A 55,526-nucleotide genomic window follows, 5' to 3' on the forward strand; every position below is an offset into this window, starting at 1 on the left:
GAGGTGATCTTCGGGCCTGTGATCCTAGGCCGTGTCGATGCTAGAGACGCAAAGAACGGGTATGTTTCAATCAAAGTGTCACCTATGTGAATGCACTTTTTTGTAACCTATGTGGTTGTCCCGTACAGACATACCAAAACGGTAGGTCGGCCCTCCCCGCTCCATCCTCAATCTGAGATCGGACTGAGCCGAAAACCCGGCTGTGTATCACTTTGCCTACCCCCGACTTACTGCAACAAAAAACCCTTTCTCGATTCGCTGCAAACCAACTATTTCAGTCCCGTTTAATCCGGTTATGTGTATCACCTAGAGTGCACCTAAAAAGCACTGGATAAATGATCAAATCATGCCTAATGTGAGTTTTTGAGCCACTCAAAACCCATTCGAGGCAGCACCTATGAACACAGCTAAGCCCGCCCGAGGACGTCAGCACAAACCAACTCGCTCCGAAGTTGCTGCCGCCTGGGGACGCCTTCGCGAAGCCGCAGCAGACGGAAGCGTTCAAGCATCTGCCCTGCTGATAGCGCTCGCTGAAAACAAACCGGTCATCGCTATGGAAACGCCCGCCGCATGACTGATCGCGATAAAGCCGGCAAATGGAAGCCGGGGCAGTCAGGCAATCCAGGTGGCCGTTCTGGCCAAACGCAGGAGCTGCGCGCCCGACTCGCGGAAGGTGCAGACGCCGTGACAAAGAAGGTACTGACAGCGGCGAAGAAGGGCGATATGCAGGCTTGCCGCCTGATCCTTGAACGCCTGGTGCCGCCAATCAAGCCAACTGCCGAGACAGTGTGCTTCAACCTGGACGACACCGACTTGCCCAGCGCAGCCAAATCAATCCTTCGCGCAGTTGCCGCCGGCGAGCTACCGCCCGACCAGGGCAAGGCATTGATCGAAGGGCTAGGCGCTGTTGCCCGAGTCATCGAGGTTGCCGAGCTACAGAAGGCCGTCGAAGAACTCCGCGAACAGATGGAGGGAATGCGGCAATGAGCATTAAGTGGATGCGCGCCGAGCTCAAGCGAATTGCGGAAAAGATCGGCGCTGAAGACGAAGAGACAGTGCTCGTTATGTTGACGGTAGTGGACTGCAGCGTTGACGCGGTTGAGGAGGAGATGGACTACCCCAAGACAGTGGGCCACTCCTTCAACTATCCCGTCCTGGGCGTGCAAACGGTGATGCACTTCCCACTGCGCACCATGAACAGCAACGACGCGGCCAATCTGGCAGAGGCGTTCATTCTCCACGTCCGCGCAATTGAAAGCCTCCGCCGTCCCGCTCCGGTAGGCGTGATGGATATGCGGCCATTCCCAAGCTCTAGTGCCTGGATCTTCCCGCCGCTGGCTGATGGGCAAAACATCAAAGATCACGTCGCAGAACAGTACCAACTGATCATCGAGGCCCGCCATGAGCATCCGTAGCCAGGTGGCCAAGCTGCGTCAGCAATCCGGGCTCACTCAATTCAATCGTGACGTACGAGAGATCAGCGCTCTTATGGACGAGTTGCACGCAGCAGCAACCGGCGGTGACGCCCGGGAGAACTTATCCCTACTCCAAATTCTGAGCGAAGCCTCAGACCAAAACAGGCCGAACCATGGCCAGACAATCAAAAGGTAACTCAATGAAAATCGGCAAACGATCCGTCCTCAAAGTTGGCTTGGCCAACCTCCACTACTCCGAATACGAGCACTCCCAGGTAGAGGCCCGAACATTCAATATTCAGCGCCCCGACGGCACCAAAGGTACCTGGCAGGCCGGCGGCTTGCTGAAGTCGGTTCGCCATTTGCAGGGCTTGGCGCTGGAAACTTTCAAGGACCTTGGAGAAGAAATTCTCTCGATTCGCGGAAACAAAGACCTCAACGCCGCGGCCATCGAGCGCAAGGGCAAGGAGCAGATCGACGGGATCGTTCCTGCCTTGATGCCGGCTATGGAAAAGGCGGCAAAGGATATGCTGACGCTGGCCCAAACAGTGGTCAACGGCTTTGCTCCGGTCACGCCTCGCGCAAGCTCGGACGTTGTTGGCTTCCTGGCTGATCAGGAGCTACGAGCCATCGTGCGGAGCCTTAAGCCGGAAGAGCGCCAGCGACTGGTCGCTGAGGCGCGTGCAGGTAGTCATCCCGACGTTGTAGAGGCGGTGCTCAGGGCCAACCCAATGCTCTCCGGGCTATCGCCAGAGGCGGCTGACAGCCTTTCGCGTGCAGGCATTGCCGCATCGCGCGCCGAAGACATCGAAGGGCTCAAGCAGATGCTAGCAATCTACGACGACGTGCTGGCCACAGCCTCCAATGCCGGTGTCGCACTGAGCGGCATGGTTGCCAATTCGAATGGGTACACCGGCCGATTTGAGAAGTGGCGATCGGGCTGTGAGGGCTCCGAAGCACTTCGCGAATGGCTGGCGAAAATGCCCACTCGCACCTCTGCAAAAGCGACCCCAGATCAATCCGAAGCGGCCTAACTGACCATCTGCGCGCTACGCAAGTATTGGTAGCGCCGATCAGCCGGCTGATTCTTTGAGTAAGAAAGCATGACGTTTCAAGAGCGATTTACCGAAGCGTGCAGTACGCTGAAGTTCAAACCCTACGAGTTGACACACGGGCCTGACGCCGGCGATTTGGTGTGGGCGGTCCAGCACGTCCGCACTGGCCAACACGTGACCATCGACGGCTCTGATAGCTAAACGAACTATCGCATCAGACCGTATATTTTTCCGCAAGACTGTCGAGTAGCGAACTCATTCTTTCAACGTATCCGTCTGCATCAGAAAGGTGCTTTTCAACCTCCGCCTCGGACCTTTTCCCAACGTTAGCAAGGCTCCAGGCAGTGTAGAGAGGCCGGGGTTTACTAATCTCAATCGCAAGATTATGGATCGAGTTTTCTAAATTGGATGCATGATCCTGCCACTCAGAGCCACGCTTGACCACGACCTTGTCGAGCAAAATACATTGATATTTGAATTGATTGAAAGCATCACCTAGCGCCGTGTCGGCAATTTCTTCCGTAATCTCCTTCTTCGTCCTTCTACCTCGATCGAGTGCGTCTATTCGTTCAAGATAGGCACTGCAGGAAGCTTCAATCTGCCGTAGAGCGACTTGGGCGTCCCAGATTACCCCCAGAGCTTTTCCATAAATTATTTGGTTCCGCCAAGCACTTAGGCCGTGGAACGCAATTCCACCGACAACGATGGCTGCAATGGCCTGCACTAACGAAGAGAAGGAGCTAATAAAGCTGAACGCCTTATCAGCGCCGCCCACACTCAAATTTCCGAAAAAGACGCCAGTAGACAACACGAGAAGGGCAACCAGCGCGCAGTAAAATCCAACAGCATAAGGGTTTTTCATATCCGGAGTTTTTACCACGCAAAAGTTTGAGATCATAATGACATCCGGCGAGTCTCACTAGGGTATGCCTATCCAGATACAGGCTTATTTTGCCTTTTTCGGGCTTTTCGCTTGATAAGTAACACCCATAGTGCAACAGTATTAGTAGAACGCCCTAACTGATACAGGCACTGATCATGTTCATCCGCGCATACCTCCGAGCTTCCACCGACGAACAAGACGCCAGCCGTGCCCGGGCCTCGCTTGAGCAGTTTGCGAGCGACCATAACAAGGTCATTGCAAGCGTGTACCTGGAGAATGCCAGCGGCGCCACCGCCGACCGGCCTGAGCTACTGCGGCTGCTCAAGGATGCCCGCAAGGGTGACGTGTTGCTGGTGGAGTCGATAGACCGCCTATCCCGTCTCCCAGCGGAGGACTGGCAAAAGCTCAAGGCGGCTATCGACTCCAAGGGCCTGCGCATTGTCGCGCTCGACCTGCCGACCAGCTACCAGGGAATACAAGACACCAAGGGCGACGAGTTCACCGGGCGGATGCTGGGGGCCATCAACTCAATGCTGGTGGAAATGATGGCCGCCATCGCCCGCAAGGACTACGAGCAGCGCCGCGAGCGCCAGGCACAGGGTATAGAGAAGGCAAAGGCAGCAGGTAAGTACCAAGGCCGGCCAGTAGATGCCGATTTGCACAAGCGCGTCACAGAGTTGCTAGGGGCTGGTCTGGGCATTCGCGCGACGGCCAGGCACGCGAGTTGCTCAACCACTACAGTGCTGCGAATCCGCGATCAATTACCCAGCTGAATGGACTATTCACAGGAGTTACCTTGAAAAACTATCTGTCGCTTTTAAGCCATGGCAGCAAAATCGCGGGAGCTGCAGTTGGGGGCGCTGTCGGGTCACTCACTGGGCCGGCCGGCACGGTTGCAGGTGCCGCGGTCGGCGCCGCAGTGGGTGAAGCTTGCGTAGTCGTGCTGGATGACATTGCCCAACGAGTTCTTTCGCCAAGGGAGCAGCAGCGAGTCGCCGGTGTCGCAGCGCTAGCAATCGATAGTATTCGTGAACAGTTGCTCTGGCGCCCGCGAAGAGATGATGATTTTTTCGAAGCTGAAGCCGGGGCATTCTCACCCGCCGAGGAAGTTTTTGAGGGGGTCTTGCTTGCCGCGAAGCATGAGCACGAACAGCAAAAGCTCCCCTATCTCGCGAATTTCTACTCCAACCTTGTATTCATGCAGTACATCAAAAAAGCCGAAGCAAATTTTCTACTCAACATCGCCGAAGGCCTGACCTATCGCCAATTCTGCTTACTCAGCCTCATCGATCAAATTGTTTCGTTCAAGACCCGTGACGAGCCATGGTCTAGAGACAAACCAATGCACCCGGAATCCCACGAAACAACTTTAGAGGCGCTTTATTTGTACCAAAAGCAACTGGTGGGCAACTTCAGCATCAATGAGGGGCGAGGGGAAAATGTTTATCAGCCGGGATTGGTCATCCCAGCTTTCGCGATAATGTCAGGCCCAGGCGCAAAACTGGCCGGTTTGCTGGGTTTGCACGCGATACCCAAAGCCGAGCTGGAACGCTTAGCTTCAGTCTGGTGACAATCTTTTGCTGTCACCCTGCTGTCACAGCCTCACAAGGCTTGAGACTAAAACAGCTGTAGACCTTGAATTATATGGTGTCCCAGGGCCGGTTCGAACGGCCAACCTTCCCCTTAGGAGGGGGATGCTCTATCCAATTGAGCTACTGGGACTAATGACAGGCGCAGGGCCAGATGGCGTTGCGACGGACGGCGTGCATGTTAACGGTCAGGGTGGGTTTTGTCATGTCGTCCGTCAGCTTTTTAGGCGTCAGCCTTCATCCCACCCAACCGGCGAAAAGCCGTTGCCCACGAGCCTGCAGAGCCCATCGTGCAAAATGCATTGGCACGAAATGCCATCATTGCATATTGCAATGAGCCATACTTTTGAGATCAACTTAAGTTATTGTTTTAAAAGGATTTAAATCAAAATAATAGCTGGCATGATGACTGCACTCTTTGTACTTATAAAACTGTCCTGCACGTGAACACGGGGAAACACCCATGAACAGCACCCTTCTGCTTCTGAACGCCCTGGCCTTGGCCGTACTGGTGACATTCCACTTCCAGGCCGGCAAAGACAGCGATTCCGCGCAGATCAGCCAAACGGGCAGCTACCACGCTCAACAACGGCCTCAACTGGCCCTGATGACAGGCGATGGACAATCATCGGTGCACCTGGCACAGGGCGCACAGGCCGCGAGCTCTTCTGAACACCTGATTTTCTAAGTGAGCCCATCATGACCAAGTCAGTCTGGCTATTTCTGATCCTGGCCATTGCCACGGGTATTCTGGGACTCAACCTTCCGTCGAATGACTGGCAAGCCCTTTGCCTGGGCGCCTGCGCCCTATTCACAGTCGCGCTGGTGATCGCCATGGTCGTCGGGCGTCGCTTCAAGTTCGACCCGATCCTGCGCTGACCCTGCCTGTGACGAGAGATTGACACCGTCTCAATCCTGCTCGCCTGACCGCCCTACCTTATGTCGCCCCGGCTCGCAAATCGGCCATTTGCCACTAGTCTTAAAATTAAGGGCAAAAGGCCACATTGCTATAGGATATGCGCCCGAAAACCCCATCTTAGCGAGAGCCTGCGGCCCGGTTCTTGCGCAGAAAAGTTTTCCAACCAGTCCGCAAATTTGAAAATGAGTACTGGCACAAAGCCTGTAGGAAGCTCAATATTTGTCACAGAATTGACGCCAAGGAACCGGCAAAACTGAGGCATGATGCGGCCTCTTTGCAATTCGGGTTGAACATTTGTCCGCAAGCCTTGTCCTAACACACATGTTGCGGCCAATTCCAAAAACCGCTCCCCTGAACTAACCGGTTAAATATATGCGCCCATTGAAACAGGCAATTTATTCCAGCCGTACGGCTGACAAGTTCGTCGTACGTCTGCCAGACGGAATGCGGGAACGCATTGCCGAGGTGGCTCGCAATCATCATCGCAGCATGAACTCTGAAATCATCGCGCGCATGGAGCAAAGCCTTATTCAGGAAGGCGCGTTGGGTGATGAGCCGAGCATGCGTATGGACAGCCCGGAGCTGTCACTGCACGAGCGCGAGCTGCTACAGCGGTTTCGCCAACTGTCCCACCGTCAGCAAAATGCGCTTGTGTCGCTGATTGCTCATGACGTTGAGGCAGCCGCAGAAGCCGAATAATCGGCAACTGAAAGCTGAAGCCAGCCTTGCGCTGGCTTTTTTTTGCCCGGGATTTTTACTTTTGTGCAGGAGCCGGCGTGCCGGCTCCCAGTAGGTTCAAAGCAGGAAGATCGTCGCCAGGCCCAGGAAGATGAAGAAGCCGCCACTGTCGGTCATGGCCGTGATCATCACACTGGCCCCCATAGCAGGATCGCGCCCAAGGCGCGCCAGGGTCATGGGGATCAATACCCCCATCAGTGCCGCCAGCAATAGGTTAAGGGTCATGGCCGCGGTCATGACCACGCCCAGGGACCAACTGCCATACAGCAGGTAGGCCACCACGCCGATCACGCCACCCCATACCAGACCATTGATCAGACCCACAGCCAGCTCCTTGCGCATCAGGCGCGAGGTGTTGCCGGTGCTTACCTGATCCAGGGCCATCGCCCGCACGATCATGGTGATGGTCTGGTTACCCGAGTTACCCCCAATACCGGCGACGATCGGCATCAGTGCCGCCAACGCCACCAACTTCTCGATGGAACCCTCGAACAGACCAATCACCCGCGAGGCAATGAACGCAGTGACCAGGTTGACCGCCAGCCACGCCCAACGGTTGCTCAGGGAGCGCCAGACTGACGCAAAAATATCTTCCTCTTCACGCAGACCCGCCATGTTGAGGACTTCGTTTTCGCTTTCCTCACGGATCAGGTCGACCATCTCGTCGATGGTCAAACGGCCAATCAGCTTGCCGTTCTTGTCAACCACCGGGGCCGAGATCAAGTCATAACGCTCGAATGCCTGGGCGGCATCGTAGGCGTCTTCATCAGGATGAAAGCTCACCGGGTCACTGGCCATGACCTCAGCCACTTGTTTGTCCGGGTCATTGACCAGCAGGCGCTTGATCGGCAGCACGCCCTTGAGGATGCCGTCGTAGTCCACCACAAACAGCTTGTCGGTATGCCCTGGCAGCTCCTTGAGACGCCGCAGGTAACGCAAGACCACTTCCAGGCTGACATCCTCTCGGATGGTGACCATTTCGAAGTCCATCAATGCGCCGACCTGTTCCTCGTCATAGGACAACGCGGAGCGCACACGCTCACGCTGTTGACCGTCGAGGGTCTCCATCAGCTCATGGACAACATCACGGGGCAGTTCAGGGGCCAGGTCGGCCAGTTCGTCAGCGTCCATCTCCTTGGCGGCGGCCAGGAGCTCGTGATCGTCCATGTCGGCGATCAGGGTTTCACGAACCGAATCGGATACCTCGAGGAGGATGTCGCCATCGCGATCCGCCTTGACCAACTGCCAAAGCGTCAGACGGTCGTCCAGCGGCAGGGCTTCAAGGATGTAGGCAACGTCGGCAGAGTGCAGGTCATCGAGCTTGCGCTGCAACTCGACGAGATTCTGCCGATGGACCAGGTTCTCGACCCGGTCTTGATGAGGGCCTTCCTGGCGATGGGTCAGATCTTCGACCACACGCTGGCGCTGCAGCAGCTCAACGACTTGAGCCAGGCGATCCTGCAGGCTTTCTTGTGTTTTCTTTACTTCTACTTCGGTCATAGGCGAACTCCACTCCCAGCAGCGGGGCACGCCGGAAGGATCAATCAGTCAATTCATGATTGGTAAAACGGGGTACTGAGTAACTACTGGGTAAGTCCATGGAGGTATTCCACAAGCCCCGGCGGGGCTGACGGGCGCAATGATACACCGCCCGGCCGTTTTAAACGTTAAAAAACTGGAAAGAACAAGCGCTTGCGCAACAAAGCTGAGTGTTGGCCGCACGTATGAAACTGCGACGACGCTGACAGAAAAGAAAACACATGGCCGAGAGAAAAACATGCAGGCCGCAGACGATTCCTACACAAGCACACCCCCACGGGAAAATAAAAACCCCAGACGGCAAAAAGCCCGCACTAGGCGGGCTTTTTGTTTGTATGGTGCACTCGACAGGATTCGAACCTGTGACCGCTCGGTTCGTAGCCGAGTACTCTATCCAGCTGAGCTACGAGTGCAGATTGTGGTTTTATACCAGATCACAACTGGTTGAAGCCAAGTTATCTGCATTGCTGCAACTAACTCTTAAATGGTGCACTCGACAGGATTCGAACCTGTGACCGCTCGGTTCGTAGCCGAGTACTCTATCCAGCTGAGCTACGAGTGCATTTGTTGCCGCGCATTATAGGCCGTTCAATCTCTATGTAAAGCTATTTTTTCGTTTAGTTTCAAGCACTTAGCGAAAAAACCAGATTGCAACGTACTAAGCAAATAATGGCGGAGAACGGGGGATTCGAACCCCCGACACCCTTTTGAGGTGTACTCCCTTAGCAGGGGAGCGCCTTCGGCCACTCGGCCAGCTCTCCGCAACACGGGGCGTATATTAACCAGCTTCATCCCCGTTTGCAAACATAAAAAACGATAAAAATTAATGGCTTGGTTCGTCGTCCTTCTCTTTCTTGATCCGCAGGTAGATTTCCTCACGGTGGACGGCCACCTCTTTGGGGGCATTGACCCCAATCCGCACTTGATTGCCTTTGACGCCGAGCACGGTCACGGTGATTTCGCCATCACCAATAATCAGGCTTTCTGCGCATCGACGAGTCAGAATCAGCATACCTTTCTCCTCACGCATTTCATTTCGGGAACAACAGTCTGCAAAAAAAGGCCCTGGGCCTATGACCAAACGGCCATGGCCCTGCACGCCTTAGTATTGTCGAGCACGGGCAAAAGAACAGGCTTGCGCCCTCACCCGACAAAAAAGAAAGGCGCGGATCAACCGCGCCTTCCTGGCAACGCGTTACTCGCCCTGTCGGGCCGGCGCGTCTAGTTCGAAAGCGGTGTGCAGTGCACGCACAGCCAGTTCCAGATACTTCTCTTCGATCACCACCGATACCTTGATCTCCGACGTGGAGATCATCTGGATATTGATGGTTTCCTTGGCCAGGGATTCGAACATGCGGCTGGCAACACCCGCATGGGAGCGCATGCCCACACCGACGATCGAGACCTTGGCGATCTTGGTGTCGCCGACCACTTCACGAGCACCGATTTCCTTGGCAGTGTTCTGCAGGATACGTTCGGCCGCATCGTACTCGTTGCGGTGCACAGTGAAGGTGAAGTCGGTGGTGTTATCGTGCGCAACGTTCTGCACGATCATGTCGACTTCAATGTTCGCGCCGCTGATAGGCCCGAGAATCTTGAACGCCACGCCCGGGGTGTCTGGCACGCCACGGATGGTCAGCTTGGCTTCATCGCGATTAAAAGCGATGCCGGAAATGATCGGCTGTTCCATGGATTCCTCTTCATCAATAGTAATGAGGGTGCCCGGACCCTCTTTAAAGCTGTGCAATACGCGCAGCGGTACGTTGTACTTGCCGGCGAACTCCACCGCACGGATCTGCAGCACCTTGGACCCGAGGCTGGCCATTTCCAGCATCTCTTCGAAGGTGATCTTGTCCAGGCGCTGGGCCACGGACACGACGCGCGGGTCGGTGGTGTAGACGCCGTCCACATCGGTATAGATCTGGCATTCGTCAGCCTTCAAGGCTGCCGCCAGCGCCACACCGGTGGTGTCGGAACCGCCACGGCCCAGGGTCGTGATATTGCCGTGCTCGTCGACGCCCTGGAAACCGGCGACAACCACCACGCGACCGGCCTTCAGGTCACCACGAATCTTCTGGTCGTCGATCTGCAGGATGCGCGCCTTGGTATGCGCGCTGTCCGTCAGGATCCGTACCTGGGTGCCCGTGTAGGACACCGCCGGCACGCCACGCTTGTTCAGCGCCATGGCCAACAGGGCAATGGTCACCTGCTCACCGGTGGACACGATCACATCCAGCTCACGCGCCAGCGGCGCCTGATCGCCACTGATTTGCTTGGCCAGGTCGATCAGGCGATTGGTCTCGCCGCTCATGGCCGACAGCACCACCACCAGGTCGTCGCCGGCATCGCGGAATTTCTTAACCTTGTCAGCGACCTGCTCGATTCTTTCGACAGAGCCGACCGAGGTGCCTCCAAATTTCTGTACGATCAAAGCCATTTCTAAGCCGCCTCAGCCCGTAAAGGAGCGCCCAATAAACAAATCTTCCAGCAGCTAAGCGAGCCCATGACTAGACCATGGGCTCATTAACAGCGCCTTAAATACCGGCCTCGACAAACGGCACGGTCAGGGCCAGGGCCGCGTCCAGGGCTCCGGCGTCTACACCACCGCCTTGTGCCATGTCCGGACGACCACCGCCCTTCCCGCCCACTGCCGCGGCGGCTTGCTTCATCAAATCACCGGCTTTGAGTTGGCCAGTCAGGTCTTTGGTTACACCGGCAACCAGTACGACCTTTTCCTCATGGACACTGCCGAGCAGGATCACTGCGCGACCGAGCTTGTTCTTCAACTGATCGACCAAGGCCAACAGCGCCTTGCCATCTTGACCGTCCAGGCGTGCAGTCAGAACCTTCACGCCCTTGATGTCCAGGGCCGAGGCCGACAAATCGTCGCCCGCGGCGCTGGCCGCCTTGGCTTGCAACTGCTCCAGCTGTTTTTCCAGCTGGCGGTTGCGCTCCAGTACGGCAGAGAGCTTGTCGATCAGGTTGTCACGGCTGCCCTTGACCAGGGTCGCCGCTTCCTTGAGTTGTTCTTCGGCCGCATTCAGGTAGGCCAGGGCCGCAGCACCGGTCACTGCCTCGATACGCCGCACACCGGAAGCCACACCGCCTTCGCTGGTGATTTTCAGCAGGCCGATGTCGCCGGTGCGCGCGGCGTGGATACCGCCACACAGCTCCACGGAGAAGCTGCCGCCCATGCTCAGCACGCGCACTTCGTCGCCGTACTTCTCGCCAAACAGCGCCATGGCGCCTTTTTTCTTGGCGGTTTCAATATCGGTTTCTTCAGTTTCTACCGGGGTGTTCTTGCGAATCTCGGCGTTGACGATATCTTCCAGTGCCTTCAATTGCTCAGGCTTGATCGCTTCAAAATGGCTGAAGTCGAAGCGCAGGCGCTGGCTGTCGACCAACGAACCCTTCTGCTGGACGTGCTCGCCCAATACCTGGCGCAGCGCGGCGTGCAGCAAGTGGGTGGCCGAATGGTTCAAGGCGGTTGCATGCCGCACCTCAGCATCAACCTGAGTCTCTACCGGAGCGCCGACCGTCAGGTTACCCAGCACCAACACACCGTGATGCAGGAAAGCACCGCCAGTCTTGGTGGTGTCGCGCACGTCGAAACGACCGGATGTCGAACGCAAGAAACCACAGTCACCGACCTGGCCGCCGGATTCGGCGTAGAACGGCGTCTGATCGAGCACCACGACCGCTTCTTCGCCTTCGCTCAAGACATCGACCGACTTGCCATCTTTATAGATAGCCACGATCTTGGCCGAGCCGACGGTGGCGTGATAGCCGGTGAACTCGGTCGCTACGTCAACCTTGACCAGGGTGTTGTAGTCCAGGCCAAAAGAGCTCGCGGAACGAGCGCGTACACGCTGGGCTTCCATCTCGCGCTCGAAACCAACCTCATCAACCGTCAATTCACGCTCGCGGGCGATGTCGGCCGTCAGGTCCATCGGGAAGCCATAGGTGTCATACAGCTTGAACACCACATCACCCGGCACCACGGTACCTTTGAGCTCAGCCAGGTCCTGTTCCAGGATCTTCAGGCCGTGCTCCAGGGTCTTGGAGAACTGCTCTTCTTCAGCCTTGAGCACGCGTTCGATGTTGGCTTGCTGCTGCTTGAGTTCCGGGAAGGCTTCGCCCATCTCGGCCACCAGCGCGGCAACGATTTTGTAGAAGAAGCTACCCGTGGCGCCCAACTTGTTACCGTGGCGGCAGGCACGACGGATGATGCGGCGCAGCACATAGCCACGGCCTTCGTTGGAAGGCAGCACGCCGTCGGCAATCAGGAAACCGCAAGAACGGATATGGTCCGACACCACTTTGAGCGAAGACTGGTTGTCGTTGGCGCAACCAATGGCCGCGGCCGACGCGCTCAGCAGGTTCTTGAACAGGTCGATTTCGTAGTTGGAGTGAACGTGCTGCATCACCGCGCTGATCCGCTCCAGGCCCATACCGGTATCGACCGACGGCGCAGGCAGCGGATGCAACACGCCATCGGCGGTGCGGTTGAACTGCATGAACACGTTGTTCCAGATCTCGATGTAACGGTCACCGTCTTCTTCCGGCGAGCCCGGCGGGCCACCCCAGATGTCGGCGCCATGATCGTAGAAAATCTCGGTGCACGGGCCGCACGGGCCGGTATCGCCCATGGTCCAGAAGTTGTCGGAGGCGTAAGGCGCGCCCTTGTTGTCGCCGATGCGAATCATGCGTTCGACCGGCACACCGATCTGCTGGGTCCAGATGTCGTAGGCTTCGTCATCGGTGGCGTAGACGGTGACCCAGAGTTTTTCCTTCGGCAGCTTCAGCACGCCAGTGAGGAAGGTCCAGGCGAAGTTGATCGCGTCTTGCTTGAAATAATCGCCAAAGCTGAAGTTGCCGAGCATTTCGAAAAAGGTGTGGTGACGGGCGGTGTAGCCGACGTTCTCCAGGTCGCTGTTCTTGCCGCCGGCGCGCACGCACTTCTGGCTGCTGGTGGCGCGGGTGTAGGCGCGCTTTTCCTGGCCCAGGAAGCAGTCCTTGAACTGGTTCATCCCCGCGTTAGTGAACAGCAGGGTAGGGTCATTGCCTGGGATCAAGGAGCTGGAGGCGACACGGGTGTGACCTTGCTCTTCGAAGAAGCGAAGGAAGGCTTCACGGATTTCTGCGCTTTTCATTAGGTTCTTCCACGGAGGCTGCGGCCAAAGGCCAGTGCTAAACGTCATCAGACGGAGCGACGGCAAAGGGCCGCATTATATCGGCCCTTTGCCCGTGGTACAGCGTGTTTATACGATAGAAACAGTCAATTAGACGGTCTGCACGGTCATTTCCGGGAAAACTCGACAAATGTCGCCAGCACTTGCTCGATCTGCGCCCGGCTGACGTCCAGGTGCGTGACCATGCGCAGGCGCGGCGCGGCGCTCAACTTGATCCCACGGGCCTCGGCAAACGCCTTCAGGGCCTGGGCCTGCTCGCCGATCTGCACGTAGACCATATTGGTCTGCACCGGCTCCACGCTGTAGCCGGCCTTGCGCAGCTCGTCGCCCAGCCAGTGGGCATTGGCATGGTCGTCGGCCAGGCGCGCCACCTGATGGTCCAGGGCATACAGCCCGGCCGCCGCCAGCGAGCCGGCCTGGCGCATGCCGCCGCCGACCATCTTGCGCAAACGACGGGCCTTGGCGATCAACGCACTGGAGCCACACAGCACCGAGCCAACCGGCGCGCCAAGGCCCTTGGACAGGCACACCGAAACCGAATCGAAATGCTGGGTAATCTCCCGGGCATCCACGCCCAGCTTGACGGCCGCGTTGTACAAGCGCGCGCCGTCCAGGTGCAGGGCCAGGCCGTGCTCACGGGTAAATGCGTGGGCAGCGGCCAGGTAGCTGATGGGCAAGACTTTGCCCTGCATGGTGTTTTCCAAGGCCAACAGCCGGGTGCGGGCGAAGTGGAAGTCGTCCGGCTTGATCGCCTCTGCGACCTGGGCCAGGTCCAGCGAACCGTCGGCCTGCACTTCCAGAGGCTGCGGCTGGATCGAACCCAGCACCGCCGCGCCGCCGCCTTCGTATTTGTAGGTGTGGGCCTGCTGGCCGACGATATATTCCTCGCCCCGCTCGCAGTGGGCCATCAGCGCCAACAGGTTGCTCATGGTGCCGGTAGGCACGAACAGCGCCGCAGCGAAGCCCAGGCGCTTGGCCAGTTCGGCCTCCAGCAGGTTGACGCTGGGGTCTTCACCGTAGACATCATCGCCGCTGGGGGCGTCGGCCATGGCAGCTCGCATGCCAGGGGTGGGTTGGGTCACGGTGTCACTACGAAGATCAATAACCGACATCAAATCTGCCTCTGCGAGTGGGGAATCCCCTGTTGTAACCGATTACTGCGGGCATCACCGGCAAATATCAAGCCGGCTCCTGGATGGAGCTGCCAGCAAACCTGTCGATAGTCGATATTAACAAGCACCCTATGCAGTTTTTCGAAATGTATGGTAAAAACTCTCCGCCGCCAGGGTTCTGGCGGCAACGTTCTCAGGGCGGGGTGCAATTCCCCACCGGCGGTAATTGCGCGCAATGCGCATAGCCCGCGAGCGCTTGGCGCCTCGAACTGCTCACGCGGGACGGCGGCAAGGTCAGCAGACCCGGTGTGATCCCGGGGCCGACGGTCATAGTCCGGATGAAGAGAGAACGGGATTGGCGCCTAAGGGCCGAACGCTGATGGCATGCCTGCATGCCCCAGCCGCTCGCACCCTTAAATCCCATTCGATTCATAACGCCCTGTTTTTTTCATAAACAGGAGTCAGAACATGCAACCCACCGCAATCGACAGCAAGAGCAAGAACCACCACGGTGAGCGCGTCGCGTTTATCCAGGCTTGCTGGCACAAAGATATTGTTGATCAAAGCCGTAAAGGCTTCCTCGCCGAAATGCTCGTCCAGGGCTACCAGGAGTCGGATATCGACTTCTTTGAAGTCGGCGGCGCCTTTGAAATGCCCCTGCACGCCAAGCTGCTGGCCAAGTCCGGCCGTTACGCCGGCATCGTCGCCGCCGCCCTGGTGGTGGACGGCGGGATCTATCGCCATGAGTTCGTCGCGCAATCGGTGGTCAGCGGCCTGATGCAGGTGCAGCTGGAAACCGAAGTGCCGGTGTTCTCGGTGTCCCTCACGCCGCATCATTTCCACGCGGGCAGCGAGCACCACAACTTCTTCTTTGAGCACTTTGTGCACAAGGGCAAGGAAGCCGCGCAGACCTGCGCCGACACCCTGCACAAGATCCGCGCGATCCGTCGCAATGAGCCGCGTGCTGTAGCGGTTTAAGCGACACTGCAAAGCAAATGTGGGAGCGGGCTTGCTCGCGAAAGCGGTGGATCAGTCATACAGGTATTGACTGACACTCCGCCTTCGCGAGCAAGCCCGCTCCCACATTCGACCGAGTCAGTCTCGGGGTTCAGGCCAGGCCAACATCTGTGGTCGGCACAATCAATATCCCCGCCCGCAAGCCATTCTTGACCTTCGGATTGGGGAAGATGATGCGCGCCCCCTCCTCCTCGATCACCCAGCGGGTCTTGGCGATGTCTTCGGCCAGCAGATAGCCCTTCTCCAGCTCTGAAAAGTTCTCCACGTCCGCCGGCAAATGCAGAGTGAAGGCGTCGCTGTGCTTGATGACTTCCCGCGCCACGCTGAACAACTTCAGGCCGTCCAGGCCCTCGGTGGCTGGCTCGTTACCTTCGATGATCTGCTTGAGGCGGGTTTCCAGGCGCGACACATCCACCCCCTGGTTCTGCCCAAATGGCCGGGCCTTGCCCAGCTCCAGGGTGAACGACTCGGCGTCCAGTTGCTCGTAGGTAAACGCGGTGAAGGTGATGGAGGTCTTGTTCTGCAACAGCACCGCCTCCATGCCGGCCGCACGTAAACGGGCCAGTTCGGCGCGTGAGTGCTGACGGCCTTCTTTGAAGGGGTACAGGGCGAACTGTTCGATCTTCGAGCCACGGATGGCCGTGTGCAGGTCGTAGTGCAAGCGGCTACGGCCGGGCACGCTGAAGAAGGTGCGGGCCAACTGCTCAAGCTCGGCGGCACGCATGGCTTCAGGGCCGATGCTTTGTTCGTGACGGCCGTTGAACAGCCGGTTGACGTCCTGCTCGAGATAACGCTCGCCGCGGCGTATGGCCTCGGGGTTGCCGAACAGGAACAGAATACGGGTGCGAGGCTTGATCTCCCCACGGGCGATGCCATGCAACAAGCGGTCGGCCAATTCGATCGGCGCGGTTTCGTTGCCATGGATACCGGACGACAACAGCACATCGGCGCCGTTGTCCCGGGCTTCGGGAGGCCGCACTTCAAGGGCGCCCTCACTGAGCCAGCGCATCTGCACGCCGTCGACAGTCAGTTGAATTTTTTGCGCCGGTTCACGACCGGCGAGGGTCAGTTCAAGCAGTTTGCCGAGGGCGAGCATAGAGCAGCTTCCTTAGTGGTTGCAGCCTGGGCCGTGGACGTGATCGTCGTCATCACCTTCAACGTCGGCCGGTTCCATTTCCAGTTGCAGGCTCATCAGGTTGGTCGCCAGGGGGCGCATCAGCAGGTTGGCGTATTCGGCATCACCCTCTTCCACGTCCACGCCGATCAGCAGTTGGCCACGGCCGTCGTGCTGGATCCAGATTTCCTTGCCCTGCCACACCACGGCGAGGCGGGTGCAGGAGGTTTCCAGCTGGGTGCCGTCGGTGTCTTCAAGGATCAGCTTCAGGGTATCGGTGGTCATAAGTAAGTCTCAGCCGTGGGGCTTTAATTGATCTGGAAAGGATAAACCGAGCCCAGTTTAAGGATTTGCGTCAGTTCATCAAATGCCGTGCGACATTCGAGCAGCAACTGCGGGTCAGCCAGGTCGGTTTCGCGCAGGCTGTCGCGGTAGTGCTTGCCGACCCATTGGGTCAACGTTTCATACAGCGGTGCCGTCATGATAACCCCTGGGTTGACCGCCGCCAGTTCAGCCTCCTTCAGCGCCACGCGCAAACGCAGGCAGGCCGGGCCGCCGCCGTTCTGCATGCTCTGCTTGAGGTCGAAGACTTTCACTTCGCCGATCGGCCCACCGGAACGGGTCAGGCTTTGCAGGTAGTGCCAGACGCGCTCGTTGTTGTGGCACTCTTCGGGCACGATCAACAGCATCGAACCGTCGGCGCGGCTCAGCAACTGGCTGTTGAACAGGTAAGAGCGCACGGCGTCTTCGACGCTGACCAGAGCGCGGGGCACGCAGATCGCCTGGAAGTTGCCGCCAACCTTGCCCAGCTTGGCCTGCAGCTCAGCCAGCATTTGCTCGGTATTGAGGAACGCATCCTCGTGATAGAACAGCACTTCGCCGTTGCCCACCGCGATCACATCGTTGTGGAACACACCGGCATCAATCACGGCCGGGTTCTGCTGGCCGTAGACCACACCGTCATCCTGCAGGCCATGCAAACGGGCAACCGCCTGGGACGCTTCGAGGGTCTGGCGTGCCGGGTACTTTTGCGGCGCCGGGTAACGGGTGTCGAACGCACTGCGCCCAAACACGAAAAACTCCACGCCCGCCTCACCATATTCGCGGCAGAAACGCGTGTGGTTAGCCGCGCCTTCGTCACCGAACTGCGCCACGGCCGGCAACGCGGCGTGGTGGGCGAAGTGCTTCTGGTCAGCAAACATCGCCCCCAGCACGCGGCTGGTGGTCGGGTGTTCGATGCTGCGGTGGTATTTGCAGTTGAGGTTGGCGGCGGTGAAATGCACGCGGCCGTCGGCCGTGTCGGCGCTCGGGCTAACCGTGGCGGCGTTGGCCACCCACATGCTCGATGCGGAACAACTGGCCACCAGTAACGGCATGGCCTGCTTGGCCGCCTGCTGGATCACCTGGGCGTCGCTACCGGCAAAGCCAAGGCGGCGCAAGGCGCCCACATCCGGGCGTTCCTGGGGGGCGAGCACGCCTTGCACAAAGCCCATGTCCATCAGGGCTTTCATTTTCGCCAGGCCCTGCAACGCCGCTTCCTTGGGGTTGGAAGATTGCTGGCTGTTGCTCTGGGACGCGACGTTGCCGTAGGACAAACCGCCGTAGTTATGGGTCGGCCCCACGAGACCGTCAAAATTGACTTCACAGGATTTCATCGGCGAGGCTCCACGAACATCTGTTTTTATAGGCATCAAAGGTCTTCAACACACCACAAATCTGACTCTGCAAACCCGATCAACTGTAGGCGCCGGCGAGTGTAGGAGCTGGCTTGCCTGCGATGGCATCCCCTCAATCTGACTGAAAGATCGAGGTGTCCGCATCGCAGTCAAGCCAGCTCCCACACACGCCAGCTGCCACACTTAGATCAGCGTCACACCCGGAGTCAGCGCGGCCGGCAAGACCAGGCTCGGGGTTTCCAGGGACGCCACCGGGTACGCGCAATAATCCGCCGCGTAATACGCACTGGCGCGATGATTGCCCGATGCCCCTACCCCGCCAAAGGGCGCGGTGCTGGCGGCGCCGGTCAGTTGCTTGTTCCAGTTGACGATACCGGCCCGGCTCTCCAGCCAGAACTGCTGGTAACGCGCCTCGGAGTCCGACAACAGACCGGCGGCCAGGCCGTACTGGGTGTTGTTGGCTTCACTGATCGCCGCTTCAAAATCCGTATAGCGAATGACTTGCAGCAACGGGCCGAACAGCTCTTCGTCCTCGCGCTCGATCACGGCCGTGACGTCGATGATGCCTGGCGTCAGCAAGGCTGCCTGCGCCTGGGGCTGAGTCATTTCCAGCAGCGCCACGGCGCCGTTGGCCAGCATCAGTTCCTGGGCCTCCATCAAGGCCTTGGCCGCCGCCAGGGAGATCACCGAGCCCATGAACGGCGGCGGTTGCTGGTCGTAGGCACCGACGGCAATGGTCGCGCTGACCGCCACCAGGCGCGCCAGCAGTGCATCGCCCCAGGCGCCTTCCGGTACCAGCAGGCGCCGGGCGCAGGTGCAGCGCTGGCCGGCGGAAATAAAGGCCGACTGGATGATGGTATAGACCGCAGCGTCCACATCGGCCACCTGGTCCACCACCAGCGGGTTGTTGCCGCCCATTTCCAGCGCGAGGATCTTGTCCGGGCGCCCGGCGAATTGCTGGTGCAGGTGGTTGCCGGTGCGGCTGGAGCCAGTGAAGAACAGCCCGTCGATACCTGGATTTGAGGCCAGGGCAATCCCGGTCTCGCGCGCGCCTTGCAGCAGGTTCAACACGCCCGCTGGCAGGCCGGCTTCGACCCAGCACTGCACCGTCAGCTCGGCCACTTTAGGGGTCAGCTCGCTCGGTTTGAACAATACGGTATTACCCGCGAGCAAGGCCGGGACGATATGCCCATTGGGCAAGTGGCCAGGGAAGTTGTAAGGGCCGAATACTGCGACCACACCGTGAGGCTTGTGGCGCAATACAGCGGTGGCGTCGCCCAGGGGGCCGCTCTTCTCGCCGGTACGCTCGCGGTAGCTTTGCACCGAGATCGCGATTTTATTGGCCATGCTGGTGACTTCGGTGGCCGATTCCCACAGAGGCTTGCCGGTTTCCTCGCCAATGCAGCGGGCGATTTCATCGGCACGGCTTTTCAGGGTGGCGGCAAAGGTTTCCAGCACACTGATGCGCTCTTGCAGCGGGCGCTTGGCCCAGGCCGGGAACGCTTGGCGTGCGGCCTGCACCGCGGATTCGACCTGCTCGACGCTGGCGCCATTGCCGGCCCAGACCACTTGCTGGGTCACCGGGTTCAGCGACTCAAAGCGTTCACCCTGGCCAGCCAGCCAGCTCCCTGCGATATACAACGCATTCATTATTTCGACTCCCGGGCAGCAGACAACGGTACCGCACGCACTTGATCACCAGCCACCAGTTGCAGGCGCTTGGCGGTCAGCGGATCGACCACCAGCGTGCCGGCAGCCAGGCGCGCCGGTGCGGCGGTGATGCGGCACTCTTCACGTTTACGGTTATGCATCAGGAACGGCGTGGCGTCGTCCCCCGGCGTGCCAATGGCCAGTACCAGCGCCTGGCTGTCGCGCACCGCGCGGATCTTGCTGGTCTCACACTCCACCGCCGGACCTGCGTCGAAGATATCGACGTAACCCTGGTAGCTGAAGCCTTCGCTCTTGAGCATGCTCAAGGCCGGCTCGGTGTCGGGATGAACCTTGCCGATCACGTTGCGGGCGTCCTCGGACAAAAAGCAGGTGTACAGCGGGAACTTGGGCATCAGTTCGGCGATAAACGCCTTGTTGCCCACGCCGGTGAGGTAGTCGGCCTGGCTGAACTCCATCTTGAAGAAGTGCCGGCCCAGGCTTTCCCAGAACGGCGAGCGCCCGGCGTCATTGGACACCCCGCGCATCTCGGCGATGATCTTGTTGCCAAACAGCTGCGGGAACTCGGCGATAAACAGCATCCGCGCCTTGGCCAGCATGCGACCGTTGAGGCCGTTGCGGTAATCGGCATGCAGGAACAGCGAGCACAGCTCGGAGTTGCCCGTCAGGTCGTTGGCCAGGAACAGCGTAGGAATCTCGCGGTAGATATTCAGCTCCTGGGAGGCGCTGACCGTCAGGCCGACCCGGAAGTTGTACCACGGCTCGCGCAGGCCGACGGCGCCGGCAATCGCGGAAATCCCCACCACGCGGCCTTCGTCGTTTTCCAGCACAAACAGGTAGTCGGCATCCCCGCGCCCGGCTTCGCCGCGAAAGGTTTTTTCAGCCCAGCCCACCCGGTGGGTCAGGCGCTCTTCGTTGGCCGGCAAGGTGGTGAGACCGGTGCCAGTGCTGCGCGCCAATTCAATCAGGGCCGGTAAATCGCTGCTGCGTACGGGACGAACGATCATGCTATCTCCTCAAACGGGCCGCTGGCTGCAGCCACCCGCGAAACTCTGCTTTTAAACCGCGACCAGACGCACGCTGGCGCCTTCGCCGACGCCCAGGGCTTCGGCCGCTTCCAGGTCCAGGGTCACGGGCTTGCCCGGCGCGTAGTCCAGTTCGAGCATGACCGCGCGGTAATCCTGCAACTGCGCGTTGCTCACCAGGTACTGGCGGCCGACGCCCTTGACCATCTCGCCGATCTTCACCGGCACCACGCGGCTCTGGGCGATCGAGCGGATGCCCGAGACCCGTGCATGCAGGGTCGGGCCACCGTCGAAGATGTCGATGTAATGGTCGGTTTCAAAGCCTTCGCGCATCAGGATGTCGAAGGTGATCTGCGCACGCGGGTGCACCTGGCCCATGGCTTCCTGGGCTTCGTCGGGCAACAGCGGCACGTAGATTGGGTAGTGCGGCATCAGTTCGGCGAGGAAGGTGCGGCTCTTCAACCCGCACAGGCGCTCGGCGGCAGCATAGTTGAGGTCGAAGAAGTTGCGGCCGATGGCGTCCCAGAACGGCGAGTCACCGTTCTCATCGCTGTAGCCGACAATCTCGGTCACCACCGAATCGGCAAACCGCTCCGGGTGGCTGGCGACAAACAACAGGCGGCCACGGGAGTTGAGTTCCGACCAGGCCGACCCCACCAGCTCCGGCACCACGTAGAAGCTGGTCAGCAAGCTGTTGCCGGTCAGGTCGTGGCACTGGGACAGGACGTGAATCTTGTTGTGGATCTTCAGTTCACGGGAGGCGTGGACGAAGGTCTCGTTGCGAAAGCTGTAGAACGGCTCGGAATAACCGGCCGAGGCGACGATGGCCGAACAGCCCACCAGCTTGTCGGCAACGGTGTCTTCGAGAACAAAGAAATAGCTTTCTTCGCCGTTGAAACTCACTTCGGCGGCGAAGGACGCTTCGCTGGCGGCGATTTTGTCGCTCAGGCGTTCAACGTCATCCGGCAGGGAGGTGACACCAATCGGGCTGTCCGCAGCCAGACGCTGTACCTCGCCCAGATCAGCCATTTGCGCGGGGCGCATCACCAGCATGGTGTCACTCCTTAACTCGAAAACTTCATAAAAAAATGCCGGACACCGAACCTGGAATCACCCAGGTTCCAATGTGGGAGCGGGCTTGCCCGCGATTGCGGTGGGCCAGTCACAACAACGTCGACTGACAGATCGCTATCGCGGGCAAGCCCGCTCCCACATTTGATCCGGTTCGTTAGATAAATGTGTATCTATCAGGCTTGCGTCAGTGTTTTTACAGCACGCTCAAAACGATCCAGCCCTTCGGTGATATCCGCATCTTCCACCACCAGGCTCGGCGCAAAGCGCACCACGTCCGGGCCGGCTTGCAGGATCATCAGGTTTTCTTTCTCGGCCGCGTTGAACACGTCCTTGGCCTTGCCTTTGAAGGCATCGCTCAATACGCAACCGAGCAGCAGGCCCATGCCACGCACCTGGGTGAAGATCCCGTATTGCTGGCCGATCTGCTCCAGGCGGGCCTTGAACAGGTCGTGCTTGGCATTCACGCCGGCCAGCACCTCAGGGGTGTTGATCACGTCGATCACCGCTTCCGCCACCGCGCATGCCAGCGGGTTGCCGCCGTAGGTGGTGCCGTGGGTGCCGACCACCAGGTGCTTGGCCAGGTCTTCACGGGTCAGCATCGCGGCAATCGGGAAACCTCCGCCCAGGCTCTTGGCGCTGGTAAGGATGTCGGGCACCACGCCGTAGTGCTGGTAGGCAAACAGATGGCCGCTGCGGCCCATACCGGTCTGCACTTCGTCGAACACCAGCAGTGCATTGTTGGCGTCACACAGGTCGCGGGCACCTTGCAGGTAGGCCAGCTCGGCCGGCAGCACGCCGCCTTCACCCTGGATCGGCTCCAGCACCACGGCGCAGGTCTTGTCCGACACCGCAGCTTTCAGCGCGTCCAGGTCGTTATAAGGAACGTGGGTGATGCCGGTGATTTTAGGACCGAAGCCATCGGAGTACTTCGACTGGCCACCGACGTTGACGGTAAACAGGGTGCGGCCGTGGAAGCTGTTCAGTGCGGCGATGATCTCGTATTTCTCGCTGCCGAAACGGTCGAACGCCACGCGACGGGCCAGCTTGAAGGCGGCCTCGTTGGCTTCGGCGCCGGAGTTGCAGAAGAACACGCGCTCGGCAAAGGTGGCGTCGATCAGCTTATGGGCCAGGCGCAGGGCCGGCTCATTGGTGAACACGTTAGAGACGTGCCACAGCTTGTTGGCCTGTTCAGTCAGTGCACCGACCAGCGCCGGGTGGGCATGGCCCAGCACGTTTACTGCGATGCCGCCGGCAAAGTCGATCAGCTCGCGACCCGACTGGTCCCACACACGGGAACCTTCGCCACGCACAGGGATAAAGGCGGCAGGGGCATAGTTGGGCACCATGACCTGGTCGAAATCGGCACGTTGCACCGGGGCTTGCTCAACGGACATCGGAGTCTCCTGAAGAGGAACGCCTGCCTGAAACTGGCGGGCGATGCAGGGATTGTAAGGACAGTTTTCAGCGCGGCCTTGCCGCCAAGCGACAACTTCTTATAGCGCCAACCCCCGTTTTACGCGGGTTTACGCCAATGCGACAAATAGCTTCGCAATGGCGCAGTTTAAACAGAAGACAGGCGGTTGCGGCAGTGCCGTGGGAATTTTGCTCAACTGCATGCGCCGGACAAGACGCTGCTCAGCCGCGCTCGGACGGCACCGACGACAACTCGAACGGGCTGCTGCTGCGACGCTGGTTGCGGTCTTCACGCGGGGTGGCGCCGAAGAAGTTGCGGTAGGCGCTGGAGAAGTGCGGCCCCGAGGAGAAGCCGCAGGACAGGCCGATCTGGATGATCGACTTGCTGGTTTGCATCAGCATCTGGCGCGCCTTGTTCAGGCGCAGTTCCAGGTAGTACTGGCTGGGAACGCGGTTGAGGTATTGCTTGAAGATCCGTTCCAGTTGTCGTCGCGACACGCACACATGCTGGGCGATTTCGTCGGTGGTCAGCGGTTCTTCGATATTGGCCTCCATCAGCAACACCGCCTGGGTCAGCTTCGGATGGCTGGAGCCCAGGCGGTTTTGCAGAGGGATGCGCTGGCGCTCGCCGCCTTCACGGATGCGCTCCACCACCAGTTCTTCGGAGACCGCGCCCGCCAGTTCGGCGCCGTGGTCACGGGCCAACACTGCCAGCATCAGGTCGAGAACCGACATGCCGCCACAGGCGCTCAGGCGATCACGATCCCAATCGAACAAATGGCTGGTGGCAATGACCTTGGGAAAACGCTCGGCAAAGTCGTCCTGCCAGCGCCAGTGCACGGCAGCACGATAGCCATCGAGCAACCCCAGTTGCGCCAGGGGATACACCCCTGCCGACAAGCCACCGATCACGCAGCCGGCGCGTACCAGCTGCTTGAGCGCAGAGCCCAGTTGCGAGGCGATCACCGTCGGCGGTTCATCGGCCAGCAGGAACAGCTTCTGGAAACCTTCCAGCTTGCCGGCCCAGGGTTCGCCGGGCAATTTCCACTCACCCTCGACCGGCGGCTCGGCCTGCAGGAATGACACCTCGTAGACCACATCCGGATGCACCCGCTGGGCAACGCGCAAGGCCTCCTCAGCCAGCGCAAGCGTCAGGGCTTTAGTGCTGGGCCAAATCAGGAAACCGATGCGATGGGCTGTCATGGAATGCTATCCGAAACGAAAAACGGGAGTAGAGGCATGGGCCAATGCTAGCCCGTAAGTAAACACAAAACTCAACACAAACAGAGATCTGATGTAGGAGCTGGCTTGCCTGCGACAGCGGCGGGCCAGTCACCTCGCCATCGCAGGCAAGCCCGCCCCCACAGGGAATCGAGGCCAACCTCAAGGCTGCGAAGCATGCACTATTTCAGTGCATAAACGCAGCCCTGTTTACTTCAAGCTGCCGGACAAGAACTGCTGCAACCGCTCGGACTGCGGGTTGACCAGCACTTCACGCGGGTTGCCGCGCTCTTCGACAATGCCTTTGTGCAGGAACACCAACTGGTTCGACACTTCACGGGCAAAGCCCATTTCGTGAGTCACCACCACCATGGTCCGGCCTTCCAGGGCCAGGTCCTGCATGACTTTCAAGACTTCGCCGACCAGCTCCGGGTCGAGGGCCGAAGTCGGCTCGTCAAACAGCATCACCTCAGGCTCCATCGCCAGCGCCCGGGCAATTGCCACGCGCTGCTGCTCGCCACCGGACATATGGCCGGGGAAGGCGTCCTTGCGGTGGGCCACGCCCACTTTGGCCAGGTAGTGCTCGGCCTTTTCGCGGGCGTCTTTTTTCGACATGCCCAGCACGTGTACCGGGGCTTCCATGACGTTTTCCAGGGCGGTCATGTGCGACCACAGGTTGAAATGCTGGAACACCATGGACAGGCGCGAACGCATGCGCTGCAACTGCTTGGGGTCGGCGGCCTTCATCGCGCCGTCCTTGTTGGCCACCAGCTTCAGCTCTTCGTTATTGAGCAGGATCTTGCCGGCGTGAGGCTGCTCCAGCAGGTTGATGCAGCGCAAAAAGGTACTTTTGCCCGAGCCACTGGACCCGATGATGCTGATCACATCACCGGCCGCGGCGGCCAAGGACACGCCTTTGAGCACTTCATGACTGCCATAGCGTTTATGCAGGTCTTGGACTTCAAGTTTGTACATGCGGTCGGTTCTCACAAAAACAGTTGGTCAGTCGTTGAGCAAGCGCCCGTGACGCAGCGCTTCGCGCCCCGCCACCTTGGCCAGCCAGAAACCCGCTTGGGCATAACGTAGCCGTTCAACGGCAAACAACACCCCCGACGTACCGGCACAGACAATGCTGACGCGGTCGGCCAAAGGATCAATCACTTCAAAAATCGGTTCGCCGGTTTCCACCCAGTCACCGGCTTTACGCAGGTAACTGATCACCCCGGCGTGGGGTGCGAACAGCAATTCGGTGCCTTCAAAGGGCACCCCTTCACACGGCTCATGTTGCGGCGCCGGCCACTCACCCTTGATCAGGCCCTGCTCGGCGAGGAACGCGAGGATGCCTTCGGCGTGAAAAATCGCCTCATCCCGACCGGTGTCGGCCTGACCGCCCAGCTCCAGGGTGGTTGCCAGGCAAGCCAGGGGGATCTGCGCCTCGGGGAACGCCCGCGACAAACGCAGCCACGGCAACGAGCAGGCTTCATCAAACGAGCTGCCGCCGGAGTCTTCCGCCAACAGGCCGACCTTCACATTCAAATGCGCCGACAACGAACGCCACTGCGGCCAGTGCTGGGGCAGCGCGTACATGTGCAGCGCAGCTTCGGCATCGCAGTGCAGGTCGAGGACCACATCGGCGGTGCAGGCATGGCTCAGCAAGACCCGCTGCATGCCTTGCAACTGGCTGCTCGGCTCGGGCAATGCATTGAGCGCATCGCTCATCGCCTGGCGGATCATGCGCACGTTGGCGTGAGGATCGTCGCCCAGCCGGCCTTCCAGCAGGGCCGCCACCGGCGCGCTCAACTCGACGAAATCACGGTTGAAGTTCTTGCCGCTGCCAATCTCGAAACGCCCCTGGTGGCTGCCTTGCAGCAACTGCCCGAGGCCCATCGGGTTGGCCACCGGCACCAGTTCGATCACCCCGTTGAGCGCACCCTGCTGCTCCAGCTCAAGCAGGCGCTTTTTCAGCTCCCAGGCCGCGCGCATCCCCGGCAACTCATCGGCGTGCAGGCTGGCCTGCAGATACGCCTTGCGCTCGCCGTGGCCGAAGCGGAACACCGTCAGTTGGCGCTCGCAGCCCAGGTGCCCCCAGGGCAATACGTGGTCGATGCGTTCCATATCAGTGCTTCCGTGGAGCCAGGTAGCTCAACCAGCGACGCTCGGCCAGCTTGAACAGGCGCACCAGGATGAACGTCAGGCACAGGTAGAACAGGCCCGCGGTGATATAGGCTTCGAACGGCAGGTAGTACTGGGCGTTCACCGTGCGCGCGGCACCGGTGATGTCGATCAGGGTAACGATGGAGGCCAGGCTGGTGGTCTGCAACATCATGATCACTTCATTGCTGTACTGCGGCAGTGCCCGGCGCAGGGCCGAGGGCAGCAGGATGCGGCGGTACAGCTTGTAGCGCGACATGCCCATGGCCTTGGCGGCTTCGATCTCGCCATGGGGCGTGGCCTTGAGGCTGCCGGCGATGATTTCTGCGGTGTAGGCACTGGTATTGATGGCAAAGGCCAGGCAGGCGCAGAAGGTTGCGCTGGACAGCCACGGCCAGAGGAAGCTCTCGCGTACCGCTTCGAACTGGGCCAGGCCGTAGTAGATCAGGAACAGCTGCACCAGCATCGGCGTGCCGCGGATCACATAGGTGTAGAGCCAGGCCGCGCCATTGACCAGCGGCTGCTTGGACACCCGCATCAGGCCCAGGGGCACGGCGGCGAGCAGGCCGAAGAACAGCGAGATCAGCAGCAGTTTGAGGGTGGTCAGCAAGCCGCCAAGGTACAGCGGCATGGCCTCCCAGATGACGTTGTAGTCGAAGATCATAGATCAGCCGCCTTTACGCCTACCGAGTAGCGCTTCTCAAGGTAACGCAGGGCCAGCAACGAGACGCTGGTGATCACCAGGTACATCGCCGCCACCGCGAGGAAGAAGGTAAAAGGTTCGCGGGTGGCATCCGCCGCCTGCTTGGCCTTGAACATCATGTCTTGCAGGCCCACCACCGAAATCAGTGCAGTGGCCTTGGTCAATACCAGCCAGTTGTTGGTAAAACCGGGGATTGCCAGCCGGATCATCTGCGGCACCATCACCCGGAAAAACACCTGGAACGGGCTCATGCCATAAGCCATGCCCGCCTCGGCCTGCCCCTTGGGGATGGCCATGAAGGCGCCACGGAAGGTTTCCGAGAGGTAGGCGCCAAAGATGAAACCCAGGGTGCCGATACCGGCGGCCAAGGGGTTCAAGTCAATATAGTCGTCGTAGCCCAGTAGCGGCGCGACGCGATTGAGCAGGTCCTGACCACCGTAGAAAATCAGCAGGATCAGCACCAGGTCGGGGATCCCGCGGATCACCGTGGAATACAGGTCGCCCAGCCACGCCAGCCAGCGGACCGGCGACAGGCGTAGTGCAACCCCAATCAGACCCAGAACAATGGCCAAGGCCATGGACGACAAGGCGAGCTGAAGCGTCAACCATGCGCCATCGAGGATAACGGCCCCGTAGCCTTTCAACATGATTCAGGTCCTCGAAAAGGCGGATGAAAAAATGGCGCAAACTTCAGAGACCCTGGTGCTTGCGCCATTCTGGACAGACAACTGCGAAGGTTTACTTGGCGTCAGCGCCGTAAATATCGAAGTTGAAATACTTTTTCTCGATTTCTTTGTACTTGCCATTGGCGCGGATCGCAGCGATGGCCGCATTGATGCGCTCCAGGTTGGCCTTGTCGCCTTTACGCACTGCGATACCGATGCCGTCGCCGAAGTATTTGGCGTCGGTGAACGCAGGACCTACGAACGCGTAGCCTTTGCCCGCGTCGGTCTTCAGGAAACCGTCTTCGAGCAGGGTCGCATCAGCCACGGTGCCATCAAGGCGACCGGCAGCCACGTCCAGGTAGATTTCGTTCTGGGTGCTGTAAGGAACGATGGTCGCACCTTTAGGCGCCAGGACTTCCTTGGCGAAACGGTCGTGGATCGAACCACGCTGTACGCCGATCTTCTTGTCCTTGAGCTCAACCAGGCTGTCGCTGACGGCAACGCCGTCCTTCATCACCAGGCGCGCCGGGGTCAGGTAGTAGCGGTTGGTGAAGTCCACGGACTTCTTGCGGTCGTCAGTGATGGACATGGACGACAGAATCGCGTCGATCTTGCGGACTTTGAGCGCCGGGATCAGGCCGTCGAATTCCTGCTCGACCCAAGTGCACTTGACCTTCATCTCTTCGCACAGGGCATTGCCGATGTCGTAGTCGAAACCGACGATGTTGCCGTCCGGCGCCTTCGAGGCAAACGGAGGGTAGGCTGCTTCGATACCAATTTTCAGCGGCTTCTCTTCAGCGAAGGCTTGCATGGACAGCACGGACAGCGCCAGGGCGCCCAACAGCACGAGTTTCTTCATCTTGGGACTCCATCGGTATAGGACAAAAACAGCAGTATGAGCCATGGCCCACGATGCGACTGAGTGAAACCGAATAGCGGTGCTGCGTCCTACACCAGTTCAACACGGCGACGACGAGCGAGTGATCGGCATTCTAACGACAGGCCGGAAGCCGATATTTCCTCAATGCGACAACAATTTACAGAAGCACCGAGAAAGCGACTCCAACACATTGACAACCCCTGAAATTTATGCAGAGGCAAAAGATACTAAACCTATTAACGCTGCAAATTGCGGGCCTATTATTCGCAAACCCTTCTATCCCGGCAAGTGTAGCGTTTGATCTTATTTTGCCGGGCGTCTAAAACGGGCATTTTCAAGGCGCTGATGTAGCACTTTGCCTCATGTTTGGGCGCAAGGTTACACATTTGCACCGCTGGGTAACATTCAGAAATGCCCTACGAGATAAACCGATATTTATTGGCTTGCTGCTGAGAGCAGTCTGTCAGCCGCCAACTGCCACATTGCTGGTACTTCAAAGTGAATTCCCACAAAAAAGCCCCACCCGGCTTACACCGAATGGGGCTTGGTCCCATCAACCCGCTTACGCGGCGTTCATGGTCTTGTGGGTATCAATCAAATGCTGCACCACGCTTGGATCGGCCAGGGTGGAGATATCGCCCAGCCCGTCATACTCGGCCGTGGCAATCTTGCGCAGGATACGGCGCATGATTTTCCCCGAACGGGTCTTCGGCAGACCCGGTGCCCACTGGATCACGTCCGGCGAAGCAATCGGGCCGATCTCTTTGCGCACCCAGTTCTTCAGCTCCAGGCGCAACGCTTCGGTCGGCTCCTCGCCGTTTTTCAGGGTGACATACACATAGATGCCTTGGCCCTTGATGTCGTGAGGTACGCCAACCACTGCTGCTTCCGTGACTTTCGGGTGGGCAACCATGGCGCTTTCGATCTCGGCGGTGCCCATGCGGTGCCCGGAAACGTTGAGCACGTCATCCACGCGGCCGGTGATCCACCAGTAGCCGTCTTCATCGCGACGCGCGCCGTCGCCAGTGAAGTACATGCCACGGAAGGTCTTGAAGTAAGTGTCGACAAAACGGTCATGGTCGCCGTACAGGGTACGCGCCTGGCCTGGCCACGAATCGAGGATCACCAGGTTGCCTTCGGCGGCACCCTCGATGATGTTGCCCAGGTTGTCCACCAACGCCGGCACCACACCAAAGAATGGGCGTGCCGCCGAACCCGGCTTGAGCGCGTGAGCGCCCGGCAATGGGCTCATCAGGGTCGCGCCGGTTTCGGTCTGCCACCAGGTATCGACAATCGGGCAACGGGATTGGCCGACGTTCTTGTAGTACCAGTCCCACGCTTCCGGGTTGATCGGCTCACCCACCGAACCCAACAGGCGCAGGCTGCTGCCGTCAGTACCTTCGCAGGCGGCGGTGCCGGAAGCCATCATTGCGCGGATCGCCGTCGGCGCGGTGTAGAGGATATTGACCTTGTGCTTGTCGACGATTTTCCCGACCCGGGTGATATCCGGGTAGTTCGGCACGCCTTCGAACAGCAGCGTGGTAGCACCATTGGCCAGCGGGCCGTAGACAATATAAGTGTGGCCAGTGACCCAACCGACGTCAGCGGTGCACCAGTAGACTTCGCCCGGGCGGTAGTCGAACACGCGCTCGTGGGTCAGGGCCGCGTACAACAGGTAGCCGCCGGTGGTGTGCTGCACGCCCTTGGGCTTGCCAGTGGAGCCGGAGGTGTAAAGGATGAACAGCGCTTCTTCGGCACCCATCTCTTTTGGCGCGCAGACAGTGCCCGCCACTTTCATCAGGTCTTCGTACCAGATGTCGCGATGCTGGTTCCACTTGATCTGGCCATTGGTGCGCTTACACACGATAACTTTCTGGATGCTGCTGGTTTCCGGGTTGGTCAGCGCGTCGTCGACGTTGGCCTTGAGCGGCACCTTCTTGCCGGCACGGATGCCTTCGTCAGCGGTGATCACCACTTTGGATTTGCAGTCGATGATGCGACCGGCCAGGGCCTCAGGCGAGAAACCGCCAAACACCACCGAGTGGATCGCACCGATGCGGGTACAGGCCAGCATGGCGACCACGGCTTCGGGAATCATCGGCATATAGATGGTCACCACGTCGCCGCGGTGCACATCCTGGCCACGCAGGGCGTTGGCGAACTTGCAGACTTGTTCATGCAGTTCGCGGTAGGTGATGGTACGGCTCTCGGAAGGGTCATCGCCTTCCCAGATGATGGCCGCGTGGTCGCCACGCTCGGCGAGGTGACGGTCCAGGCAGTTGTAGGAAACGTTGAGGGTGCCGTCTGCGAACCATTTGATATCGACATGGTGGTCGTCGAACGAGGTTTGCTTGACCGTGGTGAAAGGCTTGATCCAGTCAAGACGCTTGGCTTGCTCGCGCCAGAAGCCGTCGGGGTTGACCACCGACTGCTGGTACATGGCCTTGTAGGTCGCCTCGTCGGTCAGCGTATTGGCTGCTACTTCGGGGCGAACGGGGTACAGGGAAGCCGCACTCATCTTTCTTACCTCGGTGACAATAGTTGTTGTTGTATGCCCCTGTTTTAGCCGGGGTAGGCCTATAGAACCATTCGACGATGGTAGTAACAAGCCCCTACAAATTACCCTGATATCCCCTTGCAATGCTCTGGCTCGGGGCTTGTGGCGCTTTTCTCAGCCTCTAAAAAAACCTCTGTGGTGGATTGTTACGAAAACCGCCAAAAGTGTTTATCAAAAGCACGGGTATATGAATGCAACCCAGGCGCCTAAAATCAGCCTCGCCAACAAGGCACCGTGATTAACCAAGTTGCAGCCCCCACGAAGGCACGTTAATCCGAACTCACTACTCAAGTTACACACGTGGCCTCACAAGGGCCCCGTGCCCCCCTTCGACTGTAAAAAGGTAAATTGGAAATGAAAGCTTTATTAGTTATGGCCCTTGCCAGCCTGTGCGCCACCGCCGCCCTGGCCGACGAGATCCCGACTGACGTAGCCAGCCAGCACACCGCCATTGTTGAGGAATACACCTACTCCACCGATCTGGATATCGCCAAAGTGGTGTCCATGAGCGCCATCCCGAATGTCTGCGAAGTTGTTCCAGCGCGCATGGAATATGAAGACCACCAGGGCCAGCGTCATATTCTTAATTACAAAGTCATGGGTAATGGTTGCTCTAACGGTTAATAACTTAGTTAGTTAGAACTTAACCTGGCAATGTTCGCCGCAAGGAATTGTCCTTGCGGCAAAGAATCACCCGCAAAATCCTCGCCTTGCCCCCTGCTTCAAAAATCCCTCACCGCCCGTCAAAAAAATCCTACCCCGGCAAACCCTTGTAAACCCGTGCCCCGGCCGGAAATACCCTCATTTTGCCCCTCGACTGAGGCTATCCGCCGCAACACAAAGGCAAATTTTTCCCTATAATGCGCGGGTAAATCGGGCCTGCAATATCCCTTTACATGGGATAACGAGCCAGACCTGAGGCCCCGCAGGAGTACGACACTGTCGCTCCGCCCCTCAGGCCTCAAGCAGAACACCCGTAGCCCTATTCCGTTTAGTGCCTGCGCGAGCTGTTGCAACAAACGATTCCTTAAAGATCCACCGCGGCCCTTGGGCCGTGTGAACACCCAACCATCCGGTTTCACACGGGCACCATTGGCCCACACGCAGGAGACGACACGTCATGCTGAGCTGGGACGAATTCGACAAAGAAGAAGAAGGCGAAGTAGCCGCTAAAGGCGCCAACGCCGGCCACGCCACCGAAGCCAACATGGACCGCCTCGACGGTGCCGGCGCTGCCGCTGCCATCGAAGCCCGCGCCGTCACCGCCAACGACTCCGCCGCCATCGTGCGCGCCAAGGCTGCCCTGGACAAACTCGACGTCGCCGAAGGCCTCGCCGAACTCGAAGGCGCTTCCGCCCGTGTCGCCGTTGACGAAAAGCGCATGATCAACTGCCGCGCCGACCTCAACCAACTCGTACCCTTCAAGTACGACTGGGCCTGGCAGAAATACCTCGACGGCTGCGCCAACCACTGGATGCCGCAAGAGGTCAACATGACCGCCGACATCGCCCTGTGGAAAAACCCCGAAGGCCTGACCGACGACGAACGTCGCATCGTCATGCGCAACCTGGGCTTCTTCTCCACCGCCGATTCCCTGGTCGCGAACAACCTGGTGCTGGCCGTGTACCGCCTGATCACCAACCCGGAGTGCCGCCAGTACATCCTGCGCCAGGCCTTCGAAGAAGCGATCCACACCCACGCCTACCAGTACTGCATCGAATCGCTGGCCATGGATGAAGGCGAGATCTTCAACATGTACCACGAGATCCCATCGGTCGCCAAAAAGGCAGCCTGGGGCCTGAAATACACCCGTTCGATCTCCGATCCGAAGTTCGAAACCGGCACCGTCGACACCGACAAAGAACTGCTGCGCAACCTGGTCGCTTACTACTGCGTGCTGGAAGGCATCTTCTTCTACTGCGGTTTCACCCAGATCCTGTCCATGGGCCGCCGCAACAAAATGACCGGCGTGGCCGAGCAGTTCCAGTACATCCTGCGCGATGAGTCGATGCACCTGAACTTCGGCATCGACGTGATCAACCAGATCAAAATCGAAAACCCACACCTGTGGGATGCCGACATGAAGGAAGAAGCGACCCAGATGATCCTGCAAGGGACCCAGCTGGAGATCGAATACGCACGCGACACCATGCCGCGCGGCGTATTGGGCATGAACGCGGCGATGATGGAGGACTACCTCAAGTTCATCGCCAACCGTCGCCTGTCGCAGATCGGCTTGAAGGAAGAATACCCAGGGACCACTAACCCGTTCCCGTGGATGAGCGAGATCATGGACTTGAAGAAAGAGAAGAACTTCTTTGAGACCCGCGTGATCGAGTATCAGACCGGTGGGGCGTTGAGCTGGGATTGATCAGCTCATAGTCGCAGCGTGAAAAAGCCCTGGGGTCGCACCCGGGGCTTTTTTATGGCCGCCGGTTTGCCATTTCTTGAAGTACATCACCTCAAACACCTGACCCGTAAGGGTTCGGATCGCATCTCCAATGCTGTAGCCTTGTGCCCCAATTGCCATCAGCGTTGTCACCGGTCGAGCGACCGGGATGATTTCACTGCGGGGTTTTACTCGAGAATCAGCAGATTGATACCGGAGTAGACTCCTGCGGTCACAGCTTATGCATTCCAAAAAAATAGTAGATAGGACCGAGGCCACCCCGTGAACCCAGACATGCTAGAAGCCGGCCCCGTGGGCGCCAAGGTACTTTCAGTGTTCGACTTCGACGGCACCCTGACCCGCCACGACAGTTTTGTGCCGTTTCTCAAGTTTGCTTTCGGCAAGCAGGAATTCAATCGCCGGATGCTCAAGCTGGCGCTGCCGGGCTTGCGCTTTCTGGTGCGCCGGATGAGCCGTGATGAGCTCAAGGCGCAGTTGATTCGCACCTTTATGACCGGCGTAGAGAAGGCCTGGGTGCAGCGCAAAGCCGAAGAATACTGCCAGGCTTATTGGAACAAGCTGATGCGCCCTGCCGGTTTGCAATCGGTGGCCGATGAAATTGGCTCCGGTGCCGAAGTGACGTTGTGTTCGGCTTCGCCGGCAATCGTGTTGCAACCTTTTGCCGATCGCCTGGGAATCAAACTGATCGGGACCGAGCTTGAGGTGGTCGATGGGGTGTTGAGTGGGCGCCTTACGGGCAACAACTGCCGTTGTGAGAACAAGGTGTTGCGGCTTGAAGCGGTGTATGGCGACCTGGGTGAGTATCGGCTCAGGGCCTGGGGCGACACGCGCGGGGATCGCGAGTTGCTGGCGGCGGCGCAAGATGCGCATTGGCGGCATTTTCATTCGGCCAAGCGCCGAGGCAAACCGAAGCCGTAAGCCGCTTGGAACCAACCCTTTCAAACGCGTTGAAAGGGCTGCGCCCTGATAGCGGACATTTGTGCTACCTGCGCAACCCCGCTATTAATAGCGAATCTTGCCACGGACCCGCCCCGATGAAATTCGACACAGCCTATTGCCTGAGCCTGGACGAAAAGCTGTCGATCTATGACGTGCGCGACCTGAATTTCGACGAAACCGCCGCCTTCGACTCCGATAAGGACAGCTTTCTCTGCCCCAACGATGATTGCCGTGCAGCGTTTGCGGCGGGCAATGTGCTGGGTACGTTCAATGGCAAGAACGTCAACTACCTGCGCACCCCGCACTTCAAGAACCTGCCCAGCACCCGGCATATCGACGGCTGCCGCTATGCCAGCCACAAGGCCGCTGCGGGAGACGCTGCGGACGAGCGCGAGGAGAACTTCCCGTCGGAGTTTGTGCTGACTCGACGTCAGTACGAACGCAAGACAGTCATCCAAGGTTCCGCAGACGCTATCCCACAAGATCCGGCGAAAGCACCTTCGAAAATCTCCAATACTTCCCACAGCGCCAGCGAAACCACCCCGGACAAGACCAGCGTCTTCGCCCACCCGGTGGAATGCTACGTGTCCAATATCGACGACAAGGACAAGCTCAAGGGCATGCCGTTGAAGATCGGCGAGCACACCGCGACGTATTGGGCGTTTTTCAAGAAGATCGAATACCTGCAAGACAACAAGGGCTTGATCTACTGGGGTCGGATCAAAGCGATCAAGGACTACACCAGCAGCGTTCGCATCGACTTTGAAAAGAAAGTGTGGCTCGACAAGAAGCCATACTCCGTCAACGTCTACCTGAACAAGAAGCTGATCGAGAACTACCGCAAGCGCAAGGCGTTCCTGGAGCAGATCAGGGCCGCCGTAAACAGCGATCGCCCGCTGTATTGCTTCTTTTATGGTGTGACGCCGGAGTTGAAACAGGTACCAAGCAAGAAAATCCCCGAGCAGACGTTCGGGGTGTTCAGTGCCGATATCCAGAACCTGGACCACCTGCTGATCCGCGAGGCGCCGGGGCTGGAGGAGAAGTGACCGGAAGCGCCCGTCAATCGCGGGCCGATCATCCGAGAAAGAATCCAGTTGATGAACGGTCAAAACAACTGTACAAAAACACAGTATAGTTTGCCCTCCCCCGTTGGATTCCTGGAGAACCCCATGTCCTCTCTGGCAGTGAGCACCACCGTAGATCAGCAAATCGTCCTTCATCAATTCACCCCACGGCACAGTGTGCAGGCCCGCGCGCTGCTGGGCTGGAGCCGGGAAGACCTGGCCCGACAAGCCGGAGTTGGGGTGGACGCTATCCAGCGTTTTGAAAGCCATCAGGAGGTGGATGACGCCGTCCGCATCGCCCTGGCATTTCGTCTGGAGCACGAAGGCCTGGTGTTTTTCCCAGGGTTTGCGCCGGGATGGGGCATGAGCGGGCGGCGCTCCCCTGCGCCACAGGCGGATGCCGAACCGGCTCGTCGGAGCCTTATCGCCCGGCTGCTGGGCTCGCCATCCTCGAACACGCCTCAACCCAACGGCGCTTAGGCCCGATGACCGCGCAAAGGGGTCACCTCACGGGCATGTCGGCGTGAGCCTGCATCGCCTGTTGATAGACCCGCACCAAGACCGACAGCGAGTCCCGTGCCCAACGGGCACCGTAGAACCAGAGTACGACCCTCGTGCCTTGGAGGCCGTCGCTGAATATCTGGCATGCGCCTGGGTATCCGGTTTTGCAGAAGAGGTGGAAGGCTGGGCTTTGGTCGTCTGACACCAACGCGTCGAGGCGATGCTCGTTCATTCGCTTGTCGATCTCGTTGCTGGACTCCAGGGTGAAGTACGCGGCATCCGGTAATTGTGCCTCCACTGGCACCACTTGGGCGCCGGCAGCCTTTAACACCTCCAAAGCCTGGAGAAACCCGCTGGAATGCTCCACCGTTTCACGTACACCGTTGCGCAAATATCCGTCGGCAAAACCGATACGCCAATCGGCCAGGGCGGGAGCGGATTTGGCGGCGTTGTTTTCCATGATGGGCGGAACCTCCACCATGACCTGGCCTACAGGGTCCAGGCCGCTCAAGGCAATAAGCGATAGCGACGGATCACGTACGGTCTTCATCATCGGGCCAGGGATATCGAACCTGGGGCCCTGGACGGCAGGCGCAGCAGCAGGCTGAAACTCAATGCCACCGCGAGACGTTGGCACATTGTCTGTCGACCCAGAAGGAGTGGCAGGCCCACAAGGCATTGCGCTAAAGGCGTTGAACACCAAAGGCAACCCCACGGAACAGGGTGCACCGGGCGACAAGGTTTTCCTACATTTGTCCTCCATCAGGCCCCGCTCCCAGAAAATGGCTTTCCGAGATCATCGCACCCTTTTCCAGTCGATTCTCCGGGCAGAAATACCTTGAAAGCCCTTTTACCGTGTGGCTTTAGCAGCCCCTTTCAACTCACTAACTGTTCTGCCGCCTGGGCCTCGACATCCAGCCACCAGGCATGCCCACGTTCAGGGGCAGCCAGCATAAAAGCCTGGCCCATGGCGGGTGTGGCAATTGACACATTGCGCTCCCAGGCCAGGGCCATGATGCGGTCAAACGGCTCATGCCAGGCATGGAATGCCAGGTCAAAGGTGCCATTGTGGATCGGCAGCAACCAGCGCCCCTTCAGGTCGATATGGGCCTGCAAAGTTTGTTCGGGCTGCATGTGGATATCGGGCCAGTCGACGTTGTAAGCACCGGTTTCCATCAGCGTCAGGTCAAATGGCCCATATTGCTCGCCAATACGCTTGAAACCTTCGAAATAGCCGGTGTCGCCACTGAAAAAGATACGCCGGGCATCATCGACCATCACCCAGGACGCCCACAGCGTCTGGTTGCCATCAAACAGGCCACGGCCGGAAAAGTGCTGGGCGGGGGTGGCGACAAAGTGGATGCCCTCCACTTCAGTGCCCTGCCACCAATCCAACTGCCGCACCTTGCCTGGCGCCACACCCCATTTGATCAAGGTGTCACCCACGCCCAATGGCGCGAGAAAATAGCGCGTCTTGGCGGCCAATTGCACAACGGCTTGGCGGTCCAGGTGGTCGTAATGGTCATGCGACAAGATCACCGCCTCAATCGGCGGCAGTTCTTCAAGGCTGATAGGCGGCTGATGAAAGCGCTTGGGGCCGGCCCAATTGAAAGGCGAAGCCCGCTCGGCGAACACCGGATCGGTCAACCAGAACTTGCCGCGCATTTTCAGCAGGACGGTGGAATGCCCCAAGCGGTAGACACTGTGATTCGGGGCGCTCAATAACTGCTCACGCGTCAGGCGCTGTACCGGGATTTCACCTACCGGCCGCGTGCTGCGGGGCTTATGAAAGAGCATCTTCCAGAAAATCTGTAGCGTTTTGCCAAAGCCTGCACGGCTGACCGGCGCATGATTATTGAACTGACCTTGCTGCTGCTCGGACGATTTGAGCGCTGGGGAAGAGGTATCGACACGGGTAGAGATCGTGGCCATTACAGAGTGACTCCGGTACGTTCTGCTGATGCAGGTCAACAACTACACTGCACAGTGTAGTTTCAAGATTGCAACAAAACCCGGACCAAGTAAACTACCGAGTGTAATTTTCTTCCCAGAGCCGAAAGCCCCATGACTGCACCTCAACGCCTCACCGACCGTAAACGCGAAGCCATTGTGGCGGCGGCCATTGCCGAGTTTCGCGATAACGGTTTCGAGGTCACCAGCATGGACAAGATCGCCGCCACCGCTGGCGTATCCAAGCGCACGGTGTACAACCACTTCCCCAGCAAGGAGGAGTTGTTCACCGAGATCCTGAATAAGTTATGGGCCAGCAGCGTTGCACAACTGGATGTCAGCTACAGCAGCGCACAGCCCCTGCGCGACCAATTGCGGGTGTTGCTGCAAGCGAAGATGAAGATGATGTCGGACGCCAACTTCCTCGACCTGGCCCGCGTGGCAATTGCCGCGACCATCCATTCCCCGGAGCGGGCCCAGGGCATCGTCAATCGCCTGAGCGAACGTGAAGAAGGGTTCACATTATGGGTGCGCGCAGCGCAGGAAGACGGTCGCCTCAAGCCCGTGGACCCGTGCTTTGCCGCCCATCAGGTGCAAAGCCTGCTCAAGGCCTTCGCCTTCTGGCCGCAAATCACCCTGGGCCAACCCACCCTGGATGCGGCTACCCAGGCCAACGTGATCGAGTCAGCGATGGACCTGTTTCTGGCCGGCTACGAGATTGCCACCCGCCCCCAATAAATCCCTCTGTCGTCAATACGACACTGGCGGGTCGTTTTTGCCTGAATCCTGCGGATCCCCGCGCAAATGGCCTGGAAGGACACTGATTATTCCTGCGTAAATCACTGACAATAATCACCTGTCATCTGGCGTAAATGGCCTTTTGACAAGGCACGCCTTCGCAACTTAAAAAAAGAACAACCTGACGCAGGAATCTATGGAAAACCTTCGAGGCAAAGGGCTGTCGTTTGCCCGGCGCATTTATCGGCCGCGCATTCTCGGGCTGGGCATCGGCAGCCTTTGCGTGCTGGCCGCCCTATACCCGCTGGCCATGCCCGGATGGGTCTGGGCACTGTGGCTGTTCAATGGGTTTATCTGGCCGCACCTGGCATACCAGCTATCAAGCCATTCAGCGTTTCCGTACCAGGCCGAGCGACGCAATCTGCTGTATGACTCAGTGTCCGGCGGGTTCTGGGCCGCAGCCACACAATTCACGCCCCTGACTGCAGTGACCATCCTCGCGATGATGACCATGCATAACGTCGCGGCGGGCGGCAAAAAGCTGATGATCCAGGGCATGCTCGCGCAACTGGTGGGCGTGGCAGTGGCCTGGCTGGTGTTCGGTCCTGCGTTCAACCCCAATGTCGGCCTGATCCAGGTGTATGCCTGCCTGCCGATGCTGATTCTCTACCCCGTCGCCATCGGCATGGCCAGCTATCGCCTGGCCATCAAGCTCTCGGAACACAAGCGCGCCCTGAGTGCCTTGAGCCGCACCGACAGCCTGACCGGCCTGCTCAATCACGGGTCGTGGAAGGACTTGCTGCAACTGAAGTTTCACAAGTGCCAGCAACAACAGTCCCAGGCCACCATCGCACTGATTGATGTCGATCACTTCAAGCAGATCAACGATGCCTATGGCCATATCGTCGGCGACCGGGTCTTGCGGCAACTGAGTAAGGAATTGCAGCGCAATGTGCGGGAAAATGACCTGACGGGCCGCTACGGTGGCGACGAGTTCTGCGTGATCCTGCCGGACGTGTCGCTGGAGCAAGCCAGTTATGTGATGGAACGCCTGCGGGAAATGTTCAGCCGCTACCGCGACCCGCAGGTTCCAGAACTACGGGTCAGCCTGAGCATTGGCCTGGCGGCCTACCAGGTGCAATTCACCCAGGCGCATATGTGGCTCAACGCGGCGGACCAAGCCCTGTACGCCGCCAAGGGCACCGGGCGCAATCGGGTGACCGTCGCCGATTCACTGGTCGCACGCTCCGCCTGAAGGGGCTAATTATTCAGACCGCATGTTCGTCCACCCTGTAGAAGCCGGCTCGCCGGCGGGCGGTGAGCATGTTTGCCAATGCTCGGCTGGGCTTGTAGGCGCCGGCTAGCCGATGCCTATAAAGGGCGACGCAGATGCCGGCCCAGCTCATCGAACAACGTCACCACTGAACGCAGCGCCCGACTGTCCGGGCGCGTCAGCAACCACAAGGCCGTGTCGTAACCCGTAAGCGCCGGCCCCAACGGCTGCAATCCCTGGCCATCCGCCAACAGAAAATCCGGCAGCGCCGCCACGCCCAGACCGGCACGTACCAATTGGGTTACAGACAACATGCTGTTGCACCGATAACTGGGCCTTACGCCGGGTAAATGCTGGCGACGCCAAGCCACGGTGGGATGGTCGGGCAAGAAATCATCCGGGGCGATCCACGCCAGGGCCGCCAAATCTTGAGTAGCGTGTTGCTCTATGTAACCGGCACTGGCGCAGACCCGATAGGACACCGTCCCCAAACGCCGTCCCACCAGGTGCTCCGGCGGCGTCCTGGTCAGGCGCAAGGCAATATCCGCGTCGCGGCGGCTGAGGTTGGCGAAATCATTGGACGTACTCAATTCCAGGGTCAGTGCCGGGTAGGCGGGCATGAACTGCGCCAAGGCCGGCAATAACAGGCCCTGCAACACTGAGTCGGTGCAGGTCAGGCGCACCGTGCCGCTGATCACTTCACCGCCCTGCTCGACCCCCACGCGGGCTGCCTGCAGCGCCTGTTCGGCACGCTCGGCCTGCTGGGCCAAGGTGGTGGCCAAGCTGGTCGGCAGGTAACCGGCGCGGCTTTTTTCGAACAGTGCCTGCCCCAAAGACGACTCAAGACGCCGCACGGCCCGAAACACCGTAGACACATCCACCCGCAGCAAGGCCGCAGCCCGCGCCAAAGTGCCGCCACGCACCAGGGCAAGGATCAGCGCCAGGTCGGGATAGTCGATTTGATAGTGCGTGGCTGCATTGAACATGTGGGGTAACGCCAATATTGATTGCGCGAACGCCAATCTATAGTGCCCTTCAGGACTCGACAAGCCATTGGACGCACGCCATGACCCCCTCTGCTCTGCACCTCGCCCTGATCGGCGATTACGATCCTCAAGTCACCGCCCACCAAGCCATTCCCCTTGCCCTGCAACAGGCGAGTACACACCTGGGGCTGACACTTCAGATTGAATGGCTGGCCACCGACACCCTTAAGGACAACCACACCTTGCAGCCTATCGACGGGTTCTGGTGCGTACCTGCCAGCCCCTATCGCGATGCCGACGGGGCGTTGCGGGCGATCCGCTTTGCCCGCGAACAGCGGCGTCCTTTCCTCGGCACCTGCGGCGGTTTTCAACATGCCGTGTTGGAATATGCACGCAATGTGCTGAGGTGGGCCGATGCCGAACATGGCGAGTTGGCACCTGATGCGCCACGGGCGGTGATCGCCCCCTTGTCGTGTGCTCTGATCGAAACCATCGCGCCCATCCACTTGATGGCCTTCACCCGTATCGCCGAGGCTTACGGCACCCTTGAAATCCAGGAGGGTTATCGTTGCCGCTATGGCCTCAATGCCGACTTCAAACAGGCACTGCTGGAGGACAATCTGATTGGCAGCGCCCATGATTCGGCGGGCGAGGTGCGGGCGATAGAACTGCTGGACCATCCGTTTTTTGTCGCCACTCTGTTCCAGCCAGAACGCGCGGCACTTACCGGTGCCAGCGTGCCGCTGGTCAGCGCATGGCTCCAGGCCTGCCTGGAGCGCTCGGCATGATCGCCCAGACACCCTGCCCGCCCTACTACGCAGTGATCTTCACTTCCCTGCGCACCGAGACCGACCAAGGCTACGCACAGGCCGCCGACCGCATGCTCGAACTGGCCCGCCAGCAACCGGGGTTTCTCGGTGTCGAATCAGCCCGCGGCGATGATGGCCTGGGGATTACCGTGTCCTACTGGAGCAACGAGGCCGCGATCCTGGCCTGGAAACAACACGCCGAGCACCGCAACACCCGCGAACAGGGCCGGGCCATCTGGTACGGCGCGTTTCAGACACGGGTATGCAAGGTAGAACGGGCTTATGCCTTCACCGCAAACGGCACCACCCCCGCGCCTACGGGATTGGCGTGATGGCGATCAACCTACCAGGCTGCGCACCGCGCTGATCTGCGGGATCTCCACCCGGCGCATATACACCCGCAGCGGCTCGGTGATGTTGATGCGGTCGTCGATGTTCTGGTCCAGCAGCAGTTGGATGTGCTCGCGGGACAGGGTCATGGCCTGGTCGGCCGCCGGCTGCCAGACAAACTCGCTGGTGGGGATGATGCCGTCGTCGGCGACGTCCATGCCGAACGAGTCTTCGCTGAAACGCACGATGTACTGGCCGGTCTTGCGGTTCAGGCCGACAAAGCCGTTGAGTTGGTCGGCGGCCTGGCAGATGAGTTCTGAAGTGATGCGCATGCTAAACCTCACTGAAAAATCCCACAGGGGAAGTGAACGATGGTTTACACGCGAGGCGGCGAAAGAAGGCAATGCAGGTTTCCCTCTGGCGGGGAAACTCGGGCCAAGAATACTGCATAGCACGGCACAAAAGCGCAGAAAAATAGCGCATGCGCACGTTAATGTCGGTTTGGTGATAGCGCGATTTGCATGCAATTGTTAAAAAGGAAGCCTTCTTGAAGCTACCTCCACGAAAGGACCTCGCACATGCCTGCTACGTTTACCAAGAGTGCCCTGCTGCTCGCACTGATGATGGGCCTTGGCCACGCACAGGCTGCAAGCCCCATCAGCCCGGTTGAACTGGCGACCAAGGAGGGCATTCCGCACCCTGCCGTGATCGCCCACCGGGGTGCGTCCTACGATGCACCGGAATCCACCGCCGCCGCCTACAAGCTCGCCCGCGACCTGGGTGCCGACTACCTGGAACTGGACCTGCAACGCAGCAAGGACGGCGTGCTGTTCGCCCTGCACGACAATAACCTGCAACGCACCACCGACGTGGCCACCAAGTTCCCCGAGCGCAAGGATAGCCCGGCCAACGAGTTCACCTGGAAAGAACTGCAAAGCCTGGATGCCGGCAGTTGGTTCAACACCGCTTACCCAGAGCGTGCGCGCCCGGGCTTCGTCGGGTTGAAAATCCTCAGCCTGGACGAAATCATCAAGATCGCCGAAGGCAACCCCCAGCATAAACCCGGCCTGTACATCGAAACCAAAGAGCCCAAGCAGTTCCCGGGGATCGAAGCCGATCTGAAGGACAAGCTGCTGGACAAGGGGTGGCTGAGCTCCGTGGGTTCCAAGCTGGGCAAGAGCAACACAGGCGTCGGCCAGGGCAAGGGCCGCGTGGTGTTGCAGACGTTCGAGACGGCCAGCCTCAAGGAACTGCAGAAAGAGATGCCCAACACCCCGAAAATCCTGCTGTTGTGGGTAGGTGAAGGCAGCATCGAGCCCAAGTCCAAGGTGACTTTCGCCGAGTCCGGCGAACCGACCAAGGCGGCCTACTATGCCAAGCAGGAACCCAAGGACGCGGCCGAATTCGAGAAGTGGGTCGATGAAGCCAAGAGCCTCGGTGCAATTGGCACTGGCCCATCGGCACAACTGACGAACCTGGGCGACCAGAGCTATTCGGACCTGGTCAAGCCCGAGATGAACCAACTGACCCACGACAAGGGCCTGCTGGTGCACGTCTATACCGTCGACGAGCCGGTGGACTTCGAGAAGGTCATGAGCGCCGGGGTCGATGGCATCTTCACCAACCGTGCCGCCGAACTGCTGAAGTTCTACAAGCGCTGGCCGTCTTCCAGCGTGCAGGATCTGCTGCAGGACAACGGTTACTGAGTGAGCGAGTGGTCAGGCCAACTGTGGCTGGGGCCTGATTACGGCCTGATCCTCGGTGAGACGGGGCGTACGGCGCCCCACGCGCATTACGCCCATCAATTTATCCTGTCCGCGGAGAGCCCCATCACGGTCAGCCTTGATGGGCACCTGCAAACGGCTTACCGCCTGTTCATCCCCTCTCGCCAGCCCCATGCCATCGTCCATGCCCCCGGTACGGTGTTGATGGCTTATGTGGAACCCGGTGCATTTGAAAGCCAGTCGTTGCAACACGCCCTGGATAGCGCCGATTTTTCCCATCAGCGCCTGGAGCAGACATTGCGCCAGCTACCACGTCGCCAGGCGGACGATGAGCGCGTGCAACGCGCCCTGCACACCCTCGATCAACAGTTGAGCGGCAAGGTCTCGGCGCAGTCATTGGCGCAGGCGGCGCACCTGTCGTTGAGCCAGTTGGAGCGCCTGTTTGTCAGCCAGCTCGGCGTGCCGGTGCGGCGCCTAGTGATGTGGCGCCGCCTGCGCCGGGCCCTGGATCTGGCCCTGAACGGTCACACCCTGACCCAAGCAGCCCATGGCGCGGGGTTTGCCGACTCGGCGCACTTCTCGCGCACCATGAAGCAACTGTTTGGCGTGACCGCCGGGGCCTCCTTGCGCCATCTTCAAGTACATCTCCTACAGTAGTGCGCTTGGCACCGCAGGTTCCTTGCTCAGTTGCGCCGCACTGAAGGGATCACGCAACTGCTCGACGTAATCCACCGGAAAATCCGGCCGGCTGCCAATCCCCAGGTCGCCCTCGCCCATTCGATAGTCCTCGGTGTAAAACGCAGTCCCCAACAGCCAGTCCCACAGGTTGAAAAACAAAGCGAAATTCACATCCCCTGCGCGCCCGTACTTCATATGGTGGAAGCGATGCACGGGCGCCCAGGCAAATACCCAGCGCAACGGCCCCAGGCGCATATCGACATTGGAGTGCTGCAGCAACAGTTGGATGGCAATGGCCAACGCCAGCAGCATCGCCACCTCCAGCGGAATGCCCAGCAGGATCAACGGCAGCAGGCCGGCCGTGGCCTCCAGCATCTGGTGCAAGGGATGCTTCATCAAGCCATTGAACCCATAGAGCCGCTGCACGCTGTGATGCACCGCATGCAAACGCCAGAGTGCGGCGATGCGATGGCTTGCGTAATGCATCAGGGTGATGCCCGCATCGGCAATGATGATTGCCAGCAGCAATTGCGCCCACAGCGGCCAAGCGCGCGGCCAGGCGCCCTCGATCGCCAGCCATGCCGTGAGCAGCGGCAATGCCAGCAACCCCAGGGCATTCAGGCTTTCATTGACCAGCGCGTGGAGGACATCCCGGCGTCGGTCGCCCAGAGGGCGGTTCCACTGGGGCTCGTAGGGCAAGCACAGCTCGGCGATAAACGACACGCCGATGGCCAGCGCAAACACCGCCAGCAGCCACTGCGATGCCCCTAGCGTGACCAACCAGAGCCCCGCGCCAATAAAACCCGCCCAGAACAAGGGCGCGTATAGCCAAGCCAATAGGTGTTTCATAAGTGTCTCCCGTGGGTGAGACACCAGCATGAAATTCCCCGGCGCGGGGCGATTGAACAAACAACGCAAACGTCCTACACAATTAAGGGTAAATTAAGTTGCGCGGGGTAATCTGATCCCACTTAAACAGCTCACCCCAAAGGACCACATCATGAAAAACCTGACCGCTCTGTTCGCTGCTGCTGCCCTGACTCTGACTGCCGGCCTGGCCCAGGCCGATGTTCGCCCGGACCAGATTCCAAGCCTGCTGCAATCGGGCGCCGTGAAGCCATTTGAACAGCTGAATGCCGCCGCCCTGGCCAAACATGCCGGCGCCACCATCAACGACACTGAGCTGGATAACGAAGCCGGGCGCCTGGTCTACGAAGTTGACCTGACCGACACCACTGGCAAGAAGTGGGATGTGAAGCTCGACGCCAAGACCGGCGAAGTGCTGGAAAACAAGCAAGACACTTAAGTTGCCCCGGCAACACAACGCGCCGCCTTCGGGCGGCGCAGTTGTGTCTGGTCAGGCGCTAAGGCGCGCCGTCACCTCATTCAGCTCGGCAGACAGCCCACGCAGGTTATGACTGGCCGCTTCGGTGCGCTGCACGTTGTCCAGGTTGGCAGTGGCCACCGTGGTGATTTGCGTGATGTTGCGCGAGATATCCTCGGCCACCGAGGTTTGCTCTTCGGCCGCTGTGGCAATCTGCCGGTTCATATCGCGGATCGCCTCTACAGCCTGGGTGATATGACTGAGCATCGCGCCGGCCTGGGTGACCTTTTCGACGCTCTCATCACTGCATGACTGGCCGCTGACAATCGCCTCGGCGGCATCCACGGCGCCGGTCTGCACTGCCTGGATGATCTGGTTAATCTCGATGATCGACGCCGCTGTGCGTTGCGCCAGGCTGCGCACCTCATCGGCCACCACCGCAAATCCACGTCCGGCTTCGCCTGCCCGCGCGGCCTCGATCGCCGCATTGAGGGCCAGCAGGTTGGTCTGTTCGGCGATGCCGCGAATCACTTCCAGCACCGTGCCGATGCGCACGCTGTCTGCTTCCAGGCGGCGGATGATGCCACCGGTGTTGAGGATCTCGTTACGCATCTGGCCGATGGTGGCAATGGTCACTTGCATCACCTCGCCGCCCTCACGGGCCGAATGATCGGCCTCGTCTGCTGCCCGCGAAGCGCTGGCGGCGTGGCGCGCGACTTCCTGGGCGGTGGCGGACATTTCGGTCATCGCCGTCGCCACTTGATCGGTACGGCTGAACTGATCCTGGGTGCCCGTCGCCATCTGCCCGGCAATCGAGTTCAACTCGCCACTGGCGCTCACCAGGTCCTTGGCACTGCGCTGCAGGCGGCCAAAGGTTTCAGCGAGGAAGTCGCGCAACGTATTGGCGGCTTGGGCCAAGTGCCCCAGCTCATCCTGGCGCTGGCTGGCAACGCGCTCGGCAAACCGGCCATGGCTCAATTGGGCCACATAGTCGATCAGGCCACGGATCGGCAAAATCAGGTTGCGGTTGATCAACCACAGGCTGAACAGACCGATCAGCCCTCCAGACAGCACCATCACCGCCAGGCCCAGCATCACGGTACGTTCGGCATAGGCGCTGATTGCCAGGGATTGCTGCTTACCCTGCTCATGCAGTTGGGTAACCAGCGCGCTCATCTGCTCACTCACCGCGCGGTCCACACCCTTGACCGCGTTATCCCCGGCCGCCGCATCAGCCCCGGCGGCCACGTAAGCGTCACGCCCCTTCTGGTAGGCGACGCCCAGCATCTGGTGCTCTTGACGCAAGGTTTCCAGGCGACGGTTCAAGCCTGGATCGCCCTGGGTGTTGCTCACCAGTCGCGCCAGGATGCCCTGCACGTCTTGCTGCCGATCCTGGAACTGCCCCCAGTACTTGTTCATGTCCTGGGGTTGCTTGCCACGCAGCAGGACGTTTTTCCATTCCTGGACCTGGACCTTGAATTGCAGGTTGGCTTCATCAATCAGCTGTGAGGTTTGCAACGGCCCCTCCAGCAAACTGCGGTAACTCTGCACACCGTTGGAGAGAAAATGAAAACACGCCAGGGCAATCAACAGCATTGCCAACAGGCTGCCACCGAGCAACGACAAAATCTGTGCTCTCAAGGACTTTCGCAAAAAACTCATCGGGGAGAAGCCTCGAAACAGGGAAATGGGGACCTGCACCGCAACATCCCTGTCAGCCAACACATGGCCAATCCAATTGCATACTTGCACCTTGAATCGGCCGGACTAGACGCTTCTTGAGCCCAGTGGATGAGCGGTCGTACGGCGTCGATCTGTGACTGACACAAAACGGTCAAATCCCCTTGCAATGATTGCGCGACGCGCATCCGTCGCCCTCCCCTGCGAGCCACCATGAACCACAGCATCGACCACGGCCACCAGGACTCCGACCTGTTTGGCCTGCTTTACGGTTTCCGCTTCAGGCCCGGCGAGAAAGCCGAGCAGATCGACTCGGCGGCCGTGCTCAAGGCCTTGCAAGCCCCGGCCGATCCCGATGAATTCCTCTGGCTGCACCTGAACCTGGCCCACGCCGCCTGCCAGCGCTGGATGCAGGCGCACCTGGAGTTGCCGCCGGAGTTCTTCGAAGCCTTGCACGAAGGCTCGCGCTCCACCCGTATCGAGCATGTGGACTCGGCCTTGCTGGCGGTGGTCAACGACGTGGTGTTCAACTTCAGCAGCATGATGTCATCGGACATTTCCACCTTGTGGGTCTGCGCCCGCAGCCGCCTGCTGATCAGTGCGCGCCTGCAACCGCTGCATTCGGTGGACAAGCTGCGCTCATCGGTAAAGGCCGGCGAACACTTCCGCTCGCCCCTGGAATTGCTGGTGCATCTGTTGCGTGATCAAGGCGAGGTGCTGACGCAGATCGTGCGCAAGACCAGCCTCAGCGTCGACCAGATCGAAGACCAGTTGCTGTCCTCGCGCCTGTCCACCAACCGCGCCGAACTGGGGGCCATGCGCCGGGTGCTGGTGCGCCTGCAACGCCTGCTGGCGCTGGAGCCGGGCTCGCTGCTGCGCCTGCTCAATCGCCCGCCGCAGTGGCTGCAGAAGGAAGACGTGAAGGAGTTGCGCAAATCCACCGAAGAGTTCGCCCTGATCATCAACGACCTCACGGCCCTGGGCGAACGGATCAAGTTGTTGCAGGAAGAAATCGCCGCCAACCTCAACGAACAGAGCAACCGCACGCTGTTTACCCTGACGGTGGTCACGGTACTGGCGCTGCCGATCAATATCATCGCGGGCTTCTTTGGCATGAACGTGGGTGGCGTGCCACTTTCCCAGGATCCCGAGGGTTTCTGGATTCTGGTGGCGCTGGTGGCGACGTTCACCTTGATTGCCGGCAGATGGGCGTTTCGCAAGCGCCAGGATTACTAAGGCTCAAATGCAATCAACCTGTGGGAGCGGCGGTGGGTTTTAGACCAGCGGCCGGCTGACGACACCAAACACTGACTTGAGGCAGCACCTCTGTAACATTCTGCAATGATCATGGGAAACATCCTCCCCACTCTGGATGCTCCGGCATGGCCACCCCTTCCCTGACCGCCTCCCACCAGGCAGCCGCCCCTGACGCAAAACCGCAACTGGACACCAAACCCAGCCTGCTCACGGTGATCGTGTTCTTTTCCGTGCTCGCCATGGGCCTGTTGTTCACCGCCTACAGCCTGATGCACGACATGCACGAACTGGGCACGGTGGTCACCACCTGGACCCCATTCCTGCTGCTGGGTGTGGCGCTGCTGATTGCCCTGGGGTTCGAGTTCGTCAACGGTTTCCATGACACCGCCAACGCCGTGGCGACAGTGATCTACACCAACTCGCTGCCGCCGCAATTCGCGGTGGTCTGGTCGGGGTTCTTCAATTTCCTCGGGGTGCTGCTGTCCAGTGGCGCGGTGGCCTTTGCCATCATTGCCTTGCTGCCGGTGGAGTTGATTTTGCAGGTTGGCTCTTCCGCCGGTTTTGCGATGATCTTCGCCCTGCTGATCGCGGCAATCCTGTGGAACCTGGGCACCTGGTGGCTGGGTTTGCCGGCGTCGTCCTCCCATACGCTGATCGGGTCGATCATAGGGGTGGGCGTGGCCAATGCCCTGATGCATGGCCGGGACGGCACCAGTGGCGTGGACTGGGCGCAGGCGATCAAGATCGGCTATGCGCTGCTGCTGTCACCGCTGATCGGTTTCGGCTTTGCCGCTCTGCTGTTGCTGGCGCTGCGGGCCTTTGTGAAAAACCGCGCGCTGTACAAGGCGCCCAAGGGCAACACCCCGCCGCCGTGGTGGATTCGCAGCCTGCTGATCGTGACCTGCACCGGCGTATCTTTTGCCCACGGCTCCAACGATGGCCAGAAAGGCATGGGCCTGATCATGTTGATCCTGGTGGGCACTTTGCCCATGGCCTACGCGTTGAACCGCACCATGCCGGCCGATCAATCCCTGCAATTTGCCGCCGTGGCTGAAGTCACCCAGCAAGCCCTGGTCAAAGTCGCCCCGCAACCGGCGCCGGTGGACCCACGACCGACGCTGTCGACCTATGTGCGCACCAAGGACGTCACGCCCGAGCTGATCCCCGCCCTCGCCGCCCTGACCGGGCATATCGGCGAGCAAGTCAAAGGCTACGGCTCCCTGGCCAAGGTGCCCGCCGAGGCCATGGGCAACGTGCGTAACGACATGTACCTGACCAGCGAAACCATTCGCCTGATGGACAAGGGCAAGGTCGGAAATTTCGACGCCGACACCGAGGGCAAGCTGCAACTGTTCAAGCAACAGATCGACAATGCCACGCGCTTTATCCCGCTATGGGTGAAGATCGCCGTGGCCATCGCCCTCGGCCTGGGCACCATGGTCGGCTGGAAGCGCATTGTGGTGACCGTCGGCGAGAAAATCGGCAAGACCCACCTGACCTACGCCCAGGGCGCCTCAGCGGAAACCGTGGCCATGCTGACCATTGGCGCCGCTGATATGTTCGGGTTGCCGGTATCGACCACCCACGTGCTGTCGTCGGGCGTGGCCGGGACCATGGTGGCCAATGGTGGCGGCTTGCAGATGAAGACCATCCGCAATCTGCTGTTGGCCTGGGTGCTGACGTTGCCGGCGGCGATTGTACTGTCGGGCAGTTTGTACTGGTTGTTTACCCAAATCTTCTGAAACTCTGGCACCCGGACGTGACCGACAAGGTCACGCCGGTAGCTCGCGAATAACCCGAAAGTGCCGAGTATATTCAGGATGCCCGCGTCATCGTTAACGTCCTTCGCGAGCAAGCTCGCTGTTGAAAAACTTTCCCCGCAGCACGTCGTAGCCCCAGTGGTACACATAGGTGTACGGCAGGAAGAACAGCAGCACGCCGATATCCAGAATAAACGCCTGCATCAGGCTGATATTCAGCCACGCGGCAATCAGCGGCACGGCGAACAGAATCAGCCCGCCCTCGAACAGCAGCGCGTGCATGATCCGGGTCTTGACGCTATTGGCCAGTTGCAGGCGCACTTTGAGGCGGTCGAAAAGGCTGTTGAAAATCATGTTCCAGGTCAGCGCCAACAAGCTGATAGCCAGGGTCACAGCGCCCATTTCCAGGGCCGGCCGGCCAGTGATCCACACCAGCAGCGGCGTACAGATCAACAGGGCCAGGCCCTCGAAACCAAGGGCCTGCAAAACGCGTTCAGTGATGGACTTGGTGGTGTTCATAAGCCTTGCTCTGTGAATGTCGAGGGTTGCCATCATCACTCCCGCACTCGATACTTCATAATCAATAACCATCGACCAAGGCGATAGATGATGGCCTCTCATGAAGTGTTGCAAGCGTTTGTGCAGGCGGCGACCCAAGGCTCGTTTTCGGCGGCGGCACGCAAGCTGGGCAAGAGCCAATCGACCGTCAGCGCCGCAGTGGCCAGCCTGGAGATTGATCTGGACGTGGTGCTGTTCGACCGCAGCAGCCGCAAACCCACCCTGACCCCGGCCGGGCATGTCCTGCTGCAACGCGCCGAGCAGGTGCTGGAGGCCAGCAGCCGCCTGGAGCTTGCCGCCAGCCAGTTGTCCCAAGGACTGGAACCCAAGCTCAGTATTGCCATGTCCGACACCTATCAGTCGGGACGTTTTGAAACGCTGCTCAGCGCCCTTGAGCAGCGTTATCCGGACCTGGAGCTGGAGTGGCTGATTGCCGAATGCGAAGACCTTATCGCCCTGGTCCAAAGCGGGCGGGCGCAGCTCGCGTTTATCGAGGCGCAGGAGGTCTACCCGCCAGACCTGACCCATGCCACCGTCGAAGAGCGCGCGCAACTTGCGCTGTTTGTATCGCCGCTGCATGCACTGGCCGGCCTTGAGGGCATCAACCAGCAAACCCTGGAACAACACCGGGAGCTGCGCCTGGCAAGCATCATCAGTCCCAACGAAAACCGGCCGAGCGGCCGTGTATGGTCCGCCCCCAGTTTTTTGATGCTGATGGAAATGGCCATCCTCGGTTTTGGCTGGGCCCCCTTGCCGCGCTGGCTGGTGGAGCGTTTTGCCAATGGCCAGCTGGTGGAGCTCAAGGCACGCGGCTGGCCACGTTCGGTGGCGGTGGATGCCTTGTGGTCACGACAACAGCCGCCGGGCCCGGCCGGCAGTTGGTTGCTGCAAAAGATGCTTGAGTAACCTCAGCCGGCGCCTACAAAGGGCTATCGGTGCAGGTTGCCAGGTGTCGTTCGATAAAGCGTTTTTCCGGGGCCTGCTGGGTCAGGCCCAGGGCTGTTTCATACGCCTGGCGCGCCTCTTTCATCCGCCCCAGTTGCCGACAGAACTCCCCCCGTGCCGAATGCGCCAGGTGGTAATCCCGTAACTCGCCACGCGCCAGGATCCCCTCGACTTGCTGCAACCCCGCCAACGGCCCATCGCGCATGGCCAGGGCAACGGCGCGGTTGAGCTCGATCACCGGCGACGGCAGCATCCGCAGCAGCACGTCATACAGGCCGACAATCTGTGGCCAGTCGGTCTGCGCCGCACTCGGGGCCTCGGCGTGTACCGCGGCAATCGCCGCTTGCAGGCAGTAAGGCCCGAAACGCCGGGTGGCCAGGGCCTGTTCTACCAACCCACAGCCCTGGGCAATCAGCGCTGCATCCCACAGCGTGCGGTCCTGCTCATCCAGCAGCACCAACTCAGCAGCGGCAGAAAGCCGGGCCGGGCGCCGGGATTCATGGAGCAGCATCAACGCCAGCAGGCCCATGACTTCCGGCTCCGGCAGCAACTCCAGGAGCAGGTGGCCCAGGCGGATGGCCTCGCGGGTCAAGTCGTCACGGGTCAGGTCAGCGCCCATGGACGCCGAATAGCCCTCGTTGAACACCAGATAAATCACCCGCAATACGCTGTCCAGGCGCTCGGGCAACTCCGCCAGGGACGGCACCTGGTAGGGAATCCTGGCCTCGCGGATCTTGCCCTTGGCCCGCACGATGCGCTGGGCGATGGTGGCCGGCGTGACCAGGAAGGCCCGGGCAATTTCCTCGGTGGTGAGGTCACAAATCTCACGCAGGGTAAGCGGCACTTGCGCATCCGCCGCCAGCGCCGGATGGCAGCAGGTAAAGATCAGGCGCAGGCGGTCGTCTTCCACGTCTTCGGCACTCCAGTCAGCCGCCTCCAGCGTATCGGCCTGCTCCTGCAACAAAGGGGTGAAACGGGCCTGGCGACGCAAGCGGTCGATGGCCTTGAAACGCCCGGCAGACACCAGCCACGCTCGGGGATTGTCGGGCACACCGTCCTGCTGCCAGCGTTCGACCGCGACGAAGAACGCCTCGTGCAGGGCTTCTTCGGCGAGGTCGAAATCCCCCAGCAGGCGAATCAACGTCGCCAGGATGCGCCGCGACTCACTGCGGTAGACCGCCTCGACTTGGGCCTTGACGGTCAATCGGGCATGCCCGTGGTCACCAGGGTCACCAGCCGGTCCAGGCTCTCGCCCCAGCCCTGATGAAAACCCATGGCTTCGTGGGCTTGTTTATCGGCTTCGCTCCAATGCATGGCGCGGGCGGTGTAGCGGGTCTTGCCAGCCACCTCCTCGAAGGTCACTTCGGCGCTCATAAACGGCTTGCCCGAGGGGATCCAGCCCGGCAGGAACGCATCGGTAAACACCAGGCGGCGCGGCGCGTCGATCTCCAGGAACACGCCCTGGGTCGGATACTCACTGCCGTCCGGCGCGCGCATCAGGGTGCGAAACAGGCCACCGACCCACAGGTTCATTTCGCACTCGGGCGTGGTCATGCCGTGGGGGCCCCACCATTGTTGCAAGAGCGCAGGCTCGGTCCAGGCGCGGAACACCCGGCTGGGCGGGGCGTCGATCACCCGGCTGATGGACAGTTCAAATGCAGCAGGTTGAGTGTTCATGGATAAACCTCCTGAGTTTTATAAGTGTTGGGTCAGAGATTCAAATCACGCACGGGGCGCACTTCCACGCTGCCGACCCGCGCCGCCGGAATACCGCCGGCCACCTGCAGCGCCTCATTCAAGTCCTTGGCTTCGATCAGGTAGAAGCCGGCAAGCTGCTCCTTGGTTTCGGCAAACGGTCCATCGGTGATCGACAACTTGCCGTTACGCATGCGCACGGTGGTGGCCGTGCTCACCGGCTGCAGGGCCTCGGCCGCAAGCATGCGGCCACTGCCGTGGACCGCCTCGGCGTAGGCGTGGCATTCCGGGTCCTTGGGGCTGTCGGGCAGGCTGTGCAGCAAAGCTTCGGCGCTGTAGACCAGGCACAGGTATTTCATGGCGTTCTCCGTTTTTCGGACTAATGACTATAGTTCGCGGTACTCACGGTTCCAGGTCGAACAGACCGGCGCCGGTTTCCATATCGAACGGTGCGGACCAATGCTCGTGCACCACCTTCCACTGGCCGTTGATCCGCTGGTAGCCGGCGCTGACCCGCATCCAGCAGGTTTTCAGCACGCCATCGGGCCCGGTGCCGCCGCAGTGGGCGAGCCAGTGGGCAAAGGCGCTGTCATCGGCGGCGACGATATGCAGTTCATGAAAGTCGAAAACACCGGGGCCCGGGCAAAACTCCATGCAGGCCTGCCAATGGGCACGGTAGGCCGCCTTGCCTTTGAACTGCAGGGCATTGACGGCGTCGAACGCGACGATATCGTCGGCGTAAAAGCTGACAATCTGCTCGACATCCTTGGCGACCACCGCTTGCTTCCATTGCTCGATCAGGGTGTTGATTGCGTTGCTCATGGCGATACTCCTCGGGGTGGAAAATCACAGAAGACACCCTTGGTCGAATGGGCCGCCTGCCAATCGACAAGCCTACAAAAAATAATTTCGCCAAGGGCAAAGCCGCTAGAATTTGCGACTTCCCTGTAGGACTTCGGATATCTGCTCGATGGAAACCCGCCTCGCGCCCTATGAGACGCTGACCGCTGTACAGCAACAGCAACTCACCACCCTCGAAGTCCACGTCGAGCAACTGGCCTATAGCGGCGATATCGACTGCGCGCTGAACAGCCTGCTGGTCAACCCAAGCCCCGGCATCAAGGGCTTTGCCTTGCTGGCCGACGAAATCCCCGTGGCCTTCCTGCTGCTCAAGCGCCCGCCCTGCCTGCCCCATTGGGCCGACGAACACAGCGCCACACTGCATGCCCTGCAAGTCGATCGCCACCAACAGGGCCGGGGCTTGGGCAAAGCCTGCCTGCAAGCCCTGCCCGCTGCCGC

Annotated in this window: 56 protein-coding genes, 4 tRNA genes, 1 pseudogene and 1 riboswitch (1 of these 62 running past the window's edge); of the genes and pseudogenes, 26 read left to right on the forward strand and 35 right to left on the reverse strand. The window is 59.8% G+C overall.

Going from position 1 to position 55,526, the window contains the following annotated elements:
* Positions 1–570: 570 nt before the first annotated feature.
* From HBR94_RS25510 to HBR94_RS25520, 3 genes are all read left to right on the forward strand, one after another.
* On the forward strand, positions 571–987 hold the full coding sequence (locus tag HBR94_RS25510) for a DUF5681 domain-containing protein (protein ID WP_170045730.1): 417 nt from the start codon (positions 571–573) through the stop codon (positions 985–987).
* Positions 984–1,415 carry a hypothetical protein gene (locus tag HBR94_RS25515; protein WP_170045731.1) on the forward strand — a complete coding sequence of 144 codons (432 nt, stop codon included), beginning with the start codon at positions 984–986 and terminating at the stop codon, positions 1,413–1,415. The genes HBR94_RS25510 and HBR94_RS25515 overlap by 4 nt, the downstream gene beginning before the upstream one ends.
* 200 nt (positions 1,416–1,615) lie before the next feature.
* Entirely contained in the window at positions 1,616–2,449 is an 834-nt protein-coding gene (locus tag HBR94_RS25520) for a hypothetical protein (RefSeq protein ID WP_170045732.1), read from the forward strand.
* A 235-nt stretch (positions 2,450–2,684) separates the two neighbouring features.
* On the opposite strand, the gene HBR94_RS25525 is transcribed toward HBR94_RS25520, so the two are convergent.
* Complete coding sequence (locus tag HBR94_RS25525; protein ID WP_170045733.1) at positions 2,685–3,368, reverse strand: hypothetical protein; 684 nt, start codon at positions 3,366–3,368, stop codon at positions 2,685–2,687.
* Between the two features lie 140 nt (positions 3,369–3,508).
* On the opposite strand from HBR94_RS25525, the gene HBR94_RS25530 reads away from it, so the two are divergent.
* Positions 3,509–4,126 carry a recombinase family protein gene (locus tag HBR94_RS25530; protein ID WP_170045734.1) on the forward strand — a complete coding sequence of 206 codons (618 nt, stop codon included), beginning with the start codon at positions 3,509–3,511 and terminating at the stop codon, positions 4,124–4,126.
* 23 nt (positions 4,127–4,149) lie between these two features.
* Positions 4,150–4,923: a hypothetical protein gene (locus HBR94_RS25535; protein WP_170045735.1), complete on the forward strand. Its 774-nt coding sequence runs from the start codon at positions 4,150–4,152 to the stop codon at positions 4,921–4,923.
* A gap of 75 nt (positions 4,924–4,998) precedes the next feature.
* Here the strand turns inward: HBR94_RS25535 and HBR94_RS25540 are convergent.
* A tRNA-Arg gene (locus tag HBR94_RS25540) sits at positions 4,999–5,075 on the reverse strand.
* 330 nt (positions 5,076–5,405) lie between these two features.
* Between HBR94_RS25540 and HBR94_RS25545 the strand changes: the two genes are divergently transcribed.
* The 3 genes from HBR94_RS25545 (at position 5,406) to HBR94_RS25555 (ending at position 6,560) form a co-directional block, all read left to right on the forward strand.
* On the forward strand, positions 5,406–5,630 hold the full coding sequence (locus HBR94_RS25545) for a hypothetical protein (RefSeq protein WP_170045736.1): 225 nt from the start codon (positions 5,406–5,408) through the stop codon (positions 5,628–5,630).
* 11 nt (positions 5,631–5,641) lie between these two features.
* Positions 5,642–5,821: a PA3371 family protein gene (locus HBR94_RS25550; RefSeq protein WP_057439704.1), complete on the forward strand. Its 180-nt coding sequence runs from the start codon at positions 5,642–5,644 to the stop codon at positions 5,819–5,821.
* A gap of 412 nt (positions 5,822–6,233) precedes the next feature.
* Positions 6,234–6,560, forward strand: coding sequence for an Arc family DNA-binding protein (locus HBR94_RS25555; protein WP_057439705.1), 327 nt, complete (start codon positions 6,234–6,236; stop codon positions 6,558–6,560).
* Positions 6,561–6,656: 96 nt separating this feature from the next.
* Here HBR94_RS25555 and mgtE read toward each other — a convergent pair whose 3' ends face one another.
* From mgtE to ltaE, 8 genes are all read right to left on the reverse strand, one after another.
* On the reverse strand, positions 6,657–8,099 hold the full coding sequence (gene mgtE / locus HBR94_RS25560; RefSeq protein WP_057960442.1) for a magnesium transporter: 1,443 nt from the start codon (positions 8,097–8,099) through the stop codon (positions 6,657–6,659).
* Positions 8,100–8,474: 375 nt separating this feature from the next.
* Positions 8,475–8,551: transfer RNA gene (locus tag HBR94_RS25565), tRNA-Arg, on the reverse strand.
* A gap of 72 nt (positions 8,552–8,623) precedes the next feature.
* Positions 8,624–8,700: transfer RNA gene (locus HBR94_RS25570), tRNA-Arg, on the reverse strand.
* A gap of 108 nt (positions 8,701–8,808) precedes the next feature.
* Positions 8,809–8,899, reverse strand: a tRNA-Ser gene (locus HBR94_RS25575).
* Between the two features lie 62 nt (positions 8,900–8,961).
* Positions 8,962–9,150 (reverse strand): carbon storage regulator CsrA, encoded by a 189-nt coding sequence (gene csrA, locus HBR94_RS25580; protein WP_003178872.1) that lies wholly within the window; start codon positions 9,148–9,150, stop codon positions 8,962–8,964.
* Between the two features lie 183 nt (positions 9,151–9,333).
* On the reverse strand, positions 9,334–10,575 hold the full coding sequence (locus HBR94_RS25585; RefSeq protein WP_057439706.1) for an aspartate kinase: 1,242 nt from the start codon (positions 10,573–10,575) through the stop codon (positions 9,334–9,336).
* 97 nt (positions 10,576–10,672) lie between these two features.
* The gene (gene alaS / locus HBR94_RS25590; RefSeq protein ID WP_057960444.1) at positions 10,673–13,291 is read right to left on the reverse strand and encodes an alanine--tRNA ligase; all 2,619 of its coding nucleotides are present in this window, start codon (positions 13,289–13,291) and stop codon (positions 10,673–10,675) included.
* Between the two features lie 146 nt (positions 13,292–13,437).
* Positions 13,438–14,442 (reverse strand): low-specificity L-threonine aldolase, encoded by a 1,005-nt coding sequence (gene ltaE / locus HBR94_RS25595; RefSeq protein WP_170045737.1) that lies wholly within the window; start codon positions 14,440–14,442, stop codon positions 13,438–13,440.
* Positions 14,443–14,627: 185 nt separating this feature from the next.
* Positions 14,628–14,797: riboswitch (FMN riboswitch) on the forward strand.
* 113 nt (positions 14,798–14,910) lie between these two features.
* Here ltaE and HBR94_RS25600 point away from each other — a divergent pair.
* Complete coding sequence (locus tag HBR94_RS25600; protein WP_057960446.1) at positions 14,911–15,420, forward strand: 6,7-dimethyl-8-ribityllumazine synthase; 510 nt, start codon at positions 14,911–14,913, stop codon at positions 15,418–15,420.
* A gap of 130 nt (positions 15,421–15,550) precedes the next feature.
* Here HBR94_RS25600 and astE read toward each other — a convergent pair whose 3' ends face one another.
* From astE to acs, 14 genes are all read right to left on the reverse strand, one after another.
* Positions 15,551–16,555, reverse strand: a complete 1,005-nt coding sequence (astE, locus tag HBR94_RS25605; RefSeq protein ID WP_170045738.1) for a succinylglutamate desuccinylase — start codon at positions 16,553–16,555, stop codon at positions 15,551–15,553.
* A gap of 12 nt (positions 16,556–16,567) precedes the next feature.
* The gene (locus HBR94_RS25610; protein WP_029294458.1) at positions 16,568–16,858 is read right to left on the reverse strand and encodes a hypothetical protein; all 291 of its coding nucleotides are present in this window, start codon (positions 16,856–16,858) and stop codon (positions 16,568–16,570) included.
* Positions 16,859–16,881: 23 nt separating this feature from the next.
* The gene (gene astB / locus HBR94_RS25615; RefSeq protein ID WP_170045739.1) at positions 16,882–18,228 is read right to left on the reverse strand and encodes an N-succinylarginine dihydrolase; all 1,347 of its coding nucleotides are present in this window, start codon (positions 18,226–18,228) and stop codon (positions 16,882–16,884) included.
* 204 nt (positions 18,229–18,432) lie between these two features.
* Positions 18,433–19,902 (reverse strand): succinylglutamate-semialdehyde dehydrogenase, encoded by a 1,470-nt coding sequence (astD, locus tag HBR94_RS25620; RefSeq protein ID WP_169961313.1) that lies wholly within the window; start codon positions 19,900–19,902, stop codon positions 18,433–18,435.
* Positions 19,899–20,924 carry an arginine N-succinyltransferase gene (gene astA, locus HBR94_RS25625; RefSeq protein ID WP_057960449.1) on the reverse strand — a complete coding sequence of 342 codons (1,026 nt, stop codon included), beginning with the start codon at positions 20,922–20,924 and terminating at the stop codon, positions 19,899–19,901. Before astA ends, astD begins: the two co-directional genes overlap by 4 nt.
* Positions 20,925–20,975: 51 nt before the next feature.
* Positions 20,976–21,995 carry an arginine/ornithine succinyltransferase subunit alpha gene (gene aruF, locus HBR94_RS25630; protein ID WP_170045740.1) on the reverse strand — a complete coding sequence of 340 codons (1,020 nt, stop codon included), beginning with the start codon at positions 21,993–21,995 and terminating at the stop codon, positions 20,976–20,978.
* A 194-nt stretch (positions 21,996–22,189) separates the two neighbouring features.
* The gene (locus HBR94_RS25635) at positions 22,190–23,410 is read right to left on the reverse strand and encodes an aspartate aminotransferase family protein (RefSeq protein ID WP_115128780.1); all 1,221 of its coding nucleotides are present in this window, start codon (positions 23,408–23,410) and stop codon (positions 22,190–22,192) included.
* Between the two features lie 241 nt (positions 23,411–23,651).
* Positions 23,652–24,632, reverse strand: a complete 981-nt coding sequence (locus HBR94_RS25640) for a GlxA family transcriptional regulator (protein WP_057439714.1) — start codon at positions 24,630–24,632, stop codon at positions 23,652–23,654.
* 228 nt (positions 24,633–24,860) lie between these two features.
* On the reverse strand, positions 24,861–25,625 hold the full coding sequence (locus HBR94_RS25645) for an ATP-binding cassette domain-containing protein (RefSeq protein ID WP_029294441.1): 765 nt from the start codon (positions 25,623–25,625) through the stop codon (positions 24,861–24,863).
* A 27-nt stretch (positions 25,626–25,652) separates the two neighbouring features.
* The gene (locus HBR94_RS25650) at positions 25,653–26,765 is read right to left on the reverse strand and encodes a succinylglutamate desuccinylase/aspartoacylase family protein (RefSeq protein WP_057439715.1); all 1,113 of its coding nucleotides are present in this window, start codon (positions 26,763–26,765) and stop codon (positions 25,653–25,655) included.
* 1 nt (position 26,766) lies between these two features.
* Positions 26,767–27,465 carry an ABC transporter permease gene (locus HBR94_RS25655; protein WP_029294436.1) on the reverse strand — a complete coding sequence of 233 codons (699 nt, stop codon included), beginning with the start codon at positions 27,463–27,465 and terminating at the stop codon, positions 26,767–26,769.
* A complete protein-coding gene (locus HBR94_RS25660; protein WP_029294434.1) occupies positions 27,462–28,151 on the reverse strand; it encodes an ABC transporter permease in 690 nt (229 codons plus the stop codon). The genes HBR94_RS25655 and HBR94_RS25660 overlap by 4 nt, the downstream gene beginning before the upstream one ends.
* Positions 28,152–28,242: 91 nt before the next feature.
* Positions 28,243–29,028, reverse strand: a complete 786-nt coding sequence (locus HBR94_RS25665; RefSeq protein ID WP_057439716.1) for an ABC transporter substrate-binding protein — start codon at positions 29,026–29,028, stop codon at positions 28,243–28,245.
* A gap of 583 nt (positions 29,029–29,611) precedes the next feature.
* Positions 29,612–31,567 (reverse strand): acetate--CoA ligase, encoded by a 1,956-nt coding sequence (acs, locus tag HBR94_RS25670; protein ID WP_057439717.1) that lies wholly within the window; start codon positions 31,565–31,567, stop codon positions 29,612–29,614.
* 393 nt (positions 31,568–31,960) lie between these two features.
* Between acs and HBR94_RS25675 the strand changes: the two genes are divergently transcribed.
* The 6 genes and pseudogenes from HBR94_RS25675 (at position 31,961) to HBR94_RS25700 (ending at position 36,499) form a co-directional block, all read left to right on the forward strand.
* A complete protein-coding gene (locus HBR94_RS25675; RefSeq protein WP_057444078.1) occupies positions 31,961–32,230 on the forward strand; it encodes a DUF2790 domain-containing protein in 270 nt (89 codons plus the stop codon).
* Positions 32,231–32,726: 496 nt separating this feature from the next.
* The gene (locus HBR94_RS25680; RefSeq protein ID WP_090291778.1) at positions 32,727–33,977 is read left to right on the forward strand and encodes a ribonucleotide-diphosphate reductase subunit beta; all 1,251 of its coding nucleotides are present in this window, start codon (positions 32,727–32,729) and stop codon (positions 33,975–33,977) included.
* Positions 33,978–34,040: 63 nt separating this feature from the next.
* Positions 34,041–34,217, forward strand: a pseudogene (locus HBR94_RS25685) (HNH endonuclease); the annotation flags it as partial.
* A gap of 72 nt (positions 34,218–34,289) precedes the next feature.
* On the forward strand, positions 34,290–34,934 hold the full coding sequence (locus tag HBR94_RS25690) for an HAD family hydrolase (RefSeq protein WP_057960453.1): 645 nt from the start codon (positions 34,290–34,292) through the stop codon (positions 34,932–34,934).
* A gap of 116 nt (positions 34,935–35,050) precedes the next feature.
* On the forward strand, positions 35,051–36,001 hold the full coding sequence (locus tag HBR94_RS25695; protein ID WP_170045741.1) for a hypothetical protein: 951 nt from the start codon (positions 35,051–35,053) through the stop codon (positions 35,999–36,001).
* Between the two features lie 123 nt (positions 36,002–36,124).
* Positions 36,125–36,499: a helix-turn-helix transcriptional regulator gene (locus tag HBR94_RS25700; RefSeq protein WP_170045742.1), complete on the forward strand. Its 375-nt coding sequence runs from the start codon at positions 36,125–36,127 to the stop codon at positions 36,497–36,499.
* A gap of 22 nt (positions 36,500–36,521) precedes the next feature.
* On the opposite strand, the gene HBR94_RS25705 is transcribed toward HBR94_RS25700, so the two are convergent.
* Both HBR94_RS25705 and HBR94_RS25710 read right to left on the reverse strand, forming a co-directional pair.
* Positions 36,522–37,070: a hypothetical protein gene (locus HBR94_RS25705; protein ID WP_170045743.1), complete on the reverse strand. Its 549-nt coding sequence runs from the start codon at positions 37,068–37,070 to the stop codon at positions 36,522–36,524.
* Between the two features lie 326 nt (positions 37,071–37,396).
* Positions 37,397–38,452 (reverse strand): MBL fold metallo-hydrolase, encoded by a 1,056-nt coding sequence (locus tag HBR94_RS25710; RefSeq protein WP_057960456.1) that lies wholly within the window; start codon positions 38,450–38,452, stop codon positions 37,397–37,399.
* 132 nt (positions 38,453–38,584) lie between these two features.
* Between HBR94_RS25710 and HBR94_RS25715 the strand changes: the two genes are divergently transcribed.
* Both HBR94_RS25715 and HBR94_RS25720 read left to right on the forward strand, forming a co-directional pair.
* Positions 38,585–39,208 carry a TetR/AcrR family transcriptional regulator gene (locus HBR94_RS25715; RefSeq protein WP_115128784.1) on the forward strand — a complete coding sequence of 208 codons (624 nt, stop codon included), beginning with the start codon at positions 38,585–38,587 and terminating at the stop codon, positions 39,206–39,208.
* A 196-nt stretch (positions 39,209–39,404) separates the two neighbouring features.
* Positions 39,405–40,463 (forward strand): diguanylate cyclase, encoded by a 1,059-nt coding sequence (locus HBR94_RS25720; RefSeq protein WP_170045744.1) that lies wholly within the window; start codon positions 39,405–39,407, stop codon positions 40,461–40,463.
* Positions 40,464–40,579: 116 nt separating this feature from the next.
* Here HBR94_RS25720 and HBR94_RS25725 read toward each other — a convergent pair whose 3' ends face one another.
* On the reverse strand, positions 40,580–41,467 hold the full coding sequence (locus HBR94_RS25725; protein WP_170045745.1) for a LysR family transcriptional regulator: 888 nt from the start codon (positions 41,465–41,467) through the stop codon (positions 40,580–40,582).
* 80 nt (positions 41,468–41,547) lie between these two features.
* Between HBR94_RS25725 and HBR94_RS25730 the strand changes: the two genes are divergently transcribed.
* Both HBR94_RS25730 and HBR94_RS25735 read left to right on the forward strand, forming a co-directional pair.
* Positions 41,548–42,255, forward strand: coding sequence for a CTP synthase (locus HBR94_RS25730; protein ID WP_170045746.1), 708 nt, complete (start codon positions 41,548–41,550; stop codon positions 42,253–42,255).
* Positions 42,252–42,608, forward strand: coding sequence for an antibiotic biosynthesis monooxygenase (locus HBR94_RS25735; protein WP_170045747.1), 357 nt, complete (start codon positions 42,252–42,254; stop codon positions 42,606–42,608). The genes HBR94_RS25730 and HBR94_RS25735 overlap by 4 nt, the downstream gene beginning before the upstream one ends.
* Before the next feature lie 6 nt (positions 42,609–42,614).
* On the opposite strand, the gene HBR94_RS25740 is transcribed toward HBR94_RS25735, so the two are convergent.
* Positions 42,615–42,938 (reverse strand): DUF2025 family protein, encoded by a 324-nt coding sequence (locus tag HBR94_RS25740; RefSeq protein WP_076962912.1) that lies wholly within the window; start codon positions 42,936–42,938, stop codon positions 42,615–42,617.
* 246 nt (positions 42,939–43,184) lie between these two features.
* Between HBR94_RS25740 and HBR94_RS25745 the strand changes: the two genes are divergently transcribed.
* Together HBR94_RS25745 and HBR94_RS25750 are read left to right on the forward strand one after the other, a co-directional pair.
* Entirely contained in the window at positions 43,185–44,312 is a 1,128-nt protein-coding gene (locus HBR94_RS25745) for a glycerophosphodiester phosphodiesterase (protein WP_169961349.1), read from the forward strand.
* Positions 44,313–44,987, forward strand: a complete 675-nt coding sequence (locus HBR94_RS25750) for an AraC family transcriptional regulator (protein ID WP_170045748.1) — start codon at positions 44,313–44,315, stop codon at positions 44,985–44,987. It abuts the gene before it with no gap.
* Here HBR94_RS25750 and HBR94_RS25755 read toward each other — a convergent pair.
* Positions 44,979–45,857, reverse strand: coding sequence for a sterol desaturase family protein (locus tag HBR94_RS25755; RefSeq protein WP_169961347.1), 879 nt, complete (start codon positions 45,855–45,857; stop codon positions 44,979–44,981). The genes HBR94_RS25750 and HBR94_RS25755 overlap by 9 nt on opposite strands.
* Positions 45,858–46,008: 151 nt before the next feature.
* On the opposite strand from HBR94_RS25755, the gene HBR94_RS25760 reads away from it, so the two are divergent.
* Positions 46,009–46,314, forward strand: a complete 306-nt coding sequence (locus tag HBR94_RS25760) for a PepSY domain-containing protein (protein WP_038442689.1) — start codon at positions 46,009–46,011, stop codon at positions 46,312–46,314.
* Positions 46,315–46,365: 51 nt separating this feature from the next.
* On the opposite strand, the gene HBR94_RS25765 is transcribed toward HBR94_RS25760, so the two are convergent.
* A complete protein-coding gene (locus HBR94_RS25765) occupies positions 46,366–47,994 on the reverse strand; it encodes a methyl-accepting chemotaxis protein (protein ID WP_057441933.1) in 1,629 nt (542 codons plus the stop codon).
* Positions 47,995–48,225: 231 nt separating this feature from the next.
* On the opposite strand from HBR94_RS25765, the gene HBR94_RS25770 reads away from it, so the two are divergent.
* Entirely contained in the window at positions 48,226–49,248 is a 1,023-nt protein-coding gene (locus HBR94_RS25770; protein WP_057441934.1) for a transporter, read from the forward strand.
* A 146-nt stretch (positions 49,249–49,394) separates the two neighbouring features.
* Positions 49,395–51,011, forward strand: coding sequence for an inorganic phosphate transporter (locus HBR94_RS25775; RefSeq protein WP_170045749.1), 1,617 nt, complete (start codon positions 49,395–49,397; stop codon positions 51,009–51,011).
* Between the two features lie 93 nt (positions 51,012–51,104).
* Here HBR94_RS25775 and HBR94_RS25780 read toward each other — a convergent pair whose 3' ends face one another.
* Entirely contained in the window at positions 51,105–51,548 is a 444-nt protein-coding gene (locus tag HBR94_RS25780) for a multidrug/biocide efflux PACE transporter (protein WP_057441938.1), read from the reverse strand.
* A 90-nt stretch (positions 51,549–51,638) separates the two neighbouring features.
* On the opposite strand from HBR94_RS25780, the gene HBR94_RS25785 reads away from it, so the two are divergent.
* Positions 51,639–52,493, forward strand: coding sequence for a LysR family transcriptional regulator (locus HBR94_RS25785; protein ID WP_057441941.1), 855 nt, complete (start codon positions 51,639–51,641; stop codon positions 52,491–52,493).
* Positions 52,494–52,506: 13 nt separating this feature from the next.
* Here the strand turns inward: HBR94_RS25785 and HBR94_RS25790 are convergent, their stop codons facing one another.
* Genes HBR94_RS25790 through HBR94_RS25805 form a run of 4 tightly spaced genes read right to left on the reverse strand, consistent with a single transcriptional unit; the run spans position 52,507 to position 55,049 of the window.
* A complete protein-coding gene (locus tag HBR94_RS25790; protein WP_170045750.1) occupies positions 52,507–53,736 on the reverse strand; it encodes an RNA polymerase sigma factor in 1,230 nt (409 codons plus the stop codon).
* Positions 53,733–54,209, reverse strand: coding sequence for an SRPBCC family protein (locus tag HBR94_RS25795; protein ID WP_057441942.1), 477 nt, complete (start codon positions 54,207–54,209; stop codon positions 53,733–53,735). The genes HBR94_RS25790 and HBR94_RS25795 overlap by 4 nt, the downstream gene beginning before the upstream one ends.
* 32 nt (positions 54,210–54,241) lie before the next feature.
* Positions 54,242–54,586: a YciI family protein gene (locus HBR94_RS25800; protein ID WP_057441944.1), complete on the reverse strand. Its 345-nt coding sequence runs from the start codon at positions 54,584–54,586 to the stop codon at positions 54,242–54,244.
* Positions 54,587–54,629: 43 nt separating this feature from the next.
* A complete protein-coding gene (locus HBR94_RS25805) occupies positions 54,630–55,049 on the reverse strand; it encodes a nuclear transport factor 2 family protein (protein ID WP_057960470.1) in 420 nt (139 codons plus the stop codon).
* Positions 55,050–55,197: 148 nt separating this feature from the next.
* Here HBR94_RS25805 and HBR94_RS25810 point away from each other — a divergent pair, with 148 nt between their 5' ends.
* Positions 55,198–55,526 carry the 5' portion of a GNAT family N-acetyltransferase gene (locus tag HBR94_RS25810; RefSeq protein WP_170045751.1) on the forward strand. It continues 160 nt past the right edge of the window, so only the first 329 of its 489 coding nucleotides appear in the window; its start codon is at positions 55,198–55,200; its stop codon lies beyond the right edge, outside the window.

The organism is Pseudomonas sp. WS 5412 (assembly GCF_012985615.1).
Classification (GTDB): Bacteria; Pseudomonadota; Gammaproteobacteria; order Pseudomonadales; family Pseudomonadaceae; genus Aquipseudomonas; species Aquipseudomonas shahriarae.

Bases quoted from the DNA above. Each gene is read 5' to 3' on its own strand.
- HBR94_RS25610 (WP_029294458.1), bottom strand. From the start codon at position 16,858: ATGACCACCGATACCCTGAAGCTGATCCTTGAAGACACCGACGGCACC.
- HBR94_RS25765 (WP_057441933.1), bottom strand. From the start codon at position 47,994: ATGAGTTTTTTGCGAAAGTCCTTGAGAGCACAGATTTTGTCGTTGCTC.
- ltaE (WP_170045737.1), bottom strand. From the start codon at position 14,442: ATGTCGGTTATTGATCTTCGTAGTGACACCGTGACCCAACCCACCCCT.
- HBR94_RS25785 (WP_057441941.1), top strand. From the start codon at position 51,639: ATGGCCTCTCATGAAGTGTTGCAAGCGTTTGTGCAGGCGGCGACCCAA.
- HBR94_RS25635 (WP_115128780.1), bottom strand. From the start codon at position 23,410: ATGTCCGTTGAGCAAGCCCCGGTGCAACGTGCCGATTTCGACCAGGTC.
- HBR94_RS25600 (WP_057960446.1), top strand. From the start codon at position 14,911: ATGCAACCCACCGCAATCGACAGCAAGAGCAAGAACCACCACGGTGAG.
- astB (WP_170045739.1), bottom strand. From the start codon at position 18,228: ATGAAATCCTGTGAAGTCAATTTTGACGGTCTCGTGGGGCCGACCCAT.
- HBR94_RS25755 (WP_169961347.1), bottom strand. From the start codon at position 45,857: ATGAAACACCTATTGGCTTGGCTATACGCGCCCTTGTTCTGGGCGGGT.
- HBR94_RS25655 (WP_029294436.1), bottom strand. From the start codon at position 27,465: ATGATCTTCGACTACAACGTCATCTGGGAGGCCATGCCGCTGTACCTT.
- HBR94_RS25585 (WP_057439706.1), bottom strand. From the start codon at position 10,575: ATGGCTTTGATCGTACAGAAATTTGGAGGCACCTCGGTCGGCTCTGTC.
- HBR94_RS25520 (WP_170045732.1), top strand. From the start codon at position 1,616: ATGAAAATCGGCAAACGATCCGTCCTCAAAGTTGGCTTGGCCAACCTC.
- HBR94_RS25645 (WP_029294441.1), bottom strand. From the start codon at position 25,625: ATGTACAAACTTGAAGTCCAAGACCTGCATAAACGCTATGGCAGTCAT.
- HBR94_RS25510 (WP_170045730.1), top strand. From the start codon at position 571: ATGACTGATCGCGATAAAGCCGGCAAATGGAAGCCGGGGCAGTCAGGC.
- HBR94_RS25530 (WP_170045734.1), top strand. From the start codon at position 3,509: ATGTTCATCCGCGCATACCTCCGAGCTTCCACCGACGAACAAGACGCC.
- HBR94_RS25545 (WP_170045736.1), top strand. From the start codon at position 5,406: ATGAACAGCACCCTTCTGCTTCTGAACGCCCTGGCCTTGGCCGTACTG.
- HBR94_RS25780 (WP_057441938.1), bottom strand. From the start codon at position 51,548: ATGAACACCACCAAGTCCATCACTGAACGCGTTTTGCAGGCCCTTGGT.
- HBR94_RS25740 (WP_076962912.1), bottom strand. From the start codon at position 42,938: ATGCGCATCACTTCAGAACTCATCTGCCAGGCCGCCGACCAACTCAAC.
- HBR94_RS25770 (WP_057441934.1), top strand. From the start codon at position 48,226: ATGAACCACAGCATCGACCACGGCCACCAGGACTCCGACCTGTTTGGC.
- HBR94_RS25525 (WP_170045733.1), bottom strand. From the start codon at position 3,368: ATGATCTCAAACTTTTGCGTGGTAAAAACTCCGGATATGAAAAACCCT.
- HBR94_RS25730 (WP_170045746.1), top strand. From the start codon at position 41,548: ATGACCCCCTCTGCTCTGCACCTCGCCCTGATCGGCGATTACGATCCT.
- HBR94_RS25700 (WP_170045742.1), top strand. From the start codon at position 36,125: ATGTCCTCTCTGGCAGTGAGCACCACCGTAGATCAGCAAATCGTCCTT.
- HBR94_RS25650 (WP_057439715.1), bottom strand. From the start codon at position 26,765: ATGGAACGCATCGACCACGTATTGCCCTGGGGGCACCTGGGCTGCGAG.
- astA (WP_057960449.1), bottom strand. From the start codon at position 20,924: ATGATCGTTCGTCCCGTACGCAGCAGCGATTTACCGGCCCTGATTGAA.
- HBR94_RS25665 (WP_057439716.1), bottom strand. From the start codon at position 29,028: ATGAAGAAACTCGTGCTGTTGGGCGCCCTGGCGCTGTCCGTGCTGTCC.
- HBR94_RS25725 (WP_170045745.1), bottom strand. From the start codon at position 41,467: ATGTTCAATGCAGCCACGCACTATCAAATCGACTATCCCGACCTGGCG.
- mgtE (WP_057960442.1), bottom strand. From the start codon at position 8,099: ATGACCGAAGTAGAAGTAAAGAAAACACAAGAAAGCCTGCAGGATCGC.
- HBR94_RS25515 (WP_170045731.1), top strand. From the start codon at position 984: ATGAGCATTAAGTGGATGCGCGCCGAGCTCAAGCGAATTGCGGAAAAG.
- csrA (WP_003178872.1), bottom strand. From the start codon at position 9,150: ATGCTGATTCTGACTCGTCGATGCGCAGAAAGCCTGATTATTGGTGAT.
- HBR94_RS25705 (WP_170045743.1), bottom strand. From the start codon at position 37,070: ATGAAGACCGTACGTGATCCGTCGCTATCGCTTATTGCCTTGAGCGGC.
- HBR94_RS25715 (WP_115128784.1), top strand. From the start codon at position 38,585: ATGACTGCACCTCAACGCCTCACCGACCGTAAACGCGAAGCCATTGTG.
- HBR94_RS25675 (WP_057444078.1), top strand. From the start codon at position 31,961: ATGAAAGCTTTATTAGTTATGGCCCTTGCCAGCCTGTGCGCCACCGCC.
- HBR94_RS25680 (WP_090291778.1), top strand. From the start codon at position 32,727: ATGCTGAGCTGGGACGAATTCGACAAAGAAGAAGAAGGCGAAGTAGCC.
- aruF (WP_170045740.1), bottom strand. From the start codon at position 21,995: ATGCTGGTGATGCGCCCCGCGCAAATGGCTGATCTGGGCGAGGTACAG.
- HBR94_RS25710 (WP_057960456.1), bottom strand. From the start codon at position 38,452: ATGGCCACGATCTCTACCCGTGTCGATACCTCTTCCCCAGCGCTCAAA.
- HBR94_RS25805 (WP_057960470.1), bottom strand. From the start codon at position 55,049: ATGAGCAACGCAATCAACACCCTGATCGAGCAATGGAAGCAAGCGGTG.
- HBR94_RS25660 (WP_029294434.1), bottom strand. From the start codon at position 28,151: ATGTTGAAAGGCTACGGGGCCGTTATCCTCGATGGCGCATGGTTGACG.
- HBR94_RS25800 (WP_057441944.1), bottom strand. From the start codon at position 54,586: ATGAAATACCTGTGCCTGGTCTACAGCGCCGAAGCTTTGCTGCACAGC.
- HBR94_RS25795 (WP_057441942.1), bottom strand. From the start codon at position 54,209: ATGAACACTCAACCTGCTGCATTTGAACTGTCCATCAGCCGGGTGATC.
- HBR94_RS25695 (WP_170045741.1), top strand. From the start codon at position 35,051: ATGAAATTCGACACAGCCTATTGCCTGAGCCTGGACGAAAAGCTGTCG.
- acs (WP_057439717.1), bottom strand. From the start codon at position 31,567: ATGAGTGCGGCTTCCCTGTACCCCGTTCGCCCCGAAGTAGCAGCCAAT.
- HBR94_RS25640 (WP_057439714.1), bottom strand. From the start codon at position 24,632: ATGACAGCCCATCGCATCGGTTTCCTGATTTGGCCCAGCACTAAAGCC.
- HBR94_RS25735 (WP_170045747.1), top strand. From the start codon at position 42,252: ATGATCGCCCAGACACCCTGCCCGCCCTACTACGCAGTGATCTTCACT.
- alaS (WP_057960444.1), bottom strand. From the start codon at position 13,291: ATGAAAAGCGCAGAAATCCGTGAAGCCTTCCTTCGCTTCTTCGAAGAG.
- HBR94_RS25745 (WP_169961349.1), top strand. From the start codon at position 43,185: ATGCCTGCTACGTTTACCAAGAGTGCCCTGCTGCTCGCACTGATGATG.
- HBR94_RS25690 (WP_057960453.1), top strand. From the start codon at position 34,290: ATGCTAGAAGCCGGCCCCGTGGGCGCCAAGGTACTTTCAGTGTTCGAC.
- HBR94_RS25550 (WP_057439704.1), top strand. From the start codon at position 5,642: ATGACCAAGTCAGTCTGGCTATTTCTGATCCTGGCCATTGCCACGGGT.
- HBR94_RS25760 (WP_038442689.1), top strand. From the start codon at position 46,009: ATGAAAAACCTGACCGCTCTGTTCGCTGCTGCTGCCCTGACTCTGACT.
- astE (WP_170045738.1), bottom strand. From the start codon at position 16,555: ATGCTCGCCCTCGGCAAACTGCTTGAACTGACCCTCGCCGGTCGTGAA.
- HBR94_RS25555 (WP_057439705.1), top strand. From the start codon at position 6,234: ATGCGCCCATTGAAACAGGCAATTTATTCCAGCCGTACGGCTGACAAG.
- HBR94_RS25775 (WP_170045749.1), top strand. From the start codon at position 49,395: ATGGCCACCCCTTCCCTGACCGCCTCCCACCAGGCAGCCGCCCCTGAC.
- HBR94_RS25720 (WP_170045744.1), top strand. From the start codon at position 39,405: ATGGAAAACCTTCGAGGCAAAGGGCTGTCGTTTGCCCGGCGCATTTAT.